Genomic DNA, 48,618 nt, shown 5'->3' with positions numbered 1-48,618 from the left:
GTTCGGACCGCTGCTGGAGGGCTTCGTCTTATGGAGCTCGCCCGGCAGCTCACCTGGTCGGACGAGCGGGTGGAGCTCTTCCACTACCGGACCAAGGACAAGGTCGAGGTCGACGCGGTGCTGGAAAACCGGCAGGGCCGCGTCGTCGGCGTCGAGGTCAAGGCCTCCTCCACGGTCCGCGCCGACGACTTCCGCGGCCTGCGCCACCTCGCCGACCGCCTGGGCGACGACTTCGTGGCGGGGATCGTCCTTTACACCGGCACCCAGACCCTCCCCTTCGGCCCCCGTCTGCGCGCCATGCCCGTCAGCGCCCTGTGGCAGGTTTGAGGCTGGATAGAACGCCACAACAACGTTTTGCCCGATATTTGAGAACAGCCGCCCGGATAGACCACGCCGAGCCACCTACGAACCGTCCATGATGGCCCCATGACCATCACTCAGGGCCACGTGTGCTCCAACACAGCGACGAGTATCGTCGCCGACGGTCCCGACTGCTTCCGGACACGAGTGGCGACCTCCTTCACCCTGTAGTCATCGAAACCTACTTGTGCCAGGTAAGCATCGAGAGGCGACAGGGTCAGATAAGCCTCTAATTCATCCGACTCGAGATGAATCGCATCAGGAGTCCGGTCATTCTCCACTTTCCAACCCCGAGAGACCAAGAGATCGGCGCGACGCTCTAGAGCATCTGACATGTTCATCCCATCGACAGCCAGGAAAAGATACCTCCTCGAGATCATGTAGTCGGATTGCGTACGCTGCGCCGCCGCCTCCCCCATCTGCCGCCCGATCCCCTGAACTTGGCGCACCGCCCTCTCGTCCACAATGAGTGGCCTGCCAGCCCAAGAGGATGCGACAAGATTCACCAATAGCGCCGCGAGGATCAGCAGCGCAAGGGGAATCATAAACAGGAGCAGAGCCTTTCTCAGCCGCCTGCCGGCCACTGCCATGCCTCCATCTCCTCACGCCACGGCTGCGCCGCATGGCTCGTCACACTCCAGACACACTCGCGTGAGCGGGGAGAACGCCCTCTCTACGCAACATCGTCGTCACACTCGAAGCACGATGGAGCAGCCCCGCAAAACAAAATTTTGCAGGCAAAGATTGGCAAACGTGCAGAAACGTATAACACCGCCGAGCCAAAGATCAAGGGACGCGTCTATATTTTGTTCAGATACGCGCTCGCATGCGGAATTACACACTCCGTCACCACGGAGCGCGATGATGACCGCCCCCGCAAGAAATAAAAAGAACTTCCGTCGGGGTCATCAGGTAAAAACACCTCCCGCAACAGCTTTTGTGACGGCCCGCTATCTGACCGCGACCTCGCCTGCCGCAGGGGCTGGCTCCGGTCCCCCTGCCGGCCCCGAGGTCCGTAGACTCGGCTGGGGTTCAAGGGAGGGCAAACCGTGCGCAAGGGTGAGTGGCCGCGATTCCAGGCCAGGCCGTACGTCTGCGGGGCCATCGGGCCCTCCGAGCAGGCGACGCTCGACCTGCTGGCACGGTCGGGGCCGGCCGTGCAGGCCGTGCACTCCGCGCCGGAGGCCGCGCTGCTCACGTCGGCCCCCCTGGCGCCGTACGCCACGGGAGCCCGGACGACCGCGTACGCGTGGGGCGGCCGGCAGCCCGAGACCGGGGGCGAGCCCCGGGCGAACGCCTGGCTGCGGGTCGCGGAGACCTACGAGACCCCGGGCCTGGTGGACGAGCCCGACGCGGTGAGCCTGCACACGGGCGGTCTCGGCCTGATCGACGTCTACTACCTCCAGGACGGCGACGCCGTCTACTTCTCCTCGCTGATCGAGCCGCTGCTCGCGCTGGCCCGGCGGCCGTACGAGGTGAACTGGGAGGCATGGGCGGCGATCCTCATGCTCACCTATCCGCTCCTCGAGGACACGCCCTACCGCCAGATCCGGCGCCTGCCCGGCGCGACCGCGCTGACCTGGTCGCGTCGCGAGCGCAGGCTGAGGGTGGACCGGCGGGCCCCGCGCTGGGTGCGGGAGGAGCCGGTCGACCGGGGCGTGACCGGCGGCGACCTGGTCGCGCTGCTGCACGATGCGCTCAAGCCGTACGAGCGGGTGCTGGTGCCGGTGAGCGGCGGGTATGACTCGCGGCTCCTGGCCAGCGTGGCGGTGGCCAGGAAGATGGACATCGAGTCGTGGACCACCAGCCCCGACGACGGGCTGGACAACGACATCGACTTCGCCCGCTACATCACCCGTGAGCTGGGCGTCCCCCACCGGATCATGCCGCAGGACCCGGCCGCCTATCCGCAGGAGGCGCTGTGGGCGGCCCGGCGCCTGGAGTTCCTCACCAGCCACCACGCGTGGTACTCCCCCTTCGCCCGCGAGGTGCACGGCGCGGGCCGGGCGCTGGTGGACGGCCTGGCGGGCGGCCCGCTGATGAAGAACTTCCTCATCACGGCGGACGCCGTCGGCGCGGGGACGGGCGCGTCCCGCCGCGATGCGCTGTTGAAGGCGCTGTCGACCGGCGACGCCCACATCCCGGTGCTCGGCGAGGCCGCCGCCGCGTGGATGGACGACCGGGTCCGTACGGCGTTCACCCGGGCGACCTCCATGCTGCACGGGCACCGGGCCGAGCTGCCGCTGAGCGTGCTGCACACCCGGACCGTGCGCGGCATCGCCCGGTCGCCGATCAACCTCGTCGGCCCCGAGGCGACCCCGGTCTTCCCGTTCCTGCACCCGGAGTTCTTCGACGCGGCGTTGTCGGTGCCGGTCGTCCGCAAGGAGGGCGGGAAGTTCTACCGGGAGGTCCTGCGGGCCGCCAACCCTCGGGTGGCGGCGCTGCCCTCGACCAACACCCCGCTGCTGCCGAACCGCCGGGTGCCGCTGCGCTCGAACGGGCCGGTCGCCCGCGAGTGGAACCACCGGATGCTGGTCAGGGCCGCGCAGATCCCCGGGCTGATGTCGCCCCAGATGCTGGACGCGATCGCCGGCGGGCCGGACGCGCTGACCGCCTTCGGGTCGTGGAACTCGCGGTTCTGGCTGCGGGCGCTGGTGGCGTTCGGGGCGTGGCTGGCCGACTACGAGGACGTGCTCGGCGACCTCACTCCGCCCTGGTCCGCAGCGTAGGCCGGCAGTCCGCACAGTTGTGGAGCGCGGCTGTGCGGTAGCTCTGCGTGATCACCTGGAAACAGGTAAAAACTGCATGTCAAACCGGCGTCAGCCTTTTCGGTCAGACCACTTCTGGTGGTAGTTTTGGTCAAATAGAGCCAAACATCATGGCGAGAGCTTCAAAAGCTCGGGTGTGACCTGACAACACGCTCCTCCTTCCTCAAGCGAGAACCAGATGAACGCTGCTGCGCCCTGCCCTGACTCGGCTTCCGGGTCATTCGGCGCCACCACCGGCGATCTCCCGGAGATCACCGACTTCACCTCACAGGACCCCCGCTGGTACAAGCGCGCGGTCTTCTACGAGGTACTGGTCCGCGGCTTCAAGGACTCCAACGGCGACGGCACCGGCGACCTGCGCGGGCTGATCGAGAAGCTCGACTACCTCAAGTGGCTCGGGGTCGACTGCCTCTGGCTGCTGCCGCTGTACCAGTCCCCGCTCAAGGACGGCGGCTATGACATCTCGGACTACCTCAAGATCCTTCCGGAGTTCGGCGACCTCGGCGACTTCGTGAAGCTGATCGAGGCCGCGCACGAGCGCGGCCTGCGGGTCATCACCGACCTCGTGATGAACCACACCAGCGACCAGCACCCCTGGTTCCAGGCGTCCCGCAGCGACCCGGACGGCCCGTACGGAGACTTCTACGTCTGGTCGGACGACCCGAACAAATACTCGGGCGTCCCCATCGTCTTCGTCGGCTCCGAGGAGTCGAACTGGACGTACGACCCGGTGCGCAAGCAGTACTACTGGCACCGGTTCTTCCACCACCAGCCCGACCTGAACTACGACAACCCGGACGTCCAGAACGCGATGATGGAGGTCATCCGCTTCTGGCTCGACCTCGGTGTGGACGGGTTCCGGCTGGACGCGGTGCCCTACCTGTTCGAGCGCGAGGGCACCTCCTGCGCCGGGCTGCCGGAGACGCACGCCTACCTCAAGAAGGTCCGCGCCGAGGTCGACCGGCTCTACCCCGACCGGGTGCTGCTCGCCGAGGCCAACGGCTGGCCGGAGGACGTCGTCGAATACTTCGGCGACCCCACCACGGGCGGCGACGAGTGCCACATGGCCTTCCACTTCCCGCTGATGCCGCGCATCTTCATGGCCGTACGCCGGCAGAGCCGCGAGCCGATCTCCGAGATCATGTCGCGTACCCCCAAGCTGCCGGAAAGCGCCCAGTGGGGCATCTTCCTCCGCAACCACGACGAGCTGACGCTCGAGACCGTGACGGAGGAAGAGCGCGACTACATGCACAAGGAGTACGCCAAGGACCCGCGCATGCGCGCCTACCTCGGCATCCGGCGGCGCCTGGCGCCCCTGCTGGAGAACGACAGGGACCAGATCGAGCTGTTCACCGCGCTGCTGCTCAGCATGCCGGGCTCGCCGGTCATGTACTACGGCGACGAGATCGGCATGGGCGACAACATCTGGCTGGAGGACCGTGACTCGGTCCGTACGCCGATGCAGTGGACCCCGGACCGCAACGCCGGGTTCTCCGAGGCCGACCCCGGCCGGCTCTACCTGCCGGTGGTCATGGACCCCGTGTACGGCTACCAGTCGGTCAACGTCGAGGCGCAGACCAAGAGCGAGTCGTCGCTGCTCCACTTCACCCGGCGGATGCTGCAGATCAGGCGGGAGCATCCGATCTTCGGCACCGGCAGCTACACCGAGCTGTGGTCGCCGAACCCGAGCGTGCTGACCTTCCTGCGGGAGGAGGGCGACGACGTGGTCCTGTGCGTCAACAACCTGTCGCGCTTCGCCCAGCCGGTCGAGCTCGACCTGCGGCGCTTCGCCGGGGTGACGCCCGTCGAGTGCCGGGGCGGCGTCCCCTTCCCGACGGTCGGCGAGCTGCCGTACCTGCTCACGCTGCCGGGCTACGGCTTCTACTGGCTGTCCCTGCGCAGGTCCTGATCCGGCCGGCGTGGCAAAGAGCCCCGTCCCGGGCCCTTCCACGGGCCTTGGACGGGGCGTCGTCGTGTTCACGGCAGACTTGACGCCGCCTTGGCCCACCCCTTTCGCCCGATGTGCCTACCGTGACGTGAACGGGCGGATTTCTCGCATCGGCGAGAGGGGGAGCCTCATGCTCCGGCACACCTACCTGTCCCTGGTCGCCGCGGTGGTCGCGGGCGCGGCCGTCTCCGGGGCCGCCACGGCACAGGCGCCGATGGTGCCGCGCGACGTCGACGCCACCGCGACTCTCACGAACGCGCAGGGGCAGAACGTCGGGACGGTCCAGGTGGAGAACGACGAGAACGGCGGGACCGAGGTGAAGATCAGGGTCACGGCCCTGCCGCCCGGGTTCCACGGCATGCACATCCACGACAAGGCCGTCTGCGACCCGAACGCGAAGGACCCGGCGACCGGCAGCCCCTTCTCCAGCGCGGGCTCGCATCTCGGCTCGGGCTCCCATCCCGGGCACGCGGGTGACCTGCCCGATCTCCTGGTCCGCGGCGACGGCGTCGGGCAGGCCTCGTACGTCACCGACCGGTTCACGGTGGAGGACCTGCTGAGCGGCGACGGCAGCTCGATCATCATCCATGCCAAACCGGACAACCACGCGAACATCCCCGGCCGCTACAGCCGTTCAGGGCCCGACGCCGAGACACTCAAGGCCGGCGACTCGGGCGGCCGGATCGCCTGCGGCGTGTTCAGGAGAGACTGACCGGCGCGTCCTCAAGAGGACCGAGCGACGTTCCGAGGCGGGATCGAGTGGCCTTTCGGGAGCGGCTGAACGGCGTTTCAGCAGCGGTGCGCGGCGTCATCAGGAATGGCCGGGCAGCCGGGGGGGCGGGGAAGACCGGCGGACGTCCGGGGCGAGTTCGCCGGTCCTTCAGCGGGCGGTGACGGGCACCTGCGCCCGCGCCGCCCGCCTGGCGGGGATCAGCGCCACCAGCAACGCCGCGCCGATCGCGATGAGCAGGGCGGCCGCGAGCATGCCGGGCGTGGGGGCGCGGCCGATGCCGGCGCCGACGCCGCTGCCGCGGCCCTCCAGGTCGATCAGCCACCGTGACCAGAACGCCCCAGCCGCGGCCCCCAGCACGACCCCCACCGCCGCGGGCAGGCCGGTGGCGGTCACCAGCGTGGCCATCACCTGGCGTGGGGTCAGCCCCATCGCCTTGAGCACGGCCAGGTCGAGGACGTGGTCGCGCAGCCCGAGCGCGCTCGCCGTCAACAGGCTGGCCAGCCCGATCAGGGCCAGCACGGCGACCAGCGCGATGATGATCACCCGGATGACCGCGAGCCGGTCGGCCGGGTTCACGGCCTGGGCCACCTCAAGCCCCTGCCCCTGCAGGCGTGCCCTCACCTGGGCCGCGTCGGCGCCGGGTCGCAGCACGAGTGCGTAGAACTGGGGCGGCTCCGCGTCCTTGGCCGCCAGGCTGTCCAACCCCAGCGACAGCACCTCGCCGTCCTGCTCCGGCTCGACAACGCGGCCCACGATCCGGACGATGAGCGGCGTGCCGCCGATCGTCACGCGGACCCGGTCGCCGATCTGCACGCCGAGGAGGTCGAGCAGGCCCTGCCCGGCGACCGCCTCGCCCCGGTCGGCGAACATCCGGCCCTCGACGACGGGGAAGGGGTAGGGGTCGGAGGACAGGCCGAGCGCCCTGGTCCGCACGGTCCTGGTCTGCCAGGGGACGAGCGCGTCGAGCTCGGCGCCCGGATAGGCCGCGACCACGTCCGGGTCGGCCATCGCGCGCTGGCGCGCCTCCTCGGCGGTCAGCTCGGCCGGCCGTACGGTCAGGGCCGCCGCCTGGCCCACGCTCTCCGGGTGGCGGATGAAGTCGTCCAGGGTCGTCCAGCAACCGAGCCCGATCGTGATCATCATCATCGGGATGGCGATGCCGCACAGCGTGAGCGCGGCGGGCGTCCTGCGGGTGAAGGCGTCCCTCGCGCCGAGGACGAGCGCGGGCGGCAGCCGTACGAGCAGGGCGACCCGGGCCAGCCGCGACAGGTGCCCGCGCGGCGGCGCCGCCGGGGCGGCCGGGATCGGCGGGGTGCGCCCGCCGCGCCAGGCCGGGATCAGCACCGCGGCCAGCACCGTCAGCGACGTCCCCACGAGGATCGCGGACAGCGGTCCGGCCGACAACGGGACGGCGACCGACTCCCCCATGGCGTACGTCGTGATCAGCCGGGCGACGAGCGCACCGGCGGCGATGCCGAGCAAGCCGAGCGTGCCGTGCTCGATGACGAGCATCCGCACCACCTGGCCGCGAGTGAACCCGAGCGACTTGAGCGTGGCGATGTCGCGCAACTGCATCAGCACCCGGCCTCCGGCGGCGTTGGCGAGCGCCAGCGCGGCGGCGACCAGGCCCGCGACGCCGAACAGCGCGAGCAGCAGGCCGAGCAGCCGGTTGTCGAGCTCCATGGAGGCCCGCACCTCGCGCCAGGTCGTCACCCGCTGCACCTGGTTGCGCATCGTGAAGACGGCCCGCTGGACGACGAGATCGGTGGTGGCGGGGTCGGCGAGGCGGAGCCCGGTCACGGTCTCGGTGCGGCCGGGGGCGGGCTCGACCACGTTCAGCGTCTGCGCGAGCGTCCAGGCCAGGCCCGGGGTCCACTCCGGATAGAACCCCTGGTCGCCGCTTTCCGCCAGCCCGGCGACGGTCAGCGTGTGGGTCGCACCGTTCAGTCCGGTGACGGTGAACGGGCTGCCCGGCCGCAGGCCGAGAGCGCGGGCGAACGACCGCTCGACGACCACGGCGTTCGGGGTGCGTACGTCGAGCCAGCGGCCCTCGCGCAGGAGCGGGCGGGCCACGGCGGGGAAGGCCGCCGGCGTCTCCTGCAGCGTGATCGGCACCCGGCGGCCATGCGCGACCAGCGTGGCGGGCGCGCTGCGGTAGGGCCCGGCGATGTCGGTCACGCCCTTCAACTGGCGCAGCGCGGACACGTCGGGCACGTCCTTGCTGTGGATCCAGATGTGCGCGCTGTTGCTGCGCTGGAACAGGCCGCGCCAGGGATTGGTGCCGTCCTCGAGCAGCGTGGCGGCGATGATCAGCGCGGTGACGATCCCCGCCACCGCGAGGACCGTGAGCGCCGCCTGGCCCCGGCGCGCCCGCAGGTCCGCGCGGATCCAGCGCAGCTCCGCGGTCCTCGTCGTGATCACGCGGCCCCCTCGCGCCGAGCCGGGCACTGCCGGCTCTTCGGGCTCTGCGGAGGGGTCACCGGGAAGGCATGGCGGGGGGACGGATTCAACTGCGCAGCTCCACGACGTCGCCGGCCGCTCCCAGAGGGCGCCGGCGCGACTTCGGGATCGCGCCGTCGTCGACGATCTGGCCGTCCAGCAGGCTGACGACGCGGTCGGCCATGCTCGCCACCCGCGCGTCATGGGTGACCAGCACGATCGTCTGGCCCTGCCCGTGCACCTGGCCGAGCAGGCGCAGCACGTCGCGGGTGTTGCGGCTGTCGAGGTTGCCGGTCGGCTCGTCGGCCAGCAGCAGCCGGGGCTGGTTCGCGAGCGCGCGGGCCAGCGCGACCCGCTGCTGCTCGCCACCGCTGAGCTGCGCCGGCGACGCCCCGGCGCGGTCGGCCAGGCCGAGCTCGCCGAGGAGATACTCGCGCCGTTCCCTGGCCTGCCGGGGCGAGACGCCGCCCAGCAGCGCGGGCAGCTCGACGTTGTCGGCCACGGTCATGTTCGCGACCAGGTTGAAGAACTGGAAGACGAAGCCGATCTTCTGCCGGCGCAGCACCGCCCACCCGCTCTCGGAGAGCGTGTCGGCCCGGCTGCCGTCCAGCCAGATCTCGCCGCTCGTTCTCGTGTCCAGGCCGCCGATCATATGGATCAAGGTGGACTTGCCCGACCCGGACGGGCCCATGACCGCGACGAACTCTCCCGCCTCGACGGTCAGATCGACCCCGCGTACGGCGTGCACCGGCAGCCCGCCGGTCTGGTAGATCTTCACCAGGTTGACGGCCCGTACGACGGGCGCCTCGGCACTCATTCCGCCTCCTCGCCGTGCGGCTTGGGGCCACATAAGTCCAGGGCGCTGCGCCTGTCGGTTCGCTCGCTCATGCCGCCCCCTCGCCTGACCGCTCGGGGTCGCATTCGCGAAACGCCCTGCGCCTATCGATTCGCTCGCTCCGCTCGCTCATGCCGCCCCCTCGCCTGACCGCTCGGGGTCGCATTCGCGAAACGCCCTGTGCCTATCGATTCGCTCGCTCCGCTCGCTCATGGCAGTTCCTCCTGGCAGCGTTCGAGCCAGTCGAGGTCGGCCTGCAGGTGGAGCATGGCTCCCTCGATGAGCAGCAGCGCGACGCGGTTGGCCGGATCGGTGCGCTCGGCCAGCTCGCGGAGATCTCGCATGAGCGAAAGGTAGTGCCGTCGCTGCCGGTTCACCAACGCCATGCGGTCGGAGAGCCCGGTCATGGGAGCCAGCACGAGCTTCATGAAGAACTCGTCACGCACCCGGGGGCCCTCGGTGGGCTCCTCGACCCAGTTCTCCAGTGCTTCCCTGCCGCTGGCGGTGATGTAGTAGACCTTCTTGTTCGGCCGGTTGGCCTGCTCGACGTCGACCGACCGGACATGCCCGTCCTTCTCCAGCCGGCCCAGGGTCACGTAGATCTGGCCGATGTTGGGCGACGGGTAGGCGCCTCCGAAGATCGTTTCGAGCGCCTGTTTCAGCTCGTATCCGTGGGCAGGTTCCTTCGCAAGGAGCGCCAGCAGCGACTGCCGCACGCGCCCACCCCCCCAGCCGTATCGAGCAGTTATCGGAGCGTTACGAGCTCATCCGTTGACGCTCACATTATCGCTATGCATAACATGCATGCACTTACCTAACACGTATGTAACCGGCTTTTCATACGGAGGCCACATGGTTCGCCGAGCTCTCGCCGCCCTGGCCGTCTTCCTGGCGGCCGGCTGCGCAGGGCTCGCCGACACCGGCGCCCAGTCGACGGTGGGCAGCGACGGCACCGGGCCGATCACACTGGCGATCGGCAGGGACACCACCGCCTACCTCCGCCCGCTGCTGGACCGGTGGAACCAGACGCACCCGGACGAGCCGGTGTCGCTGCTCGAACTGCCCGAGGCGGCCGACGAGCAGCGCGCACAGATGGTGGCCAACCTGCAGGCGCACAACGACGTCTACGACGTGCTCGCGCTCGACGTGATGTGGACGGCGGAGTTCGCCGACGCCGGCTGGATCGTACCGCTCGACCGCAGCCTGTTCCCCCTGGACAAGCTGCTCAAGGGCGTCGCCGACACCGCCATCTACCGGGACAGGCTGTGGGCCGCGCCCTACACCAGCAACGCCGGCCTGCTCTACTACCGGTCCGACATCCTGAAAAAGGAGCACCTGAAGCCGCCCAAGACCTGGGCGGAGCTGCGCGACCAGGCCTCCCGCCTGAGCGCGAAGTATCACATCGGTGGATATGCCGGGCAGTTCCTGCCGTACGAGGGGCTGACCGTCAACTTCGCCGAGGCCGTCCAGTCGGCGGGCGGGTCGATCCTCAGCCCGGACGCCCGCAAGGTCACGATGGACCTCGGCAGCGCACGAGCCGCGCTCGACTTCCTCGTCGGCGGAATCAAGGAGGGGTGGATCCCCCGCGAGGCGCTGACGTACAAGGAAGAGGAGTCGCGGCTCGCCTTCCAGGAGGGGCGGCTGCTGTTCGCCCGCAACTGGCCCCACGCGTACGGACCGGCCGCCCACTCGAAGCTGGCCGGGAAGTTCTCGGTGGCCCGGCTGCCCGGCCTGAACGGGCCGGGGTCGAGCTCACTGGGCGGCTACAACCTCGCCATCAGCGCCTTCTCGAAGCGGCAGAAGTCGGCGCTCGACTTCATCCGCTACTTCACCGGCCTCGACAACGAGCGGCTCGTGCTCACCGAGGGCTCGTTCCCGCCGGTGTGGGCGGAGCTGTACGACGACCCGGAGCTCATCAGGCGGTTCCCCTATCTGCCCGCGCTCAAGGAGGCGATCGTCTCGGCCCGGCCGAGGCCGGTCACCGCCGACTACAACCAGATCAGCCTGCTGATCTCCAGCGCCGTCTCCGGCGCGCTCACCCTCGCAAAACCCGTAGACGAGACCGTCGCCGACCTGAAACAGGGACTCGGCGAGGTCATCCAGTTCGGAGGATAGATATGCGGAAACTTCCCCCCATCATGGTCGCGTGCCTCGCTCTCGCCGCCGCGGCCGCGTGCGGCAGCGACTCCGGCAGCGAGCCCGCCGCCTCGGGCAGCGCCCCGGCCGCCGACAGCGCCGCGGCCAAGCCCCTGGAGGGTGTGAAGGTCGAGGTCGCCGCCAAGTGGACCGGCGACGAGCAGGCCAACTTCGAGAAGGTGCTCAAGGCGTTCGAGGAGAAGACCGGCGCCACGGTCACCTACGCGTCCACCGGTGAGGACACCGGCGCCTACCTCGGCCCCCGCATCCAGGGCGGCAACCCTCCGGACGTCGCGATCCTGCCGCAGCCGGGCCTGGTGCAGCAGTACGCCGACGAGAACGCGCTCAAGCCGCTGGCCCCCGAGGTGCAGGCGCAGATCGACCAGAACTACACCCCCTACTGGAAGGAGCTCGGCTCCGCCAAGGGCCAGGTGTACGGCGTGCTCGTCAAGGCCGCGCACAAGTCGCTCGTCTGGTATCGCCAGTCGGCCTTCGACGACGCCGGCGCGCAGCCCGCGTCCACCTGGGACGACCTGATCAAGAACGCCCAGACGCTGTCCGACTCCGGCGTCCCGCCGTTCGCGCTGTGCGCCGCCTCCGGCTGGACGCTGACCGACCTGTTCGAGAACGTCTACCTGTCCACCGCGGGCCCGGAGAACTACGACAAGCTCGCCAAGCACGAGATCCCGTGGACCGACGCCACGGTCGCGACCGCCCTTGAGAAGATGGCGCAGATCTTCGGCAAGAAGGAGTTCATGCTCGGCGGCTCGTCCGGTGCGCTGCAGACCGACTTCCCGACCTGCGTCACCCAGGTGTACGCCCAGAAGAAGGCCGCGATGGTCATCGAGGCCGACTTCGTCGCCGCCTCCCTCGGCCAGTCGGGCGCCAAGGTCGGCGAGGAAGCCAACATCATGCCGTTCCCGAAGGCCGGCGACACCGCTCCGGTCGTCCTCGGCGGTGACGTCGCGGTCGTGATGAAGGACAACAAGGGCGCGCAGGCGCTGGTGGAGTATCTCGCGTCCAAGGAGGGCGGCGAGGTCTGGGCCAAGCAGCCCGGCTACCTGTCCCCCAACCGCAACGTCTCCCCCGACAACTACCCCGACGAGCTGACCAAGCAGCTCGCCCAGACGATCATCTCGGCCGGCGAGTCGGTGCGGTATGACATGTCCGACCTCGCCCCCAGCGCCTTCGGCGGCACCGACGGCAAGGGCGAGTGGAAGGACCTGCAGGACTTCCTCCGCAACCCCTCCGACGTGAAGGGCGCACAGGAGAAGCTCGAGGCGGACGCCGCCAAGGCCTTCAAGTAAAGGAAGTACGGCCGTGACCGATCGGTTGGACGGCCAGCAGGCCACCGGCGACGGAGAAGCCGTCGCCGGGGCCTCCTCCGGCCCGCGCGAACCCCTCGCAGATCCTTCCTCCGACTCCCCCCAGGCGGGAGCGGCCCACTCCGATGCCGGGGCCGACACCCCGGCCGCCTCGGAATCCCTGACCGTTTCCGAGTCCCCTGCCGATTCCGGCTCCAGTGCCGGTTCCGGTGCCGAGCCCGTTTCCGCTGCCGGTTCCGGTGAGCCGGCGGCGGGTCCGGCCGCGGCGGGGTCCGCGACGGCGGCCCCGCCCGGCGCGGTCGCCACGGCGGGCACGGCGGCGGGCACGGCGCAGGCGTCCCCGCGCCTCGGCCCGCCGCCGAGACTCGCGGTGATGTTCCTGCTGCCGGCGGCGCTGCTGCTCGCCGCGTGGATGATCTATCCGGTCGTCTACTCCATCTGGCGCAGCCTCTTCGACGCCACCGGCGACCGCTTCGTCGGACTGGGCAACTACGTCTCGATCTTCACCGACTCCTCGACGCTCACCACGATCAGGAACAACATCATCTGGGTCGTGGTGGCCCCGATCATCGTCACCGCGCTCGGCCTGGTCTTCGCGGTGCTCACCGAGCGCATCAAGTGGTCGACGGCGTTCAAGCTCGTGCTGTTCATGCCGATGGCCGTCTCGCTGCTCGCCGCCGGGGTCATCTTCCGCCTCGTGTACGAGCAGGACCCCGACAAGGGCGTCGCCAACGCCATCATCACGACCGTCCACGACGCCTTCTCCACCAGCGCGAGCTACCCCGGAGCCCGGCCGCGGGAGAACGACCAGGCGCCCGCGGTCGTGCAGGACGGCGCCGTGGTGACAAGGCAGGAGGCGCAGGCGGGCACCCCGGTGCTGATCCCGCTCGTCGGCCTGACCCAGGACGCCGTGAAGGACGCCGCACCGGCCAAGGCCGCCCCCGGCGGCGACGGCCTGAGCGGCACCGTCTGGCTCGACGTCGTCCGCGGCGGCGGAGGCACGCTGAACCAGATCGACCCGCAGGAGAAGGGCCTCGGCGGCATCACGGTCGAGGCGGTCTCCGGCGGCGCGGTCAAGGCGACGACCGAGACGGCCGCCGACGGCACGTTCCGCTTCTCCGGTCTCCCGGCCGGTTCCTATGTCGTACGGCTGCCGCAGTCGAACTTCACGGCGCCCTTCAACGGGCTCACCTGGCTGGGGCCGTCGCTGATCACTCCCGCGATCATCGGCGCGTACATCTGGGTGTGGGCCGGATTCGCGATGGTGCTGATCGCGGCCGGGTTGTCGGCGATCCCCCGTGACGCCCTGGAGGCGGCCAGGATCGACGGCGCGACCGAGTGGCAGGTGTTCCGCCGGATCACCGTGCCGCTGCTGTCGCCGGTGCTGCTCGTCGTCTTCGTCACCATGATCATCAATGTGCTGAAGGTCTTCGACCTGGTGTTCATCATCGCCCCCGGCTCGGTGCAGCCGCAGGCCAACGTGATCGCGCTGGAGATGTGGCGCGTGTCGTTCGGCGGCGGCGGCAACCAGGGCCTGGGAAGCGCGCTGTCGATCTTCCTGCTCGTGCTGGTGGTGCCGTTCATGATCTTCAACATCCGCCGGTTCAGGAGGGACGAGGGATGACGACCCTGGCCGAACCCCGGCACGCGCAGCCGATCCAGCGCAACGTGGTCGCACGGGTGGTCGACCGCCTCGGCGGCGGCCTGGTCCAGGTCTTCATGATCCTGGTCGCGCTCTTCTGGCTGCTCCCCACCCTGGGGCTCCTCGTGGTCTCGCTGCGCGGCGAGACCGACAACAACTCCTCCGGCTGGTGGACGCTGTTCACCAAGCCCGCGCAGCTCACGTTCGACAACTACTCGAGCCTGCTCGCGTCGGGCTTCGGCTCGTCGTTCTGGAACACCGTGCTCATCACGGTGCCGGCGACGCTGCTGGTGATCGGCATCGCGGCCATGGCGGCGTACGCGTTCGCCTGGATCGAGTTCCCCGGCAGGGACCTGGTGTTCCTCGTGGTCATCGCCCTGCTGGTCGTCCCGGTGCAGATCGCGCTGATCCCCATCGCCAAGCTGTACGGAGCCCTCGGGATCTTCGGCTCGATCCTCGGGGTCGTGCTGTTCCATGTGGCGTTCGGTCTGCCGTTCGCCATCTTCCTGCTGCGCAACTTCTTCGTGGGCATTCCGCGCGAGCTGCTCGAAGCGGCGCGGATGGACGGCGCGCCGGAGTGGCGGATCTTCGCCACCGTGGGGTTCCCGCTGGCCAAGCCCGCGATCGCGTCGCTCGGCATCTTCCAGTTCCTGTGGGTGTGGAACGACCTGCTCGTCGCGCTGGTGTTCGCCGACACCGAGAACCAGCCGATGACGAAGGCACTGCAATCCCAGATGCGGCAGTTCGGCACGAACGTGGACATCCTCGCGCCGGGCGCGTTCCTGTCGCTCATCATCCCGCTGGTGCTGTTCTTCGCCTTCCAGCGGTATTTCGTGCAGGGCATGCTCGCGGGCTCGGTCAAGTGACCGGCCGGAGGCCCCGGATCGTCCCGGGGCCTCCGGCATCACCGCGGTCACCACGGGAAATGTCCCGTGTGTGGTGCACCGTGCAGAAAGGGCGTCGGATGCCCGCTTTACGGGGGTAAGCGGGCATCCGATCTTTCCGCTGCCGGGCCGTACGGGGGCCGAAAAGCCGATAGAGTGCGCGGACATGTCAGGACGTCCGTTGCACGAACTCGTGGAAGCCGGGTGGGCCGAGGCCCTCGCACCCGTGGCCGGGCGGATCGCCGCCATGGGCGACTTCCTCAGGCAGGAGATCGCGGAAGGCCGCCAGTACCTCCCGGCGGGGAACAACGTCCTCCGCGCGTTCCAGCAGCCGCTGAGCGAGGTCCGGGTGCTGATCGTCGGTCAGGATCCGTACCCCACCCCCGGACACCCCGTCGGGCTGAGCTTCTCCGTGGCCCCCGACGTACGGCCGCTTCCGGGCAGCCTGGTCAACATCTTCAAGGAGTACATGGCCGACCTCGGCCACCCCACCCCGCCCTCGAACGGCGACCTCACCCCGTGGACCGAGCAGGGCGTGCTCCTGCTCAACAGGGTGCTCACGGTGATGCCGGGCAAGCCCGCCTCCCACCGGGGCAAGGGCTGGGAAGAGGTGACCGAGCAGGCCATCAAGGCGCTGGTCGCGCGGGGCGGGCCGCTCGTTGCGATCCTGTGGGGCCGCGACGCCCGCAACCTGCGGCCGATGCTGGGCGACGTGCCGTGCATCGAGTCGGCCCACCCCAGCCCGCTGTCGGCGCGCAGCGGGTTCTTCGGCTCCCGTCCGTTCAGCCGGGCAAACGCCCTGCTGGAGCAGCAGGGCGCGGCGCCGGTCGAGTGGAAACTGCCGTAACGGCTAGCCGATAGGATCACCACCATGAGCGATGGAACGGACACCGGTCGCTACCTGCGGCTCACCGTCGACCTGGTGGTCGAGGTCCTCGATGTCGACGCGCTGCAGGCAGCGGCGCTCGCCGAGATCCGCGACCCCCAGGCCGAGCTGAACGACGCCGAGCGGCAGGAACAGATCGAGCTGGTCAACTCCGACGAGACGGGCGCGGCCGCCCTGCAGTGGCTGATCGAGCCCGACCACGTGCTGGGCCTGGTCGAGCACGTCGCCGAGGTCGAGCCGCGCGAGGCGATGCTCGGCGTGGAGCCGTCGGAGGGCGTCCTGGAGGACGAGGACGACCACGACCACGACCACGACGAGCCGGGCCACACCCACTGATTCCCGTCCGCTGAGGCCGGTCTGCTGCGGCCGGTCTGCTGAGGCCGGTCTGCTGAGGCCGGTCTGCTGTGGCCGGCCGCATCCACCTCAAGCCGGGTCTGCTGAGGCCGGGCCACACCCACTGATACCCGCCCACTGAGACCCGCCCACTGAGACCCGTCCGCTGCGGCCGGTCCAGATCTGCTGAGACCGGCCCATGGGAGGGCGTCGGGCCGGCCGCCTGCCGGGCCGACGCTTCCGCGCCGGCCCCTTACCCGGCCGAATGACGACCACGGGTAAGCGTCACAAAGCCTCAGGCATTCGGGATGAAACGGCGAAAACCATCACAGGACCGCGGGTAAGCCACATCGTCGCGGCCATGCGTGACGGGATCGAGGTAAGTGCCACACGGCCGCGGGCAGGCGTCAGGGGACCGCGGGCAGGCGCCAGCGCCGCTCACACCGGCCGAAGAGGCTCGTGCGGTCCGGCCGGAGGCTCCACGTAGACAGGGTCGCCGGGCCGGACCTCGCCGCCCTCGATGACGATGCCCATGACCCCCGCCTTGCGCACCAGATTGCCCTCTTCATCCCGATCCAGCACGGCCTTCATCAACCCGTCCTGGAAACCGTTGAGCTGCGCGCACGGGTTGCGCAGGCCCGTCACCTCGACGACGGCGGTCTCGCCGAGGCGCAGCCGTGTCCCCGTGGGCAACGCGAGCAGATCGACACCCCTGGTGGTGACGTTCTCCCCCATGTCCCCCTCCCGTACGGCGAAGCCCGCCTCGCGCAGTTCGTCGTGCAACTCCGCGTGCACCAGGTGCACCTGGCGCAGGTTCGGCTGGCTGGGATCACGGGCGACCCGCGACCGGTGCTTCACGGTCACTCCGGCGTGGGCGTCGCCCTCGACACCGAGGCCGGCCAGCAGCCGGATCGACTCCAGAGGGGTCTTGCTGAAGGTGTGGGTGGCGCTGCGGCTTACCGCTATCACTCTGCTCGTCATGTCTTCTCCTCTTAGGGCAACGGCTCCATTCCGCGCACGAGGGCGAGAAGACGGCAAGTGGATATTCGTCACACGGGGCCTGCTCGCCGACCCGCGCGACGCGTTGACCAGCGGAAAGAGGCCGGCGATCTCTATAGCGCCGGGCACCCCGCCGTCCCGTGCGCGCGCGTGCCGTCAGGAGCGGTACGCGTGGCGCCCCGGACGTCAGACGCCGAACGCCGAACGCCGGGCGTCGGGCGTCGGGCGTCGGGCGTCGGCGAGCAGCATCAGCGCGAACAGCCCGGCAGACCCGGATCCGCTCATGTCGGCCACGGCGCGAAGCGTGCGGCGCCGCCCGAGGACGCGCACCTCCGCCGAAGACTTCTTCGACAGCCTGGCCGGGCGGAACGGGTCAGGAGCTCAGGACCTCCTCACGCCGCCGGGCGAGGGAGTCCTGCTGACGGGTGAGCTCACCGCAGCGAACGGACACCTGGGCGACCATGGCCGCGACCCACTCGGCCACCTCGCGGACGGCCTCCGCCGTACGGGCGATCCGCTGGTGCTTGATGGCGTCGGTGATGATGTTGTCGAAGAAGACGTCGGCGAACCAGCGGGTGTCCACCTTCGGCAACCGGGGTGCGGCGACGACGCCGATGTCGGCCAGCTCGCGGGAGAACCGATCGAGAGCGCCCTGCGCGTGCCACGCCGCCTCGTCGGCCTGACGCAGGTGTCCGTGCTCGACCATGTCGGCGAAGCCGCCGCTGCTGAACATGTCCCATGTCGAGGCGCCGCGGGCGCCGCTCAGGTGCCGCAGGACGTAGCCGACCGCCTGGCCCGCGGCGGCTCCGGCCTGCTGCGCCTCCTGGTGCTCGCGCAGGTCGGCGCTGACGTTCGCCAGCCGGGCGGCGATGTCGGCCAGCTCCCGCCCGCGCGGGTCCCCGGACTCGACCAGCATCCGTTCCTTGCGGGCGAGCAGCACCTCCAGCTCCTGATGCGGGTTGCCGAGCTCCGCGAGGGCCTGGTCGGTGGTCCGCAAATCGCCGGCGAGCCACTCCAGGCGGGTGCGCTGACCGGTGACCCGCTGGCGGGCCGCCGCCGCCTCGGCCCGTTCTCGTGCCAGGCGTTCTTCCTTGTCGCCGGTCAGTCCCGCCAGGAAGGCGGCGAAGCCGCCCTGTTCCAGCTTGGCGACGTCGCGATCCTCCTTGGCGAGCTGCCGCTCCAGATCGGCGAGCATGCCACGCACCTCCTCGATCTGCGTCAGGAGAGTGGCACGCTGCCGGGTGAGCTGGTCGCGGCGTCGGGCACGATCCCGCGCGTCCCGTATCTCGTCATCTATGGCAGCGAAAAGGGTCACACCTTACAGACGTCCCATGGTGGTCCAAACGTTCCCGCGCCGCCGCCTGATCACCTGGTCAGGGGACCAGCCGATCGTTCCAGTGGTCCCGCGCGGCCCTGCCCAGCCCCATCGTGCCGATGGTCCCGCGCGGCCCTGCCCCAGCCCCCATCGTGCCGATGGTCCTGCCGGCCTCCAGCCCCATCGGCGCCGGTGATCCCACGCCCCCTCCCCCGGCTCGTGTGCCGTACGCCTGACTTGTGCGCTGGACGCCACGCCCCCTGCCCCCGGCACGCCGCCCGGGCAGGCGGTTCAGGCGACCAGCAGCCCCGCGGTGTGGTGCGGGTGAGGGTTCCCGCCGTGACCGCCCGGCAGGCCGAGCTTGAGGCACGAGCGCGCGGCGGCGGCCGGTGTGAGACGCACGCGCAGGAGCCCGTTCTCCTCGTGCACGGTGCCGGGCTCGGCCTCGTGCTCGGCGTTCGCCATGCGGCCGCTCTCCCGATCCGGCCGACCCGCCCACACAACGAGCCGCCCACGCAACCCCTCGGACATGCCGGGCTCAGCCCCGTGCTCGGTGCCGGGGACCTGGGCGGAGCTGTCTGGCCCCGCTCCGCCGGACAGCACGGCGTAGTCGATGCCCGCCATCCGGAGGCGGCGGGCGACGGCGCGGCAGGGCGGCGGCGTTTCGGTCTGCCACCGGGAGCCGGAGGACAGCCAGGCGAAGTGACCCGCGAGCAGCGACTCTGCCACGGCCCGCAGGACGGTCGCCGCACACAGGCTGTGCGCGCAGGCGAGGCCGGTCAACGCGATCTCCGGCAGGCCGAAACGCCGCAGGCCGCGCGATATCGTGACCAGGCACGAGCAGCCCCCGCCGGCATCGGCTCCCACGGGTGCGGCAGTACCGAGGCCGAGGACACAGGCGTGCTCCTCGTCGGCGCACGACACCCTCCAGCCCAGCCAGTCGTCGCCGAGGTCGAAGCCGCGCCGTTCCCCCGGGCACTCGGCGCAGTGGTAGACGGCCGCTCCGGTGAGCGGGTCGTACAACACGCCGTGGTAGGCCTCCGCGATGCCGCGCGCGGCCGCCCGGGCGACCTGGGCGGCCTCGGGTTGTTCCTCGACGGGTGCGGTGCTCGTCACCACCACATGGTGGCGGGCCCGTCTCACCCGTTTGAGGTCCTCGGTGCTCAGGTCCATGCGCCGCCACGGGGAGCGCGTCGACCGGAACGCCTCCAGCCTCAGCCGTGGCGTGCCGAGCGCGTCCCTGGCGGCGCGCCGGTGTGACGGCCCCATCCGCCAGGGGACGATCGACGTGAGATCGGTCGGCGTGCGGTCCGTGACGACGACGAAGACCGACGAGGTCTGCGCGGGCACGGGATAGGTGATTCGCATGGCTCCTCCTCCGCGACGTGCTGCATCTACAACCGCCGAAGCGGCCGCGGGAAGTGCCGTAGGAGCAGACGGCCCCGCGCCTGCCGCTCCCCGCACTGCCGCAGGTCCACAGCCTGCGCGAAACCACCGTCGCCCGGCCCGGCCGAACGCCATTCTGTGGATAGTCGGCGAACAGAACGGGCGAATCTCCGTGCCGCATCACCCCTATCCACAGGTCGCCGGTCGACCAACCTGTCCGGCGACCGTCCGATCGGCCCTCTAACCGGCCCTGCCCGAGATCAGGAGCCGATGGGCCTCCAACGTCCCCTCCGGCAGGTCGTCGGGCGCGCACCACCGGGCCTCCAGGATCTCCCTGGGGTCGAGCTTCATCGTGCCGCCCACGAACTCGGCCTCGTACGCCACCTCGACCCGCAGCCGGTAGCCGCTCCTGAGCTGGACGAGCTCGCCGACGCGCACGGTCAGACCGGTCTCTTCACGCACCTCCCGGACGACCGTGTCCTGGAACGTCTCCCTCTTCTTGGCGCTGCCGGTGGGCAACCCCCATTGCCGGCCTTCCGGCCACAACCGGTGCCGGAGCAACAGAACCCGCCCGTCTCCGTCGCGAACGATCCCCGTGACGCCGATCATGAACTTCGCCTGCGACATCCACAGCAGCCGCCACTGCAATGAGCCGCCGATGCTCCGCCACAGCCGGGCGACCAGATCGTTCACGTGATTCCTTTCGTCCACGATGCGGGGAAAAGGACATCATCACAGGCCTGGCCGCCGGTTCCGCGCCACTTCCCGCCAGAGGGACGCCCACTGATCGGCGGTCAGGTCCTTGGGCAGCGCGTTGGGCGCCACCCCGGCCTCACGCGCCCAGGCGCGTACGGCCCGGCGGTCCAGGCATCCGGTGCGTTCGAGGATCTCCGCGAGGCCGCGCCCTCGGCCGGTGAAGACCCGGCGTACGAGGTCCTGGTAGGGCTCCCGCTCATCGACGAGAGGTGCGGCCCTGCGCGTCATGGTGAGCAGCCCGCCGTCGACCGAGGGGGTGGGCCGGAACGAACGGGCGGGCACCCGCGCATGCACCTCGAACGCGTACCACGGCCACCAGGCGGCGGTCAGCATGCTGGCGCCGCCGACGCCGGCCCGCCGCCGGGCGACCTCCCACTGCACCAGCAGCACCGACGTTCTCCAGCCGGACGCCGCGAGGAGCCGCCGCATGATCGAGGTCGTGAGATGGAACGGCAGGTTTCCGACGACCACGTGAGGATGCCGGGGAAACCGGAACCGCAGGATGTCGGCGGCGACGACGGTGACGTTGGCCGGGACGCGCCGGGCCAGCCGGCGTGCCCGCCCGGGATCGACCTCGACGGCCGTCACCGGCCTGCCGTACCGGCTGAGGGGAAGCGTGAGCGCGCCGTCGCCCGCGCCGACCTCGACGATCGGGCCGGTCGTCCCGGCGACGAGGTCCCCTATGCGTGCGACCACCATGCGGTCGACGAGGAAGTTCTGGCCGAGCTCGTGCCGTCCGCCCTGATGAACCATGAAAGTGCTCCGCGAGTGCGCGATCGGAGCCGGGCAGCATGAAGCGCCGCACCGGCGAGGACACCGATGGCGGCGGAGCCGTACGAAAGGAAGGGATCCGCCGCTATGAGCGGCGGATCCTCGTGAAGCATGCGAAGCAGCCCATGAGCGTCACCCTAGCGAGGACGACGGCGGGACCCGCAAACCATTTTCCGCGCGTGTCCTCCGCCGTTCCCGGCGCCCGAGGACGGTGTCAGTCGTGCGCGACCGACGGAAGCCTGCGAAGAAACCGCACCTCCCGCCAGGCCGGACGGCCGAGGAGGGCCAGGAGCCCCGGCCGCAGCAGGCCCCGGACGACGGTCGCGTCCAGCAGGATCGCCACCGCCAGGCCGCCTCCGAGCTGCTTCATCTCCAGCGTCGAGAGGGTCGCGAGGAGGGCGAACACCGCAACCATGATGACGGCGGCGCTGGTGACGACCCCGCGGCCCTGACGATGCCGCTCCGGACGGCGTCCTTGACCCCCTCGCCCCTGACGACCGCCTCGCGAATCCGGCTGAGCACGAACACGTGGTAGTCCATGGACAGGCCGAACAGGACGACGAAGAGGATCAACGGGATCCACGAGACGACGGCGCCGTTCGACTGGAATCCCAGGACGGGCTCGGCCCAGTCATTCTGGAAGACGAGCACGAGGATGCAGTAGGCCGCCGCCACGGAGATCAGGTTGAGCAGGCCGGTGACCAGGGTGACGAGGATTGAGCGGAACGCGACCAGCATGACCACGAGGCACAGCAGGACGACGAACCCGACGACGTGGGGCGGCCGCTCCTCCTGCACGCTGGCGTGCCAGCCGAGAATCCGCCCGTGTCGTGTCGCGTACGACATCACCGTGCCGCGCGACGCCTCGATCACGGGCCTCGTCGCCGACGGCACGATGACGGTCTCCGGTGTGGACGGTCGTGTGCGGGTGAGCACGCCGCGCGGCGACGCTCCGTGAAGAGCGCCCTGAAGGGTCCCCAGAGGCCCCGGACCCGGTGAGCGCCGGGGTCCGGGGGTGACGAACTACTGGGACTCGCCTTCGCTCCAGGTCATGTCGATACGCCGCCCGATGACCTCGTATCCGGCACGGAGGAACGCCTGGGCCATCGGGACGTTCCCGACATCCGTGGCGGCGCGGACACGCGGGACGTCCTGCTCCGCGAGGATCCGCGTCCCCTCGGCCAGCAGGTCGTCGATGTAGCCCTTGCCGCGGTGCGCGGGCACGACCCCGATGTACGCGATCATCGCGTTGTAGGAGTTGCGCGCCGGGATGACGAATCCCACGGGTTCGCCTTCGGGTGATGTGCCGATCCGCCACCATTCCCGTGGGCTCGGATAGTGGGCGAGCTCGTCGTCGTAGTGCAGGGCCGCGGCCTGCTCGGCGGGCATGCGGACGAGGTCGGCGCGGCTGTGGGCGTCGAGCGTGCCGTCGAGGACGAGGGTCATCAGCGCGACCAGCTCCTCCCTCCCGGACACGGGGCGGAAGGCCAGCCGGCCGCTCGGCGGTGCGATGGGCGCGCCCGGACGCCACTCCAGCCGCAGCCGTTCGACGAGCGGCCGGGCACCGGTTCGCTCCAGTACGGCGATGCGGCCCTCGACCGCACGCCTCGCCTCCGCGTCGTCGCGCCACCGCGGGGGGACGTACGCGTTGTGCTCCGGTGGGCGAACCCCGGCGGGCAGCACCGCGGCGCTCGCGGTCTCGAACAGCCGGACCCCGGCGTCGATGCTCGCCGGTGCGGGCGTGGCGTCGTCGAGATCGAGGATGTCCAGCAGCTCCGGCGGCTCGCCCGCACGCGGGGCCCACCAGGACAACCGTGCGACGAGGTGGTCGCCGCGCAACGCCATCCACATCCACTCGGGCCGCCGCCGACCGGCGGCGAGGTCGTCGTCCAGCTCGTCGTTCAGTACGTAGGGCAGACGGCGGAAAAGGTCGAGTTCCGAACGCCCCGCGATGGGGCGAATGATCAGGTTTTCGGGGTTCACTGCACTTCCTCGGGTGAGGTGTGCCGCTCGCGCCCAGGGGTCAGCGTCCGGCCACACCCCGGGAAGGAACCGGCACGACGTTTTCGGTGTACATCGGCTCGTCCCTCCTCTCGTCCTCGAAGGTCCGCCTGTTCTATCGGACCTGCCGTCCGGCCCGCCAATCATTTTCGGCCGGCCCGAAAGCCGCACGTGAGAGGGGCCGCCCGGCGCAGGCCGGGCGGCCCCCACAAGCCGGCCTCACCGGGCCGTGGTGCGGATGTCCGGAATCAGCCGCAGTTGCCCCATCCGCTGCGACCGCCGCTCGCGACCTCGCCGTTGATGCGGGTGTCGGCGATCGTGCCCGAGTATTTGACACACAGGCCCTTGGCGTACAGCTTGATCGGACCGGCGTAGTACTTGTACTTCCCGCTGTCGCTCTTGTGCGCGGTGGTCACCGGCTCGTCGCGGTGGCGCCTGACCTGCGTCACCAGGGTCGCGGACGTCCGGGTGGCCGTGCCGGCGTACGACGACTTGATGGTGACGACGCAGTTCTGCCCGGTCTTGCGGTTGTAGAGCAGGTAGACCCGCCCGAAGACCCGCCCCGAAGGGGTCTTCACCGCCCGGCTGCCGTCATCGCTGACCCGGCCGAAGCCGGAGCCGCACACGCCCTCGGGGGTGTAGCCGGCGGAGATCGCGTATGCCGGGTTGGCGACGAGCCCTCCGACGGCCAGCGCCGCAGCGACGACGACCGTACTCGCGGACCTGCGCATACGTTGTCCTTTCCCAACCGCCGCCCTCGGTCCGGGCGGCGTCCTGGCGATCATCTTTGCGGATCATCAACCAGGAGATGACCGAAACAGTCAAATTCGGGCGAGGCCAATCATCTCGACGTGGCGAACACGGCTTCCGCGAGCGCCCGCGCGGCCAGGGCCGGACGGGCGGCGGGCCGGGTGACGGCGTGGGCGAGCACGCCGTCGATGAGCACGAGGAGCTGGTCGGCGCCCGCGTCGGGAGCGGGATGCCCGTGGCGGGTCAGCTCCGCCGCCATCAACCGGTGCAGGCCCTCCTTGAAGGACCGCACCTCCCCGTGCGCCGGATGCGCGGGGTCGGTGAGCGCGAGCTCGGCCGCGGTGTAACGGCACCCGCGGAAGGCCGGCTGCGAGGTGATCACGTCGAGCTCGTCGAACACGGCCAGCACCCGCTCGCGCGGATCGTCCCCCGCCGCGTCCATGACCTGGCGGTAGCGGTCCAGCCCGCCGTCGCTGCGCAGCACCTCGGCCACGAGGCCGTCCTTGCCGCCGAAGTGCTGATAGAGCGAGCGTCTCGCGACGTCCGCCTGCTTGAGGATCGCGTCGACGCCCACCTGTACGCCCTGGCTGTAGGTGAGCTCCCTGGCGGCGTCGAGCAGCCGCTGGCGGGGACCGGGTCTCGTCGTCACATGCCGATTCTGGCACGCGCTTGACAGTAGATCAACCGGTCTATCTAATTGGGCGGTGCATACCGATCGTTCTATCCACGGCGGCGGCACCGTCGCGTTCCAGCACGGGCTCGTCCACCTCATCGTCATCACCCTGGCCATCGCCGCTCTCGTCCAGTGGCTTCCGCGCGCCAGGGCCACGGCCTGACCCGTCATCAGCGAAGGAGAACCATGAACGATCTCAACGACCTGGCCCGCCGCTACGCCGCCGTGTGGAACGAGCCCGACCCCGCCGTACGCCGCGAGTCGATCGCCCGGCTGTTCGCCCCCGACGCCGCCCACTACACCCCGTCGATGGAGGCCCACGGCCACGCGGAGCTGGAGGAGCGCATCGCCACGTCGTACGACAAGTGGGTGGCTCCGGGCACGTACGTCTTCCGGGCCGTGGAGAACGCGAACGGCCACCACGGCGCGGTCCGCTTCAACTGGGAGATGGTGCGTACGGCCTCCGGCGAGGTGGACTCGGTCGGGTTCGACTCCCTCACGCTCGGCGAGGACGGCCGGATCAGGACCGATCACCAGTTCATCGAGAGCTGACCACCCCGCCCGGCCCTCGCGTACGGATCAGCGCGAGGGCCGGTCACCGGCTCGGCTCGAACTCGCCGGCGTGCGGCCAGAACTGGAGGGCCGGATCACCGAGGGCGTCGACGACTTCCCCGCCGCGCAGGACAAGATGCGCCCCGGGAAGGCTCCGGTAGCGGAGCATGGCGTAGAGCACATCGGCGAACGGCTGATCGCGCAGAGACGTGACGATTTCGGCCGCCTCTTCAGCGTCCGAGCCGAGCAGCCTGGCCCGATCACGGAGCATGGAGACGGTCCGGACGAAGGCGGAGGCGCGGCCCCGTACGAGATCGGCTCGGTTAAGGCCGAAGACCTCGATCGTGATGTCTCCCCTGCGCGTCAACGCCTCGTAGACGCCGGTGCTTAGCACGAGTTCGAGATGCTCGTACGGATCCTCGGCCGTAGGGTCCACGAGCAGTGGTGCGCCGTCCTCGTCCCGAGGGAACAGCTCGCGCTTCTGGTGGCTGTTGCAGTGGGAGCAGGCCAGCAGGTGGTTGGGCCAGTCGAAGGCGCGTAACGGCGCCTCGGCGAGCGGCTCGAAGTGGTCGATGTCCGTACCGAGGCCGTCACCGCAGTACATGCATCGTCTGATGCCGGTGGTCATGCCGGTGAGATGCACCGTCAGCTGCGTCCGGACGTTCCTGGCGGACTTCCACTCAGCTCGCGCTACCGAGCCGTCTGCACGTTTCTCTCGTAACTTTCCCGTGCGATCATCAAGCTGCTCGGCCAGCTCAGGGGGAAGCGCCAGACGATATAGGCGGATCATGGCGTGTCGGCGATCCTCCGGGCCACCTCGCCCACTCTCGTGGTCAACGTGCTGCTGAGCCTTTCGCGTAGACGGTCATACTCGGCCAGTTCCGCAGGCGTCGCTCTGCCGCGCAGCACGGCGCGTTCGAGCACGGTCAGCCGACGCCGCAACTCTTCGGCGCGTTCCGAGTAGGGCGAGTCGATGCCGAAGAGGTCCGTGAGCAGCGCGTCGTCACCGCTGCCGTACACGATGCGGTCATACAGGTCCGGCTCCACGACGCGTGGAGGAACGTCTTCGTCCACTCCCGCAAGCCTGATCAACCCGCCGGGGTCGGCGCTCTGGCAAATGTACGGGCTGTGAGAGGTGACGATGAACTGAACAGCCGGAAAGTGGGCCTTCAGCCACTCGCCGATTCTTTTCTGCCAGCTCACATGCAGATGCACGTCGATCTCATCGATCAGCACGACGCCCGGCATATGAACAACCGGATTTCCCGCCTCCGACCGCTCTGCTCCAAGGAAGACCTCGGTGATAGCACCCCCGTACATATCTCTCATGTGCCTCAGCAGGTCGAGAACCAGTGCGGTGACGGTCCGGTAGCCGTCGCTCATCTCTCTGAGCGCGATCAACCGGCCGTCCCGCTCGGCCCACAAGCCCTCGCTGTCCACCCGTACGACGCGGAAACCATCGGGCAGAAGTCCGTCGTTCAGGAGGTCGATGACGAAGGAGAGCAACTGCTCGGCGCCCGGCCGCCCTTCCAGCCGACGCAAATGCAGGTCGATCAGCCAGCTCACGCTCTCCGCGAGAGAAGCGTCCTCGTGAAAGAGGCTGGCCAGACGAGAAACGGCACCCGTGCCCAGCATGAGCCGCTGGGCATCCGCCGAGCCTCCAACCAACCGACGGAAAGGCCCATAACCGGCGACAAACCACCCCTGCGGGTTTTCCCTCCACGGCCCCCGCATAGCGGGAGTCTTTTCACCGGCGTGCAATGCCGGCTGCGCGCCGTACTGCCCTGACTCGTCGAGCCGCTGCCGGGCCCAGGTCAGGCGAACCGGGAAAGGATTCCTCGCATCCCGCCTGACAGACGCAAATCCGTCCCATTTCTCGTCGAATGCGATTTCCGCTCCGACGGTGCCCTTCTGCTCGTCGTCGGAGATCCAGCCGTCGAATGCCGGCACCAGGCTCCGAGCGACGAACGGGCCTGCCATCGCCAGCGCCATCGCACGGAGCAATGTCGTCTTGCCCGAACCGTTGCGGCCGGCCAGGACCGTCCAGCCCGCATGGCTGCCGTCGGGACGGGTAAGCCGAAGGTCCACGCTCCGGGGGCCGGAGAACCCGCGAATGCCGGAGACCTTGACCTCGGCGAGGTACATCGTCCACTCCCGTTCCCTGGTCGTGCCATGCCTTCTTGAACCTTAGGACCCCGCAACGGCACGGCCTACTGGACGGGCCGCGGCCTCAGGGGGTGGGCTCGAACTCGCCGGCGTGGACACCGAGCAGGAACGCCTTCCACTCCTCAGGTGTGAAGAACAGCACCGGGCCGTCGGGGTCCTTCGAGTCCCGTACGGCGATCAACCGGCCGCTCTTGTGCTCGGGTCCGTCGCCATCGATCTCCGCCACCTCGACGCAGTCCCCGCCATTGCTTCCCGAGTAGCTCGACTTGCGCCAGCGCGCCCGGCTCAGGTCCATCTCTCCTCCACTGTCTTTCTGATGAGGTCGGTGGACATGCTCAGCGGCAACGCCTCGGTGCGGATGGATTCGAAGCACTCGATGGCTGCCGTGACGTCCTCTTGGTCGCTCGTAGTGAGGCCTCGGACGGCCGTCTCCATATAGACCAGATCGTTTCCTCCGTCCAGCGTCGCAATGGAGAACCCACCGAGCAAGCCCGAATGCATCCCATGCGGGACGACCTGAATGCTCAGCCTCGGGCCCACCATCGCCAGCAGGTGATGCAGTTGTTCGCGCATGACCAGCGGTGCCCCGATCGGCCGATGCAAAACGGCCTCGTCGATGACGCATCGGAGGATCGGAGGGTGCGGATCCTCGCGGGTGAGGATCCGCTGACGGTCCAGCCGTGCGGCCACCGCCGTCTCGTCCCCCGACAACAGCACGCGGGCGTACGCCTCTGTCTGCAGCAGGCCGGGTATGACAAGCGGCTGATAGGAGCGAAGTGTGGTGGCGACCTGTTCCTTGTCGCGCCACTTGCCGAACCAGGAGGGGGAGACCTGGCCCTTGCGCCAGTCGAGCAGGCGATAGAGCGCGCCGCCTGTGGACAGCGCCTCATCGCAGCACCGCGCGAACTCCGCGCTGGCCGGAAGCTGGCCGGTCTCGATACCGCTGATCAGCGACTCGCTGAAATGCACCTTGTGGGCCATCTGGGCCTGGGTCAGCCCCGCCGCCTGCCGGTAGTGCCGTAATTCTCTGCCCCATATCGCCTGTGGTGAGTAGATATCGACCACAATGTCCCCTTGTGTCGGAGTTCAACGAATGGACACGACCTTCAAATGTCGTTCTTGGTAACGAAATCGACACTTACAGTAGTCGTGAGCAGACAGTCCGGACGTGGATTTCGACAACGGGAGTACGCCGATGACCGAGGCAATCGCGGCCCGCACGGTGCTGGCCGAATATCGCTACACGCCCGACCGGCTCGTCCCCGTCCTCGGCGAGAAATGGCTGCCCCGCGACATCCGCTGCGTCGCCTCGGCACGGCGGTTCGTCAAGGATGTGGCCACCGACTGGAACGCGGCCGGCGACGTCCCGGAGGTCGCCGAACTCCTGGCCTCGGAACTCGTCACCAACGCGCTCGTCCACGGCACTACCGGCATCGGCGCGGCATCGGCGGCGAGCACGGTCCGGGTCACGGTCAGCCGGGAGAACGACCTGCTCGTCGTGGACGTCCACGACCCCTGCCCCGCGCTCCCCCGGCTGCGCCGTGCCGGCGCACTCGACCCGTACGGCCGGGGGCTCGCGATCGTCCAGTCATGCTCCCACCACTGGGGCTGGACCCTCACGCCGTACGGCAAGTCCGTCTGGTTCAGCTCCTCGCCTGGCCGTCGGCCGCCAGGCCGCAGAAGGCATCGATGACGCCGCCCCCGCCGCGCCGCCCGGAGTCGTGACCGGACGCCGTCACGAGGTCAGCGGGGGCGCCTTCCTGGCCGAGCCGCGATAGGTCTCGGGATCGTAGCGGCGTTCGTTCTCGTCCAGCTTGGCGTGCGCCGCCTCGGCGAGGTCGACGCCCAGCGCGTCGGCCAGCCTGACCAGATACAGCGTCACGTCCCCGAGCTCGGCGCGGACCCTGCGCAGGGCGTCCTCGCCGAGGTCGCACGACTCCTCGGCCGTCAGCCACTGGAACTCGGCGACCAGCTCCCCCGCCTCTCCGGCGAGGGCCATCGCCAGGTTCTTGGGCGTGTGGAACCTCTCCCAGTCGCGCTCGCGGACGAACTCGCGCAGCCGGGCGGCCAGGTGCTCCAGCTCACCGCTCACGTCAGCCGACCCTACTCGGCGGCCGTACGGCGCCGTGCGTGAGGCCGTCGGCCACCAGCCTGACCAGGTCCTCGCCGAGCATCGCCGCCTCCCGCAGGGCCGACCGGAAGTCGGCCAGGCGCCGGAACACCGCGCCATATCGGCGTTGCTCCTCCAACGGCAGCAGCGGCAGCTCGGCACGCCGTACGTCGACCCGATAGCGCGAGGACATGGAGGTGTAGTGGCGGACGTTCACGGACGCGCAGAGGAAACCGGCGAGAAAGTCGGGGTCGAGCACCTCGGGATCGGGCCGCAGCAGGGACAGGTGGGGGCCGAGCAGGGCGTCGCCCTTCGTCACCACCCGCGCGACCGGGGCGGCCACGACCTGCGGCACCACGACGTCGCCGGGCCGGGTGACGATCGGCCGGGCTCCGGCCTGCTCCGAGGATCCCGTCGCGGTCCGGTCCGCCAGCACGTCATCGACGGTGAGCACCGGCGCGCCCCGAAGCGGTTCGTCCCCCGGCCGGGCCGGCGTCTGCTGCTCGACCACGAGCATGCCGCGCCGCACCAGCTCGGGCAGCGGGACCAGGGCGAGCTCGTCCGCCGGCGCCGCCGCGACGGACGGCAGCAGCCGGGCGACGTTCCCCAGCAGCTCGTCGAGCCGGGATCGGGCTCCGGCGATGCGCTCCGGTGACAGGTCGTCGGCGACCGTGGACAGGTAGCGGGCGGGGGTGAGGTCCACGTCCTCGTCAAGTAGATCGACGAGCGGGACCGACCTGCTGACGCCCGGCTCGTCCAGCTCGCGACCGGCGCTGAACTCGCGCCAGGCAGCGGCGGCCACCCCGGCGTAGTCGTCCGGCCTGCCGGAGGTGTCCACCATCAGCACATGACTCGGCGTGCCGCCCTCGGGCGGCGGGCACAGGATCCACAGCGTCAGGCCGACCGCCACGTTGGGCACGGCGCCCTGCGGAAGCGCGACGACCGCGCGCAGCGCGCCGCGCCGCAGCAGCTGGGACCTGATCCGGCGGCCCGATCTGCGGGAGGCGACGGCTGGAGGCATGAGGAGCACGGCCACGCCTCTGGGCGCCAGGTGGGCGAGCGCGTGCTGCACCCAGGCCAGCTCCGGCTCCACGCGCGGCGGCAGGCCGTACTCCCAGCGGGGGTCGGCCGTCAGCTCCTCGTAACCCCAGTTGCGGTCGTTGAACGGCGGGTTGCACACCACCGCGTCCACCAGCTCGCCGGGGAAGGCGTCCGCGCGCAGGGAGTCTCCCGGCCTGATCCGCGCGGTGTCGCAGCGCAGCGCGAGCCGTACGGCGGTGAGCCGGGCGGCCACGGGATCGACGTCCTGGCCGAGCAGCCGGGCCCCCGGCGCGCGTTCGAGCGCCCGGCCGAGGATGCGGCCCGAGCCGCAGGCGGGGTCGAGCAGGGAGCGGAACCCGTCGCCCACGAGGTCGAGCGTCAGCATCACGATCTCGACGGGCGTGGAGTAGACGCGCCGGGTGTGCACCTCGAAGTAACGCTCACGCAGGAACTCGAAGGTGTCGCGGGCGCCGCGTTCGGCGGCCAGCCGGGCGATCGAGCGGACCAGCGGCACGCGGGTCACCGGAACGGTCTCCGGGAACGCCTCCGCGCTGACGGTCTCCGCGCACGCCGCGCGCACCCGGGCCGGAAGCTCCCGCGCCACCTCCTCGTCGGTCCCGGCCGAGAGCCTGGCCCAGTCGTCGGCCTCGTGCTGCACGTACACCAGGAAGGCCCCGAGGTCGGCGATCAGGTCGGCGAGGTCGTCGTCGTCGACGGTGGTGCGCAGGTCCTGCCAGAGCCATTCGTCCGGGGGGAGGTCCCTGCCCTCGGTGTGGCCGCGCAGCCACTCGCGGATCTCGGCGAGGGAGAAGGCCGGGCTGGTGGACGTGCCTCCCACGGGCTCGGGGAAGTCGTCGTGCCTGCGCCGCCAGTTGCTGACCGCCGCACGTCCCACGCCGGCCAGGCGGGCGATGTCCGCCGCGGTGACGTGTACGTCTCGCCGCACGCCGCTCCGCCCTTCCGCTGGTTCTTCGATCCGACCGGACGATATCCGATGCCCTGGACCTGGGCAACGTCGCGTCAAGGTCTGGTTGATTGTGTCAACACATGCTCTAATGGACGCCTGGAGTCGGCATGGAAGGGAGCAAGGATCGTGAGCACCCCCATCACTCGCCTCAGGTCACTGCGTCGCGGGCGCGCGATCCATCTCCTGGACATCGAGAACCTGACCGGATCTCCCCTGCCGAGCAGCCATGACGTACGGCGGGTGATGAGCACCTACCAGCGGACGGTGCCGGTCGGGCCGCTCGACCAGTTCATCGTGGCGGTCAACCACAACGCGCTCGTCCCCGTGGGGATCGTGCTGAGCGGGGTGCAGTTGCTGGCCCGTTCGGGCCCGGACGGCGCCGACCACGCCCTCGACGACGCGGCCCGTACGACCCGGGTGGACCTGCGGTTCGAGCGGGCGGTGATCGGGTCGGGCGACGGCTACTTCGCCGACCTCGCCCTCTGGCTTGCGGGCCGCGGCCTGCACGTGACCGTCGTCGCCCAGCGCACCTGCCTGAGCTGGCGGCTCTACACCGCCGTCCCCGACACCGTCACTTTCGAACTGCCCGCCGCCCAGGCCGCCTGAGATCTATCCCCGCCCGAGCGATGTGGGCAAGATGGGGTGAATGATCGACTATTTGGTGATCGGCGCCGGTTCGGCCGGATGTGTCCTGGCGAACCGGCTGTCGGAGGATCCCGCCGTCCGCGTGCTGCTCGTCGAGGCGGGCGGCGCCGACCGTCACCCGCTCTACCAGGTGCCCAAGGGGTTCGGGAAGCTCTTCGACGATCCGCGGAAGGTCTGGCACTACCGGACACAGCCGTTCGGGCCCGACGGACAGGCCGAGATCTGGCCGCGCGGCCGGGTGCTCGGCGGGTCGAGCTCCATCAACGGCATGGTGTACAACCGCGGCCACCGCGCCGACTACGACGAGCTCGTACGGCTCGGCAACCCCGGCTGGGGCTGGGACACGATCCTGCCGATCTTCCGGGCGATGGAGGACAACGCCCTGGGCGCCACGGCGACGCGCGGGGCAGGCGGGCCGCTGCACGTGTCCCCTCCGCGCGACCCCGATCCGCTCTGCGACGAGATGATCGCATCCGGCGCCGCGCTCGGCCTGACCGCGATGCCGGACATCAACGAGTCCGACGACGAACGCGTCGGCCACGCGATGGCGACCATCAAGGACGGGCGGCGGTTCAGCACGGCCCGTGCCTTCCTCCACCCCGTACGCCACCGGAGCAACCTCACCGTCGTGACCGGGACGACGGTGACCGGGCTGCTGTTCGACGGCGACAAGGTCGTCGGGGTCACCGCCCGCGACGCCGGCGGTGCCACCGTCGAATATCGGGCGGCCCGGGAGGTCGTCCTGTCGCTGGGCAGCCTGGGCACGCCGAAGCTGCTGCAGTCGTCCGGCATCGGCCCCGCGGAGGTGCTGCGGGCGGCCGGCGTGGAGGTCCGGCTGGACCGGCCGATGGTCGGCGCCCGCATGCGCGAGCACCGGTGCCTGGCGCTGAAGTTCCGGCTGAAGGACGACCTGGGCTACAACCGCATGCTGTCCACGCCGTTGCGGCAGGGCCTCACCGCGCTGCGCTACCTGATGAACCACAGGGGCCCGCTCGCCGCCCCGGCCTACGATGTGATCGCCTTCCTCAAGACCCGCCCCGAGCTGGACCGGCCGGACGCCCAGTTGCTGATGGGGCCGTGGTCGGTGGCGACCTACCGGGCGGGCGAGACGGTCACGGTCGAGCGGCAACCCGGAGTCTCGGTCGTCGCCGAGATCCTCCGCCCGACCGCGGAGGGCAGCGTGGCCATCACCTCCGGAGACCCCGCCGCGCCGCTCCACATCGAGCCCAACTACTTCGGCTCCGAGCACGACCGGCAGGTCGGCGTCGACCTGTTCCGCCGCATGCGCGAGTACTTCGCCCAGGAGCCGATCGCGGGACGGCTGGCGTCCGAGACGTTCCCCGGTCCCGGGGTCGACTCGGACGAGGAGATCATCGACGCGGCGCTCGGCGGCGGCTACTGCGGCTACCACGCGATGGGCACCTGCGCCATGGGCCCGCACGACGACGACGTGGTCGACTCGCGGCTGCGCGTGCGAGGACTCGACAACCTGCGGATCGTCGACTGCTCGGTGCTGCCCACCATGATCTCGGGCAACCTGAACGGCCCCATCATGGCGATGGCCTGGCACGCCGCCGACCTCATCCTCGGCAGGGCGTGAGCGTCTCGCCGCGACCGGCATCGTGAGTGCGGAGGGTGCTCAATCCCGCACGCTGAGAAACTCCAGGAGGATTTCGGGCGGTCTCGCCGGGGCGTTCCCAGTGAGGCAGATGGCCCACCCCGTCCAGCAATCGGATGTCGGCGTTCGAGAACACCTCGTGGACACGGCTCTCGGGCGGCATGGGGGTCACGGGGTCCTGACGGCCCCAGACGAGCTGGACGGGCAGGCCGCTCGCATCGACCCTGCGGTAAAGGTCTTCCCCCCGGTGGATCGGCAGGTTGCGGACGGCCGACAGCAGGGCGCGCTTGAAGCCCCGGTAGCGGAGCTCCGGCACGAGGCGCTCCCGCACCGAACGCCAGCGCGACGAGCGTCACCGAACGGTCCACGCCGAGGGCGTCGAATGGGAGGACGCGGTGGCGAGAAGACGGGTGATCAAGCCAGGCGAGGAGCGGCGGGCGGATCTGCTGGACGCCGCGCTGGCGGTCTTCGCCGAACGCGGCGTCGACGAGGCCACCGTCAGCGACATCACCACCCGCGCCGACGTGGCCAAAGGCACCTTCTACCTGTACTTCCCGTCGAAGGACCACCTGGTGGCGGCGCTGTGGGAGCGATACGTGAACGGCTTCCTCGACCTGGCCGGCAAGGCGCTCGCGGATCCCACCGGCGACGCCGCAGGCGCGTTGACCGCCCTCTTGGAACGGCTGATCGACCACGCCGTGGCGCACGCCGACCTGCACCGCATCGTGTACGGCTCCGCCGACGCCCGGGCTCTCGCCCTCTGCCGGGAGATCGACCAGAGGGTGGTCGAGGTGATCGCCGAGGCGATCCGGCGCGGTGTGGACGCGGGCGCCCTGCGGCCCTGCGACCCGGCGGCCTTCGCGAACGTGGTCTACCACGGCGCGCACGGCATGCTTCACGAGGCGCTGGCCGGCGGCGCGCCGTACGGCCGCGACGAGGTGGTCGCGACCGCACGTCGGATCGTCGTCGACGTGCTCGCTCCGCGCCCCTGAGCTACACCTCCAGGACAGCCAGGGAGCGGGCGGGGAGGTCGAGGACGTGACCGGTCAGGCGGGCGGAGTCGTCGGAGGCGAGCAGGAGCCGTGACGCGGCCAGCCGTACGGGCACCGGGCCTTCGGCGAAGTTGGCGGCGATCCGCAGTGAGCCGCGTTCGATCACCACGACGCGCCGGTCCTCGTCCACCTCGACCCGCACCCGGTCGAGGCGGGGATCGGTGAGGTCGGGACGCGACTTGCGGAGCGCGATCAGATCGCGATACCAGCCCAGCAGCGCGGCGTGCTCGCCCTTGGCCGGCTCATCCCAGTCGAGCTTGGAGCTCAGGAATGTCGTCTCGTCGCCCGGCTCGGGAGCCTTCCAGTCGTAGCCGAAGCCCTCGAACTCCCTCCTGCGCCGTTCGCCCTCGCCCGCCGCCAGGTGCGGCTCGAAGTGGTCGGTGAAGAAGTAGAACGGCGTGGTCGCCCCCCACTCCTCGCCCATGAACAGCATCGGGGTGAACGGCGAGGTCAGCAGCAGCCCGGAGGCGAGGCGGAGCTGGTCGGGCCGCATGCGGTCGCCCTCGGGCCGGTTGCCGATCTGGTCGTGGTTCTGCGCGCAGCAGACGAACCGGTGGCCGGGCACCCCGGTCGCGGGCCTGCCGTGCGAACGGCCGCGGAACGACGAGTAGGTGCCGTCGTGGAAATAGCCGGACGTCAGCACCTTGGCCAGGGACGACAGGGTGGCGAAGTCGCCGTAGTAGGCGTTGCTCTCCCCCGTGACGTTCGCGTGGATGGCGTGGTGGACGTCGTCGTTCCAGGCCGCGTGCATGCCGAGGCCGCCGGCCTCGCGCGGGGTGACCATGCGGGGGTCGTTGAGGTCCGACTCGGCGATGAGCGTCAGCGGACGGCCCACGGCGGCAGACAGCGCGTCGACCTCGGCCGACAGCTCCTCCAGGAAGTGGACGGCGCGCTTGTCGTGCAGGGCGTGCACGGCGTCGAGGCGCAGCCCGTCGACGTGGTAGTCGCGCAGCCACTGCAGGGCGTTCTCGATGAAGTAGCGGCGCACCTCGTCCGAGCCGGGCCCGTCGAGGTTGACCGCGTCGCCCCAGTAGGACCCCTTCGCGTCGTGGAAGTAGGGCCCGAACCTGGCCAGGTAGTTGCCGGACGGCCCGAGGTGGTTGTAGACGACGTCGAGGATCACGCCGATACCGGCCCGGTGGCAGGCGTCCACCAGGCTCTTCAGCCCGTCGGGCCCGCCGTACTCCTCGAAGACCGCGTAGAGGTCCACGCCGTCGTAGCCCCAGTTGCGCCTCCCCGGCACCGGCGGCACCGGCATGATCTCGACGAAGTCGACGCCGAGACCGGCCAGGTGATCGAGCCGGTCGGCCACCCCCTGGAAGGTGCCCTCGGGCGAGAACGTGCCGACGTGCAGCTCGTAGATCACCCCGCCGCGCAGGTCGCGTCCGTGCCAGCTCTGGTCGGTCCAGGCGAACCTGTCGTGGTGGTAGACGCGGCTCGGACCGTTCACCCCGTACGGCTGCCGCCGCGTGCGGGGGTCGGGGAACGGCCCGTCGCCGTCCACCCAGAAGGTGTAGTCGAGGTCGTGCTCGTCGCCGGGGGCGGTCCACCGGCCGCCCTCGCTTCGCGCCATCGGGTGCCGGGCACCCCCGTGCTCGACCTCGACCCGCGCCGCCGCCGGCGCCCACACCTCGAACATGCGTCGTCTCCCCCCGCTGATCAGGCTTCGAGAATCGCGACCGGACAGGCCGACAGCAGGGCGGCCATCCGCACCTCGCCGGCGTGCTCGGCGCCGGTGAGCAGGTCGCGCCAGCGCCCCGGCGGCAGCGTGATCGTCTCACTCCCCCAGCCGCCCTTGCGCTCCAGCCCGACCGGCAGCCGGGTCGCGACCACGACGGCGGCCGTCCCTTGCCCGGGAACGCCGCGCGTGAACGCCACCGCGTGCTCCCCCGCCTCGATCGGCGCGTACGGCGCCTCGGGGTCGAGCCGCCGCCGCAGCCGGAGGGCGGCGGCGGTGACGCGGATCTTCTGACCGTCCCAGCTGTCGTCGGGCTCGGCGAGCAGCCGGCGGCGGCGTTCGAAGTCCACCGGCCGCCGGTTGTCCGGATCGACCAGCGAGAAGTCGGTGATCTCGTTGCCCTGGTAGACGTCTGGTATGCCCGGCATGAGGAGCTGGACGGCCTTCTGCCCCAGCGAGTTGACCCGCGCGTAGCGGTCCACGATCTCGGTGAACGCGGCGACCGAGTAGCCGCAGGCGTCGATGGCCCGCCGGGCGAAGTCCCTGACGCCCTCCTCGTACGCCAGGTCGGGGTTCAGCCAGGAGATCGACGTCTTGGCCTCGCGTGCCGCCTTGAGCAGATAGTCGGTGAAGCGGTCGAGCCGGATCGGCCAGGCCGCCATCAGCGACTGCCAGGCGAGGTAGTCGAGCCGGGGATCGAACGACACGGCCGCGGCCCAGGAGTCGACGGCCGCCGTCCACTCCTCGGGCAGCTCCGACAGCACGGCCAGGCGGGCGCGCACGTCCTCCGACCGCTTGGTGTCGTGGGTGGACAGCGTGGTCATGGTGCGCGGCGGCAGGCCGGCGCAGAACGCGTGGAACTCGGCGGGCGACACCCCGAACCTGTCCGGTTCCCCGCCGACCTCGTTGAGGCAGGCCAGCGGATACCACCGATAGAGCGCGGTGTCCTCCACGCCCTTGGCCATCACCGGCCCGCAGGTCTGCTGGAAGCGGGTGACCGCCTCCGGCGGGCCGTACAGGACCAGGTCGGCGACCTTGGCCACCGCGGCGGGGTCGGTCCTGGTGGCCGCCACCCCGGCCGCCTCCCGGATGATCGCCTCCGACTCGGCGGACGGCTGCTCGCCCGGGTTCACGTACGCCCGGTAGACGGGCATCGCGGCCAGCAGCTCCACGACTGCCTCGCGCAGCGCCGGATCGCCGAGATCACCGGTCAGCCGGTCGATCTCGCCGGAGAAGAACAGGTCGATCACGTGCTTCTTGGAGTCGTGACGCACGGTCTCGTAGTCGTCGCGCACACCGGTGTGACGGCCGAACGTCTCGACCAGCGCGTCGCGGCCGGCCGGGTCGACGAACAGCCGGGTGACCATGTTGAGCGCGTTATATCCGGTGGTGCCGTCGCACGGCCAGTCGGCGGGCAGCCGTTCGCCGTCGATGAGGATCTTCTCCACCCACAGCGGCCCGGGCACGTGGGGGCGCAGCCGCCGCAGGTAGCCGCGGGGGTCGGCCAGGCCGTCGGGGTGGTCGACGCGCAGTCCGTGGATCAGTCCCTCCTCGATGAGGCGGAAGGTGACGGCGTGGGTGGCCTCGAAGACCTCGGGGTCCTCCACGCGCAGGCCCATCAGCGACGACACGTCGAAGAACCGCCGATAACCGGGGCTTTCCCGCCAGTGGGCCAGCCGGTAGTGCTGGGCCTCCAGCAGTTCCGGCAGCGGCAGGTGCCCGGTGCCGGGCCTGATCGGGAACGCGTGGTCGTGATAACGCAGCACGTCGCCGTCCACGCGCAGCGCCTCGCTCGCGTCGTCGCCGAGCAGCGGCAGGGTGACCGGCCATTGGAAGTCGAACCACCGGGCGGCCGGCGATCCCGGCCCGTCGCGCAGCGCCGCCCATAGCTGGGCGTTGTCCGACTCGGGCACCGGGACGGTCATGTGGTTGGGCACGATGTCGGAGATCAGCGGCATGCCCTCGGCCGCCAGCGCCCGCAGGCCCTCCTCGCCGCCGAACTCCTCGCGTACGCGGCTGTGGTCGGTCACGTCGTAGCCGTGCTGCGACTCCCGGCACGACTGGAGGATCGGCGACAGATAAAGGTGGCCCACCCCCAGGTCACGGAGATATCCGACGAGACTCGCGGCCTGGGCGAATCCGAAGCCGGGCGTCAGCTGCACCCGATAGGTAGAAGTCACCGAACCGCCTTTCACCGCGCGTTTCCGGAGGTCGTGTTCATAGTGCACGGCACGGGCGCGCCCCTGCCACCACCGCCCGGACAGGAGGAGCACCGTGCAGGAGAAGCACCGTGCAGGAGAAGCACCGTGCAGGAGGAGCGCACGAGCCGCTCCCCTCCTGCCCGGTGTCGCGCCGGCCGACGGCCGAAGCGCACTCTATTCGGGCATCGGTGCTGGTCAGGACCCCAGCCCCGGCCGGACCCTGCGCAGCACCCGCACCGACCGGCCGCTCACCGGCACGGCCTCGCCCGCCCGGCACACGCGCGACTCGCGCATCACCGGCATCGCGGTGTCCAGGTCGGTGGCCCACAGCTCGCCGTAGTCGTCCGGGATCGTGAACTTGATCACCTCGTGGTGGGCGTTGAACAGCAGCAGGAACGAGTCGTCGCTGATCCGCCGGCCGCGCCGGTCGGGCTCGGTGATGGCGTCGCCGTTCAGGAACACCGCCAGCGCCTTGGCGTAGCCGTTGGTCCAGTCGGCGTCGGTCATCTCCGTGCCGGACGGCGTGAGCCAGGCGATGTCGCTCAGCTCGTCGTGCGATCCGCGTACGGGCCGGCCGTAGAAGAAGCGGCGGCGGCGGAAGACCGGGTGGTCGCGGCGCAGCCGGGCCAGGCGCCGGGTGAAGTCGAGGAGCTGGCGCTTCTCCCTGGTGCCCGCGTCGGCCCGCGCATTGGCGTCCAGGATCGCGCCCCAGTCGACCCAGCTGATCTCGTTGTCCTGGCAGTAGGAGTTGTTGTTGCCCTGCTGGGTGCGGCCGATCTCGTCGCCGTGCGACAGCAGCGGCACGCCCTGCGACAGGAACAGCGTGGCCAGGAAGTTGCGCTTCTGCCGTTCGCGGAGCTGGGCGACCGGGCCGGTGGCCGGGCCCTCCACCCCGCAGTTCCAGGCGCGGTTGTCGTCGGCGCCGTCGCGGTTGTCCTCGCCGTTGGCCTCGTTGTGCTTGTCGTTGTACGACACGAGGTCCTGGAGCGTGAACCCGTCGTGACAGGTGACGAAGTTGATCGACGCGGCCGGGCGGCGGCTGTCGTCCTGGTAGAGGTCGCTCGACCCGGTGAGACGGCTGGCGAACTCCGGCAGCGCGGCGGGCTCGCCCCGCCACAGGTCGCGGATCGTGTCGCGATAGCGGCCGTTCCACTCGGTCCAGCGGGCCGGGAAGTTGCCGACCTGGTAGCCGCCGGGGCCGACGTCCCACGGCTCGGCGATGAGCTTGACCTGCGACAGCACCGGGTCCTGCTGCACGAGGTCGAAGAACGCGCTCAGCCGGTCGACCTCGTGCAGCTCGCGGGCGAGGGAGGCCGCGAGGTCGAAGCGGAAGCCGTCCACGTGCATGTCGCGGACCCAGTAACGCAGCGAGTCCATGATCAACTGCAGCGCGTGGGGGCTGCGCATCAGCAGGCTGTTGCCGGTGCCGGTGGTGTCCATGTAGTAGCGCCGGTCGTCCTCGACCAGGCGGTAGTAGTTGGCGTTGTCGATGCCCCGCATCGACAGGGTCGGGCCCAGGTGGTTGCCCTCCGCCGTGTGGTTGTAGACGACGTCGAGGATCACCTCGATGCCCGCCTCGTGCAGGGCCTTCACCATCGCCTTGAACTCCAGCACCTGCCCGCCGCGCTGCCCCGAGCTGGAGTACGCGTTGTGCGGCGCGAAGAACCCGATCGTGTTGTAGCCCCAGTAGTTGGACAGCCCGCGCTTCTCCAGCATGTGGTCGGTCACGAACTGGTGCACCGGCATGAGCTCGATCGCGGTGACGCCGAGCGAGGTGAGGTGGTCGATGATCTCGGGGTGGCCCAGGGCGGCGTACGTGCCCCGGATCCGCTCGGGGATCTTCGGGTGGCTGATCGTCAGGCCGCGCACGTGCGCCTCGTAGATCACCGTGTCGTGGTACGGCGTGGCAGGCGGCCGGTCGTGTCCCCAGCCGAAGAAGGGGTTGACGACGATCGACCTCGGCACGTAGGGCGCCGAGTCGCTGTCGTCCCGGCTGTCCGGCTCGCCGAAGCGGTATCCGTAGACCGCCTGGTCCCATTGCACCGAGCCCTCCACCGCCTTGGCGTACGGGTCGAGCAGCAGCTTGCCGGGGTTGCAGCGCAGGCCGTCGGCGGGCGAGTAGGGCCCGTGGACGCGGTAGCCGTACCGCTGGCCCGGCCCCACACCGGGCAGGTAGCAGTGCCAGACGAAGCCGTCCACCTCGCTCAGCGTGACGCGTTCCTCGTTGCCGTCGTCGTCGAAAAGGCACAGCTCGACGCGCTCGGCCACCTCGGAGAAGAGCGAGAAGTTGGTGCCCGCGCCGTCGTACGTCGCCCCGAGCGGATAGGAATCCCCCGGCCAGATCTCCCTCACTGGACCTCCTCGCCCTCCGGCTCGGCGGTCGCGCCGGGAAGGTCCCGGAGCCCACCGGCTCTATGGTCGCGCCCGCGCACGGCCCGGCCGGTCCCGGACACCCCGCGCGCGGGATCGTGGTGCTGAATGTCGTTCACAAGACATCGTGCCTGCCCGGAAATGGCTTCGACAGTCTCGCCACGTTAACTGCGTGTATGGCAACGGGTTGAACCGCCCATCGGCGAGCAAACCACCGGTGACGTGCACCGACGCCCGGTCAGCGTCGTTCGTGGCGCAGGCGGGCCGCGACGACGTCGGGCATGCGCTCCTCCGCCCAGGCGATGAGGGGAAGCAGGCGCTCGGCGGCCTCGCGCCCGAGCGGGGTGATGCTGTATTCGACCCGGGGCGGGATCGTGTGCTCGGCCTCGCGCAGCACCATGCCGTCGCGTTCGAGTGCCTGGAGGGTCTGGGACAGCATCTTCTCGCTCACCCCGTCGACGCGGCGGCGCAGCGCGTTGAATCGGTAGGGCGCCTCGTACAGGGCCGCCAGCGCCAGGATCGCCCACCGGCCGGTGATCGTCTCCAGCACCGAGCGCGATGTGCATTTCCGCGAGAAGACATCGGCGACGAAGTCCTCGAACTCCTCCATGTCCGCCAGCTTACGCTCCCATAGTGCTTTCTGATAGAAAGCACTAACCAAGGGAAAGTGCCGTGGAGGGAGAAACCATGATCGTCGTGACCGGAGCTTCCGGACACCTCGGCCGTCTGGTCGTCGAGGAGCTCGCCGGGCGCGTGCCCGCCGAGCGGATCGTCGCGGCGGTACGCAGCCCGGAGAAGGTGGCCGACCTGGCCGAGCGCGGCGTCCAGGTGCGCGAGGCCGACTACGACCGCCCCGACACGCTCGGACCGGCGTTCGAGGGCGCCACCAAGGTCCTGCTCATCTCCGGCAGCGAGGTCGGCCGGCGCGTCGGCCAGCACAAGGCCGTGGTGGACGCCGCCAAGGCCGCCGGTGTGGAGCTGCTCGCCTACACCAGCATCGTGCACGCCGACACCACCCCGCTGGGGCTCGCGCCCGAGCACAAGGCGACCGAGGAGTACATCCGCGCGAGCGGGGTGCCCTTCGCGTTCCTGCGCAACGGCTGGTATCACGAGAACTACGTCGCGACGGCCCGGCAGGCCGTGCAGAGCGGCGTCATCGCGGGCAGCGCGCGCGACGGCCGCGTCGCCTCGGCGGCACGCGCCGACTACGCCGCCGCCGCGGCGGCCGTCCTGACCGGTGAAGGCCACCGCAGCGCGGTGTACGAACTGACGGGCGACGTCGCCTGGAGCCTGCCCGAGCTGGCCGCCCTGGTCTCCGAGCTGTCCGGCGCGCCGGTCGAATATCGGGACCTGCCCGTCGCGGAGTACGCCAAGGTCCTGGAGTCGTACGGCCTGCCCGAGCCGGTCGCGGCGATGTTCGCCCAGACCGACGCCGGCATCGCCGACGGCTGGCTCGGCGCCCCCCCCGGCGACCTGTCCCGCCTCATCGAAAGGCCGACCACGCCGCTGCGCGACACCCTCGCGGAGGCCCTGAAGAACGGCTGATCACCCGCCCGGCTTCTCTCCGGTTGCGGTCCTCCGAATTCACCTCACGGCAGGAGGAGTTTTCGGACGATCCCGGCGCGGAGTCAGGGGCGGGAGCCGTGGGCCCGGGTGCGCCGCAGCAGGCGGCGGCGCGGGCCCGCGGCCCGGCCGTCGGTGTGCAGCCACAGGTTGACACCGGTCCCCCCGAGCGCCGAGGGCTCGATGCGCACCCCGCCGCCCGTCGACTCGGCCAGCCGCCGGGCGATGTCGAGACCGAGCCCGGTCGAGCCGGCCCCGCTGTTGCCCCGCCGCAGCGCCTTCTCGGGATCGGGGATGCCCGGGCCCGCGTCGGCGACGAGGATGCCCACCATGCCGCTCCCCCGGTGCAGTGTGACGCGGAAGGCCGTGCCCTGCGGCGTGTGACGGAAGACGTTGCCGAGCAGCGCGTCGACCACCGCGCCGAGATCGGCCGCGGCGACCGGCACCGGGCTGGGCTCGTCGGCGCCGACGAGCTGCCACGGCCGCGCCTGGTCCTCGGCCAGCGCCGACCAGAAGGCGAGCCGTTCCCGGAGCACGAGCGCGGCGTCGCAGCCCGCGGGCACCGTCCGGGACGGCCGCCGGGCGGCCTCGATGATCTCGTCGACGGCCCGTTCGAGCCGGTCGATGGCGAGCCTGCGCTGCTCGGCCTCGGGTCCGGTGCCGCCCAGGTTGAGCCGCAGCGCGGTCAGCGGGGTGCGCAGCCGGTGCGACAGGTCGGCGGCGAGCTCGCGCTCGGCCGCGAGCAGTCCCGCGACCTGGTCGGCCATCGCGTTGAACGCCCGCCCGGCGGCCACCAGCTCGGGCGGGCCGTCAGGGGTGATGCGCACGGTCAGGTCGCCCGCGCCGAGGGCCGCAGCCGCCTGCCCGAGCCTGCGGGCCGCCCGCACCACCCGGGCCCCGAGCCGGTCGGCCACCACCACCGACCCCACCACGAGGGTGACCGCGACGCCGGTCAGCACGGCCCATGAGGTGGACACGCCCTTCCTCGCGTCGGCCTCGGGCGCGTACACCTCGATGACGGCCCACCGCCCGTCGCCCAGCGCGACCGGCCTGAGCAGCACATATCCCTTGCCTACCGGCACGGTCCTGGCCCTTTCCGCCGCGCCCGCGACGTCGGTCGCCGTGACCCGGGAGCGGCCCACCGTACGCCCGTCCGGGAGATGGACGGCCAGGCGCGAGGTCCCCGCCGGGGTGCTGGCCAGCGCGCGCTCCAGCGCGACGGCGTCGTCGGTCACGACGAGGGCGGGCACGATCGTGGCGGCCTGGCGCTCGGCGTCGGCGAGCGCGCGGCTCTCGGCGATCTCCTTCACGGCCACGGCCAGCGGGATGAGGAAGGCCAGCGCGACCATCGCCGTCACGGCCACCGCCACCAGGGCCAGGCTCCGTCTCACCGCCGCTCCCGCTCAAGACGCCGGGGTTCAGCCCTCTGCAGGGGGGCTGAGGCGCACGCCGACGCCCCGCACCGTGTGCAGATAGCGGGGCCGGGAGGCGCTCTCGCCGAGCTTGCGCCGCAGCCAGGACAGGTGCACGTCGATCGTCTGGTCGTCTCCGTACGACTGCCGCCACACCTCCGCCAGCAGCTCCCTGCGCGAGATCACGCGGTCGGGACGGGCGGCGAGGTAGGCCAGCAGGTCGAACTCCCGGCGGGTGAGGTCGAGCGGCGCGCCGTCGAGGCGGGCCTCCCGGCGGTCGGCGTCGACGACCAGGCCGCCGACCCTCGCGACCGACGACGACGCCCCGGGCCTGGCCCGGCGCAGCACGGCTTCAAGCCGGGCGTTGAGGTGGTCGCCGGAGAACGGCTTGACCAGGTAGTCGTCCGCGCCGTCGCGCAGCAGGCGGACGATCTCGGCCTCGTCGTCCCGCGCGGTGGCCACGATGACCGGCACGTCGGAGATCGCGCGGAGCATCTTCAGCGCCTCCGCGCCGTCGAGGTCGGGCAGCCCCAGATCGAGGACGACCACGTCGGGGGCGACGTGGGCGATCTCGCGCAGGGCGTCGAGCGCCCGGCCCGCGCTGCGGACCGCGTGGCTGCGCCCGGTCAGGTCGCGGATGATCGCGGATCGGACGAACTCGTCGTCCTCAACCACCAGAACGGTCGCCATGAACCCGAAACGTACACTCCGACCCGGCGCGGCGTCCCGGGAAGAGCGATCCGAAACACGCGGCTTTATGGCCATTTACGGCATGCTCAAATTAGTAGAGGTTGACCAAAATGGACCGAGCGACAATTCCGATCACGGACTAGAGTGAGCGGCCACATGAGAAGGACCGCCGGTTACGTGATCGCCTGGTGCGGGGCCACCGCCGTCGCCGTCGGCGTGTCCTGGCTCGGCGTGCGCGACGTGTTGCGCAGCGCGATCCTCGACGATGCTCCACTCGCTCCCGTGGTGGCCGTCGCCGCGCCCCCGTCCGTCTCGCCGCCGGTCCCGCCGACCGTCTCACCGACCGTCTCGCCGACCGCGGTGGGGGTGTCGGAGAAGCCGTCCCCAGCGCCGTCCGGGCCGCGGCCCTCCGGCGGCGCGACACCCGGCCGGCGGTCTCCCTCCCGGCCCGCCGCCACTCCGGTGCGGACCGTGCGGACCTCCCCGGCACCGCGCCCGGCCCGGGCCACGCGGCCGGCGCGTACGACGGAGTCCGCACCCGCCCCCCGGCAGCGCAAGGCCGCCGACGGGGAGAGCCTGCACACGTTCACGCTGAAGGGCGGCCGGGCGACGATCGCGGTGACCTCCGCGGACTGCCATGTGGTGACGGCGACCCCGAACGACGGCTACGAGGTCAAGGTCTGGGAGGAGGACCAGTGGCTGCGGGTCGCGTTCCTCCGGGACGCCCATGAGTCGTCGGCGTTCTGCACCTGGAACGCCCTGCCCCCCAGGCTCGACACGTACGAGAACTGAGGGGTTCCGGCGGCGGGGCTCAGTCGAGCAGGTCGCGGTATTTCTTGAGCTCCTTGACCTCGGCGCCCAGCGCGGTGACGGTGGCGGTGGCCAGCGCCTTGGCCCCGTCGAAGGAGCCGTCGGCCTGCTCGGCCCGGGCGAGCTTGATCGCGCCGTTGTCGTGCTCGATCATCAGCGTCACGTACTTCCGGTCGAAGGACGGGCCGTTCAGCTTGGCCAGCGCCTCGATCTCGGCGCGCGTCTGCGTGCCGGGCATCGCGTGGTCGCGCGGCAGAGGCTCCGCGCCCCACATGTCGAGCCAGCCCTTGAACGTGCGGATGTCGGCGTCGCGGGCCGTGGCGACCTTCGCCGCGAACTGCCCGACCCACGGGTCGCCCGCCCGGGTCTGCGCGATCCTGGCCATCTCCAGGGCCTGGAGGTGGTGCGGCACCATCTTCCGGGCGAACGCCACGTCGGCGGCCTTGCTCCCGCCGGGCTGCTGCGCCGCATCGGTCTCGTCCGGTGCCGCGGCGGCCTCGGAAGTATCAGTGGCGTCGGGGCTCGGTGTGGGCGTCGTCTCAGGCGTGGCGGGGGGCGAGGCGGCGGCCTGTCCCACCGGAGCCGGTGAGGCGGCCTCGCCCGCCAGGTCCGGGGTTCCGCATCCGGCGAGCAGGGCCGCCGCGAGCATGCCCGTTAATGCTCCCGTCACACGGATCGTGACGGCGGGGAGACGGCGGATAGTGGTCGTCACTGGAAGGCCTTTCCGGTTCTGGCTCGGGGACGGCCGCGACGCCCACCGGGGCCCGGCGAGCGGGTCCGTCCGTGATCCCTTGCCGCAGGACCCTACCGCCGGGCAGTTCCGGCCGCCCTCCGCACGGCGTTTCGGCATATTTACGGTGATTATCGGACAAGCTGGGCATCGCGTGTCAAAATTCCCATTCACTTCCCTGGATCACCCTTGTGCTCTAGCCTCCAACTGTGCCAAACAGGAGCGAAACTCTACGAAAGGTTTCACACCGAGGAAACCTCTGTTGACACGAGCGAAACAGTGATACTTTCGCTTGGGAGCGCTCCCAAGCCGTGTGAACCTTCGGGCCGAGGAGACCGGATGGCCGATCTTCCCACCCTCGCAGAGGTAGCCGCCGCAGCCGGCGTCTCCCCGGCAACAGCTTCCCGGGTCTTGACCGGCTCGGTACGCGTGACCACGTCGACCCGCCGACAAGTCCACGACGCGATGTCGCGTCTGGGCTATGTACGGCGCCGCGCCCCCCGGGGATCCGCGGGCAGGCGGGCCGAGCAGATCATCGCCGCGGTCGTCTGCGAGCACAGTCCACGCCTTTTCACCGAGCCGTTCTACGCCAGGCTCCTGTCCGCCTGCGAGGAGGTGTTGACGACGCATGGGGTGCCGATGGTCGTGATGACCGCGACCCCTGCGACCGCCTCCATCGCCGCACCGCCGCTGGTCGCGGGCGCCGTCGACGGCGTCCTGCTGATCGGGGCACGCGCGCGGCACCCCCTCGCGGTCACGCTGGCGGCCTCGGGCGTCCCCGTACGCTGTGCCGGGCGGCCGCCAGACGGCATCGACCTCCCGTTCGTCGACATGGACAACCGTGACGGCGGACGGCAGGCGGCCGAGCACCTGCTGCTCAACAACCGCAAGCACATCGCCACCATCGCCGGGCCGCCGACCCTGCCGGCCGCGCGCGACCGGCTGGAGGGCTTCCGGCAGACGCTTCGCGACGCCGGTGTGCTCGACATGCCGGTGGCGTACGGCGACTTCACCCACGCCTCGGGTGCGCATGCCATGCAGTGGCTGCTGCAACGGGCGCCGCACCTCGACGCCGTGTTCGCGGCGTCGGACGTGATGGCGGCCGGGGCGATGCAGACACTGCGCCGCGCCGGGCGGAAAGTGCCTGACGACGTGGCCGTCATCGGATACGACGACGCGCCCGTGGCCAGGCACACCTCGCCGACGCTGACCACGGTCAGGCAGCCCGTCGAGGAAATGGCCACGCTCGCCGCACGACTGCTTCTCATGACACTCGGGGACGGGGACAATCCCAAGGGCAATCCGGTGCTGCCCACGGAACTGGTGGTTCGTGAATCGGCCTGAGCTTCGAGAAGGCGACGTCCTGACCCGTCGCTATCTGCTCCAGGAGCGGATAGCGACGGGCGGGATGTCGGTCATTTGGCGCGCCTTCGACCAGTCACTCCAGCGCCTGGTCGCGATCAAGGTGCTGGACGGCTCGCTCGGCGACGACAATCCCGGACGGGAACTCATGCGCCGGGAGGCCAGGGCCACCGCCCGGCTCATCCACCCGGACGCGATCGAGGTCTACGACTACGGCGAGACGGTCACGAACGGCGGCAGGCTGGCGTCCTTCGTGGTCATGCGCCTGCTGGAGGGCCGGTCGCTGGCCGACCGGATCATCGAGGGCCCGCTGCCCTGGGCCGAGGCGGTGGAGATCGCCGCCGGGCTGGCGAAGGTGCTGGCCGCGGCCCACGACCGGGGCATCGTCCACCGCGACGTCACCCCGGAGAACGTGCTGCTCGCCGACGACGGGCCCAAGCTGCTCGACTTCGGGATCGCCGCGTTCATCGGCGAGGCCGACGACCAGCTCGTCGCCGACTTCGGCCCCCCGCCGTACGTGGCGCCGGAGCGGCTGAAGGGGACGACGGCCGACCCGGCCGTGGACGTCTACGCGCTCGGCGTGCTGCTGTTCGAGATGCTCACGGGCACCCTGCCCTACCCGGAGAAGACCTGGGAGGACATCGAGGCGGCACGGCGGGAAGGCCCGCCGCCGACGCCGGAAGGGGTGCCGGGCCTGCCGCAGGAGGTCGC

At 70.5% G+C, this 48,618-nt stretch carries 50 protein-coding genes (1 of these 50 cut by a window edge); 20 read left to right on the top strand and 30 right to left on the bottom strand.

What is annotated here, in order from left to right:
* The coding region (locus tag FLV34_RS21410; RefSeq protein WP_187280686.1) for a DUF4143 domain-containing protein at positions 1-327 on the top strand (327 nt) is incomplete at its 5' end.
* Positions 328-437: 110 nt separating this feature from the next.
* Here FLV34_RS21410 and FLV34_RS21405 read toward each other — a convergent pair.
* Positions 438-950: a hypothetical protein gene (locus FLV34_RS21405; RefSeq protein ID WP_147943879.1), complete on the bottom strand. Its 513-nt coding sequence runs from the start codon at positions 948-950 to the stop codon at positions 438-440.
* A 459-nt stretch (positions 951-1,409) separates the two neighbouring features.
* Between FLV34_RS21405 and FLV34_RS21400 the strand changes: the two genes are divergently transcribed.
* From FLV34_RS21400 to FLV34_RS21390, 3 genes are all read left to right on the top strand, one after another.
* Positions 1,410-3,089, top strand: coding sequence for an asparagine synthetase B family protein (locus FLV34_RS21400; RefSeq protein ID WP_147943878.1), 1,680 nt, complete (start codon positions 1,410-1,412; stop codon positions 3,087-3,089).
* 217 nt (positions 3,090-3,306) lie between these two features.
* Entirely contained in the window at positions 3,307-5,037 is a 1,731-nt protein-coding gene (gene treS, locus FLV34_RS21395) for a maltose alpha-D-glucosyltransferase (RefSeq protein WP_142647171.1), read from the top strand.
* Between the two features lie 169 nt (positions 5,038-5,206).
* Entirely contained in the window at positions 5,207-5,788 is a 582-nt protein-coding gene (locus FLV34_RS21390; protein WP_147943877.1) for a superoxide dismutase family protein, read from the top strand.
* A gap of 168 nt (positions 5,789-5,956) precedes the next feature.
* On the opposite strand, the gene FLV34_RS21385 is transcribed toward FLV34_RS21390, so the two are convergent.
* From FLV34_RS21385 to FLV34_RS21375, 3 genes are all read right to left on the bottom strand, one after another.
* Positions 5,957-8,230: an FtsX-like permease family protein gene (locus tag FLV34_RS21385; RefSeq protein ID WP_147943876.1), complete on the bottom strand. Its 2,274-nt coding sequence runs from the start codon at positions 8,228-8,230 to the stop codon at positions 5,957-5,959.
* Positions 8,231-8,315: 85 nt separating this feature from the next.
* Positions 8,316-9,065: an ABC transporter ATP-binding protein gene (locus FLV34_RS21380; RefSeq protein ID WP_142647174.1), complete on the bottom strand. Its 750-nt coding sequence runs from the start codon at positions 9,063-9,065 to the stop codon at positions 8,316-8,318.
* A 227-nt stretch (positions 9,066-9,292) separates the two neighbouring features.
* Complete coding sequence (locus FLV34_RS21375; protein ID WP_142647175.1) at positions 9,293-9,799, bottom strand: PadR family transcriptional regulator; 507 nt, start codon at positions 9,797-9,799, stop codon at positions 9,293-9,295.
* 136 nt (positions 9,800-9,935) lie between these two features.
* Between FLV34_RS21375 and FLV34_RS21370 the strand changes: the two genes are divergently transcribed.
* From FLV34_RS21370 to FLV34_RS21340, 6 genes are all read left to right on the top strand, one after another.
* Positions 9,936-11,198: an ABC transporter substrate-binding protein gene (locus FLV34_RS21370; protein ID WP_142647176.1), complete on the top strand. Its 1,263-nt coding sequence runs from the start codon at positions 9,936-9,938 to the stop codon at positions 11,196-11,198.
* Positions 11,199-11,200: 2 nt separating this feature from the next.
* A complete protein-coding gene (locus tag FLV34_RS21365; RefSeq protein WP_142647177.1) occupies positions 11,201-12,526 on the top strand; it encodes an ABC transporter substrate-binding protein in 1,326 nt (441 codons plus the stop codon).
* Positions 12,527-12,539: 13 nt separating this feature from the next.
* Entirely contained in the window at positions 12,540-14,168 is a 1,629-nt protein-coding gene (locus FLV34_RS21355) for an ABC transporter permease subunit (protein WP_315985205.1), read from the top strand.
* Complete coding sequence (locus tag FLV34_RS21350; protein ID WP_147943874.1) at positions 14,165-15,052, top strand: carbohydrate ABC transporter permease; 888 nt, start codon at positions 14,165-14,167, stop codon at positions 15,050-15,052. The genes FLV34_RS21355 and FLV34_RS21350 overlap by 4 nt, the downstream gene beginning before the upstream one ends.
* A gap of 184 nt (positions 15,053-15,236) precedes the next feature.
* A complete protein-coding gene (locus FLV34_RS21345; RefSeq protein ID WP_142647180.1) occupies positions 15,237-15,917 on the top strand; it encodes a uracil-DNA glycosylase in 681 nt (226 codons plus the stop codon).
* A gap of 24 nt (positions 15,918-15,941) precedes the next feature.
* Positions 15,942-16,292: a hypothetical protein gene (locus tag FLV34_RS21340; RefSeq protein WP_147943873.1), complete on the top strand. Its 351-nt coding sequence runs from the start codon at positions 15,942-15,944 to the stop codon at positions 16,290-16,292.
* 435 nt (positions 16,293-16,727) lie between these two features.
* On the opposite strand, the gene FLV34_RS21335 is transcribed toward FLV34_RS21340, so the two are convergent.
* The 11 genes from FLV34_RS21335 to FLV34_RS21295 form a co-directional block, all read right to left on the bottom strand.
* The gene (locus tag FLV34_RS21335) at positions 16,728-17,270 is read right to left on the bottom strand and encodes an MOSC domain-containing protein (protein WP_147943872.1); all 543 of its coding nucleotides are present in this window, start codon (positions 17,268-17,270) and stop codon (positions 16,728-16,730) included.
* Positions 17,271-17,661: 391 nt separating this feature from the next.
* The gene (locus tag FLV34_RS21330; protein ID WP_142647184.1) at positions 17,662-18,603 is read right to left on the bottom strand and encodes a hypothetical protein; all 942 of its coding nucleotides are present in this window, start codon (positions 18,601-18,603) and stop codon (positions 17,662-17,664) included.
* 58 nt (positions 18,604-18,661) lie between these two features.
* Positions 18,662-18,805 carry a hypothetical protein gene (locus FLV34_RS40615; protein ID WP_187280685.1) on the bottom strand — a complete coding sequence of 48 codons (144 nt, stop codon included), beginning with the start codon at positions 18,803-18,805 and terminating at the stop codon, positions 18,662-18,664.
* 89 nt (positions 18,806-18,894) lie between these two features.
* Complete coding sequence (locus tag FLV34_RS21325; protein ID WP_147943871.1) at positions 18,895-19,971, bottom strand: hypothetical protein; 1,077 nt, start codon at positions 19,969-19,971, stop codon at positions 18,895-18,897.
* Between the two features lie 258 nt (positions 19,972-20,229).
* Positions 20,230-20,682 (bottom strand): NUDIX domain-containing protein, encoded by a 453-nt coding sequence (locus FLV34_RS21320; RefSeq protein WP_147943870.1) that lies wholly within the window; start codon positions 20,680-20,682, stop codon positions 20,230-20,232.
* Between the two features lie 39 nt (positions 20,683-20,721).
* A complete protein-coding gene (gene erm, locus FLV34_RS21315) occupies positions 20,722-21,498 on the bottom strand; it encodes a 23S ribosomal RNA methyltransferase Erm (RefSeq protein WP_142647188.1) in 777 nt (258 codons plus the stop codon).
* Between the two features lie 232 nt (positions 21,499-21,730).
* Positions 21,731-21,922 (bottom strand): MMPL family transporter, encoded by a 192-nt coding sequence (locus FLV34_RS41700; protein WP_205830110.1) that lies wholly within the window; start codon positions 21,920-21,922, stop codon positions 21,731-21,733.
* Positions 21,883-22,452, bottom strand: a complete 570-nt coding sequence (locus FLV34_RS21310; RefSeq protein WP_205830111.1) for an MMPL family transporter — start codon at positions 22,450-22,452, stop codon at positions 21,883-21,885. Before FLV34_RS21310 ends, FLV34_RS41700 begins: the two co-directional genes overlap by 40 nt.
* Before the next feature lie 87 nt (positions 22,453-22,539).
* Positions 22,540-23,499, bottom strand: a complete 960-nt coding sequence (locus FLV34_RS21305; protein ID WP_260617207.1) for a GNAT family N-acetyltransferase — start codon at positions 23,497-23,499, stop codon at positions 22,540-22,542.
* Between the two features lie 266 nt (positions 23,500-23,765).
* Entirely contained in the window at positions 23,766-24,248 is a 483-nt protein-coding gene (locus FLV34_RS21300) for a hypothetical protein (RefSeq protein WP_142647189.1), read from the bottom strand.
* A gap of 110 nt (positions 24,249-24,358) precedes the next feature.
* Positions 24,359-24,916 carry a TetR/AcrR family transcriptional regulator gene (locus tag FLV34_RS21295; RefSeq protein WP_221889900.1) on the bottom strand — a complete coding sequence of 186 codons (558 nt, stop codon included), beginning with the start codon at positions 24,914-24,916 and terminating at the stop codon, positions 24,359-24,361.
* A 55-nt stretch (positions 24,917-24,971) separates the two neighbouring features.
* Between FLV34_RS21295 and FLV34_RS42580 the strand changes: the two genes are divergently transcribed.
* Entirely contained in the window at positions 24,972-25,103 is a 132-nt protein-coding gene (locus FLV34_RS42580; RefSeq protein WP_260617208.1) for a hypothetical protein, read from the top strand.
* A 23-nt stretch (positions 25,104-25,126) separates the two neighbouring features.
* Complete coding sequence (locus FLV34_RS21290; RefSeq protein ID WP_147943869.1) at positions 25,127-25,492, top strand: nuclear transport factor 2 family protein; 366 nt, start codon at positions 25,127-25,129, stop codon at positions 25,490-25,492.
* A 43-nt stretch (positions 25,493-25,535) separates the two neighbouring features.
* Here the strand turns inward: FLV34_RS21290 and FLV34_RS21285 are convergent, their stop codons facing one another.
* The 4 genes from FLV34_RS21285 to FLV34_RS21270 all read right to left on the bottom strand — a co-directional run bounded on the left by FLV34_RS21285 (position 25,536) and on the right by FLV34_RS21270 (position 28,723).
* Entirely contained in the window at positions 25,536-26,120 is a 585-nt protein-coding gene (locus tag FLV34_RS21285) for an HNH endonuclease (protein WP_205830112.1), read from the bottom strand.
* 158 nt (positions 26,121-26,278) lie between these two features.
* The gene (locus tag FLV34_RS21280) at positions 26,279-27,637 is read right to left on the bottom strand and encodes an AAA family ATPase (RefSeq protein ID WP_142647192.1); all 1,359 of its coding nucleotides are present in this window, start codon (positions 27,635-27,637) and stop codon (positions 26,279-26,281) included.
* Between the two features lie 85 nt (positions 27,638-27,722).
* Positions 27,723-27,953, bottom strand: coding sequence for a DUF397 domain-containing protein (locus FLV34_RS21275; protein ID WP_142647193.1), 231 nt, complete (start codon positions 27,951-27,953; stop codon positions 27,723-27,725).
* The gene (locus FLV34_RS21270; RefSeq protein WP_222709574.1) at positions 27,944-28,723 is read right to left on the bottom strand and encodes a helix-turn-helix transcriptional regulator; all 780 of its coding nucleotides are present in this window, start codon (positions 28,721-28,723) and stop codon (positions 27,944-27,946) included. Before FLV34_RS21270 ends, FLV34_RS21275 begins: the two co-directional genes overlap by 10 nt.
* Before the next feature lie 130 nt (positions 28,724-28,853).
* Here FLV34_RS21270 and FLV34_RS21265 point away from each other — a divergent pair, with 130 nt between their 5' ends.
* Positions 28,854-29,351: an anti-sigma regulatory factor gene (locus tag FLV34_RS21265; RefSeq protein WP_147943868.1), complete on the top strand. Its 498-nt coding sequence runs from the start codon at positions 28,854-28,856 to the stop codon at positions 29,349-29,351.
* A 42-nt stretch (positions 29,352-29,393) separates the two neighbouring features.
* Here FLV34_RS21265 and FLV34_RS21260 read toward each other — a convergent pair whose 3' ends face one another.
* Together FLV34_RS21260 and FLV34_RS21255 are read right to left on the bottom strand one after the other, a co-directional pair.
* A complete protein-coding gene (locus FLV34_RS21260) occupies positions 29,394-29,750 on the bottom strand; it encodes a nucleotide pyrophosphohydrolase (protein ID WP_221889901.1) in 357 nt (118 codons plus the stop codon).
* A gap of 1 nt (position 29,751) precedes the next feature.
* Positions 29,752-31,755, bottom strand: coding sequence for an N-6 DNA methylase (locus FLV34_RS21255; RefSeq protein WP_147943867.1), 2,004 nt, complete (start codon positions 31,753-31,755; stop codon positions 29,752-29,754).
* 147 nt (positions 31,756-31,902) lie between these two features.
* Here FLV34_RS21255 and FLV34_RS21250 point away from each other — a divergent pair, with 147 nt between their 5' ends.
* Entirely contained in the window at positions 31,903-32,382 is a 480-nt protein-coding gene (locus FLV34_RS21250; RefSeq protein WP_142647197.1) for an NYN domain-containing protein, read from the top strand.
* Between the two features lie 40 nt (positions 32,383-32,422).
* On the top strand, positions 32,423-34,021 hold the full coding sequence (locus FLV34_RS21245) for a GMC family oxidoreductase (protein ID WP_142647198.1): 1,599 nt from the start codon (positions 32,423-32,425) through the stop codon (positions 34,019-34,021).
* On the opposite strand, the gene FLV34_RS21240 is transcribed toward FLV34_RS21245, so the two are convergent.
* Positions 34,002-34,355 (bottom strand): alpha/beta fold hydrolase, encoded by a 354-nt coding sequence (locus tag FLV34_RS21240; RefSeq protein ID WP_147943866.1) that lies wholly within the window; start codon positions 34,353-34,355, stop codon positions 34,002-34,004. The genes FLV34_RS21245 and FLV34_RS21240 overlap by 20 nt on opposite strands.
* A gap of 79 nt (positions 34,356-34,434) precedes the next feature.
* On the opposite strand from FLV34_RS21240, the gene FLV34_RS21235 reads away from it, so the two are divergent.
* On the top strand, positions 34,435-35,031 hold the full coding sequence (locus FLV34_RS21235; RefSeq protein WP_147943865.1) for a TetR/AcrR family transcriptional regulator: 597 nt from the start codon (positions 34,435-34,437) through the stop codon (positions 35,029-35,031).
* Between the two features lies 1 nt (position 35,032).
* On the opposite strand, the gene treZ is transcribed toward FLV34_RS21235, so the two are convergent.
* From treZ to FLV34_RS21215, 5 genes are all read right to left on the bottom strand, one after another.
* Positions 35,033-36,730: a malto-oligosyltrehalose trehalohydrolase gene (treZ, locus tag FLV34_RS21230; RefSeq protein WP_147943864.1), complete on the bottom strand. Its 1,698-nt coding sequence runs from the start codon at positions 36,728-36,730 to the stop codon at positions 35,033-35,035.
* 20 nt (positions 36,731-36,750) lie between these two features.
* Positions 36,751-38,949 (bottom strand): malto-oligosyltrehalose synthase, encoded by a 2,199-nt coding sequence (treY, locus tag FLV34_RS21225; RefSeq protein WP_261985856.1) that lies wholly within the window; start codon positions 38,947-38,949, stop codon positions 36,751-36,753.
* 216 nt (positions 38,950-39,165) lie between these two features.
* Positions 39,166-41,322: a glycogen debranching protein GlgX gene (gene glgX / locus FLV34_RS21220; RefSeq protein WP_142647203.1), complete on the bottom strand. Its 2,157-nt coding sequence runs from the start codon at positions 41,320-41,322 to the stop codon at positions 39,166-39,168.
* On the bottom strand, positions 41,319-41,459 hold the full coding sequence (locus FLV34_RS40610) for a hypothetical protein (protein WP_168065842.1): 141 nt from the start codon (positions 41,457-41,459) through the stop codon (positions 41,319-41,321). Before FLV34_RS40610 ends, glgX begins: the two co-directional genes overlap by 4 nt.
* A gap of 119 nt (positions 41,460-41,578) precedes the next feature.
* Positions 41,579-41,950: a helix-turn-helix domain-containing protein gene (locus FLV34_RS21215; protein WP_142647204.1), complete on the bottom strand. Its 372-nt coding sequence runs from the start codon at positions 41,948-41,950 to the stop codon at positions 41,579-41,581.
* Between the two features lie 77 nt (positions 41,951-42,027).
* Here FLV34_RS21215 and FLV34_RS21210 point away from each other — a divergent pair, with 77 nt between their 5' ends.
* Positions 42,028-42,885, top strand: coding sequence for an SDR family oxidoreductase (locus FLV34_RS21210; RefSeq protein WP_147943862.1), 858 nt, complete (start codon positions 42,028-42,030; stop codon positions 42,883-42,885).
* An 83-nt stretch (positions 42,886-42,968) separates the two neighbouring features.
* Here FLV34_RS21210 and FLV34_RS21205 read toward each other — a convergent pair whose 3' ends face one another.
* Both FLV34_RS21205 and FLV34_RS21200 read right to left on the bottom strand, forming a co-directional pair.
* A complete protein-coding gene (locus FLV34_RS21205; protein ID WP_142647206.1) occupies positions 42,969-44,294 on the bottom strand; it encodes a sensor histidine kinase KdpD in 1,326 nt (441 codons plus the stop codon).
* 27 nt (positions 44,295-44,321) lie between these two features.
* Entirely contained in the window at positions 44,322-45,005 is a 684-nt protein-coding gene (locus tag FLV34_RS21200) for a response regulator transcription factor (RefSeq protein ID WP_142647207.1), read from the bottom strand.
* A 156-nt stretch (positions 45,006-45,161) separates the two neighbouring features.
* Here FLV34_RS21200 and FLV34_RS21195 point away from each other — a divergent pair, with 156 nt between their 5' ends.
* Positions 45,162-45,797 (top strand): hypothetical protein, encoded by a 636-nt coding sequence (locus tag FLV34_RS21195; protein WP_147943861.1) that lies wholly within the window; start codon positions 45,162-45,164, stop codon positions 45,795-45,797.
* A gap of 19 nt (positions 45,798-45,816) precedes the next feature.
* Here the strand turns inward: FLV34_RS21195 and FLV34_RS21190 are convergent, their stop codons facing one another.
* The gene (locus tag FLV34_RS21190) at positions 45,817-46,464 is read right to left on the bottom strand and encodes a DUF305 domain-containing protein (protein ID WP_187280684.1); all 648 of its coding nucleotides are present in this window, start codon (positions 46,462-46,464) and stop codon (positions 45,817-45,819) included.
* 420 nt (positions 46,465-46,884) lie between these two features.
* On the opposite strand from FLV34_RS21190, the gene FLV34_RS21185 reads away from it, so the two are divergent.
* Together FLV34_RS21185 and FLV34_RS21180 are read left to right on the top strand one after the other, a co-directional pair.
* Positions 46,885-47,889: a LacI family DNA-binding transcriptional regulator gene (locus FLV34_RS21185; RefSeq protein ID WP_030510556.1), complete on the top strand. Its 1,005-nt coding sequence runs from the start codon at positions 46,885-46,887 to the stop codon at positions 47,887-47,889.
* Positions 47,876-48,618 carry the 5' portion of a serine/threonine-protein kinase gene (locus tag FLV34_RS21180; RefSeq protein WP_261985855.1) on the top strand. It continues 745 nt past the right edge of the window, so the window shows 743 of its 1,488 coding nt (coding positions 1-743); its start codon is at positions 47,876-47,878; its stop codon lies beyond the right edge, outside the window. Before FLV34_RS21185 ends, FLV34_RS21180 begins: the two co-directional genes overlap by 14 nt.

Origin of the sequence: Microbispora sp. CSR-4, from assembly GCF_008033685.1 — a bacterium.
Taxonomy (GTDB): Bacteria; Actinomycetota; Actinomycetes; order Streptosporangiales; family Streptosporangiaceae; genus Microbispora.
This window is presented reverse-complemented; position numbering and strand designations above follow the sequence as displayed.

Coding starts and splice junctions, on each gene's coding strand:
- FLV34_RS21405 (WP_147943879.1), bottom strand. CDS start 950: ATGGCAGTGGCCGGCAGGCGGCTGAGAAAGGCTCTGCTCCTGTTTATG.
- treS (WP_142647171.1), top strand. CDS start 3,307: ATGAACGCTGCTGCGCCCTGCCCTGACTCGGCTTCCGGGTCATTCGGC.
- FLV34_RS21390 (WP_147943877.1), top strand. CDS start 5,207: ATGCTCCGGCACACCTACCTGTCCCTGGTCGCCGCGGTGGTCGCGGGC.
- FLV34_RS21380 (WP_142647174.1), bottom strand. CDS start 9,065: ATGAGTGCCGAGGCGCCCGTCGTACGGGCCGTCAACCTGGTGAAGATC.
- FLV34_RS21370 (WP_142647176.1), top strand. CDS start 9,936: ATGGTTCGCCGAGCTCTCGCCGCCCTGGCCGTCTTCCTGGCGGCCGGC.
- FLV34_RS21365 (WP_142647177.1), top strand. CDS start 11,201: ATGCGGAAACTTCCCCCCATCATGGTCGCGTGCCTCGCTCTCGCCGCC.
- FLV34_RS21350 (WP_147943874.1), top strand. CDS start 14,165: ATGACGACCCTGGCCGAACCCCGGCACGCGCAGCCGATCCAGCGCAAC.
- FLV34_RS21345 (WP_142647180.1), top strand. CDS start 15,237: ATGTCAGGACGTCCGTTGCACGAACTCGTGGAAGCCGGGTGGGCCGAG.
- FLV34_RS21340 (WP_147943873.1), top strand. CDS start 15,942: ATGAGCGATGGAACGGACACCGGTCGCTACCTGCGGCTCACCGTCGAC.
- FLV34_RS21335 (WP_147943872.1), bottom strand. CDS start 17,270: ATGACGAGCAGAGTGATAGCGGTAAGCCGCAGCGCCACCCACACCTTC.
- FLV34_RS21325 (WP_147943871.1), bottom strand. CDS start 19,971: ATGCGAATCACCTATCCCGTGCCCGCGCAGACCTCGTCGGTCTTCGTC.
- erm (WP_142647188.1), bottom strand. CDS start 21,498: ATGGTTCATCAGGGCGGACGGCACGAGCTCGGCCAGAACTTCCTCGTC.
- FLV34_RS21300 (WP_142647189.1), bottom strand. CDS start 24,248: ATGCGCAGGTCCGCGAGTACGGTCGTCGTCGCTGCGGCGCTGGCCGTC.
- FLV34_RS21290 (WP_147943869.1), top strand. CDS start 25,127: ATGAACGATCTCAACGACCTGGCCCGCCGCTACGCCGCCGTGTGGAAC.
- FLV34_RS21285 (WP_205830112.1), bottom strand. CDS start 26,120: ATGACCACCGGCATCAGACGATGCATGTACTGCGGTGACGGCCTCGGT.
- FLV34_RS21280 (WP_142647192.1), bottom strand. CDS start 27,637: ATGTACCTCGCCGAGGTCAAGGTCTCCGGCATTCGCGGGTTCTCCGGC.
- FLV34_RS21275 (WP_142647193.1), bottom strand. CDS start 27,953: ATGGACCTGAGCCGGGCGCGCTGGCGCAAGTCGAGCTACTCGGGAAGC.
- FLV34_RS21265 (WP_147943868.1), top strand. CDS start 28,854: ATGACCGAGGCAATCGCGGCCCGCACGGTGCTGGCCGAATATCGCTAC.
- FLV34_RS21245 (WP_142647198.1), top strand. CDS start 32,423: ATGATCGACTATTTGGTGATCGGCGCCGGTTCGGCCGGATGTGTCCTG.
- treZ (WP_147943864.1), bottom strand. CDS start 36,730: ATGTTCGAGGTGTGGGCGCCGGCGGCGGCGCGGGTCGAGGTCGAGCAC.
- FLV34_RS21215 (WP_142647204.1), bottom strand. CDS start 41,950: ATGGAGGAGTTCGAGGACTTCGTCGCCGATGTCTTCTCGCGGAAATGC.
- FLV34_RS21210 (WP_147943862.1), top strand. CDS start 42,028: ATGATCGTCGTGACCGGAGCTTCCGGACACCTCGGCCGTCTGGTCGTC.
- FLV34_RS21200 (WP_142647207.1), bottom strand. CDS start 45,005: ATGGCGACCGTTCTGGTGGTTGAGGACGACGAGTTCGTCCGATCCGCG.
- FLV34_RS21195 (WP_147943861.1), top strand. CDS start 45,162: ATGAGAAGGACCGCCGGTTACGTGATCGCCTGGTGCGGGGCCACCGCC.
- FLV34_RS21190 (WP_187280684.1), bottom strand. CDS start 46,464: ATGCTCGCGGCGGCCCTGCTCGCCGGATGCGGAACCCCGGACCTGGCG.
- FLV34_RS21185 (WP_030510556.1), top strand. CDS start 46,885: ATGGCCGATCTTCCCACCCTCGCAGAGGTAGCCGCCGCAGCCGGCGTC.